We start from the raw sequence: 57671 nt of genomic DNA, 5'->3' as shown, positions 1-57671 counted from the left end.
TGCGAAGCTCCTCCGCGGTGTCGAGGGTGGCATCGTTGTTCAGCTGGTGCAGCTGGAAGGCTTCGGTCATGTGCTTGCGCACCGCTTCGAGCCCGATCCGCAGCTCGGCCGTCGCGGCGTCGCCCAGCTCTGCGGACGCGAAGGCGAGCTCGTCGTCGGTCGCCCGGATGCGCTCGTCCGCGGTCACGAGCGCGGTGCGGGCGCGATGCGCCAGCTCCGCGTCGCCCGTGTCCTGCCGCTCCTGCCGCTCCTGCGCCTCGCGGTCGCGGCGTCCCCAGAATCCCATTCGGCCAGCGACCCCCTACTGGCCGATCGCCTGCTGCCGTCCGCCGGCCTTCAGCGCGGCGAGGCGGGCCTCGACCTCTGTGACGGCCTCGATCTCGACGAGCTCGTTGAACTGCGAGTCGAGCGTCGAGGCCGCGATCTCCTGCTTGCCGAGGGCGAGCGCCTCCTGGCGGCGGATCTTCTCCTCGAAGCGGCCGAGGTCGCTCGTCGGGTCGAGCACGTCGATGGACTTCACCGCGTCGGCCACGCGATTCTGCGCCTCGGCGGTCTTCGCGCGGGCGACCAGCTCGGCGCGCTTCGACTGGAGCTGCTTCAGCTTCTCCTTCATGCCGCTCAGGCCGTCCTTGAGCTTCGCCGTGACCTCCTGCTGGGAGGCGATCGTCGGCTGGGCCGTCCGTGCCTCGCCCTCCGCCGCGATCTGCCGCTGCAGGGCGACCTTGGCGAGGTTGTCGAACTTGTCGGCGTCGACGGCGTCGCCCATCGCGCGCATCTCGTCGGCCTTGGCGCTCGCGGCGATGGCCTTGCGGCCCCACTCCTCGGCGGTGCGCACGTCTTCCTGGTAGTCCTGCTCGAGCAAGCGCAGGTTGCCGATCGTCTCGGCGATCGCGGCCTCCGCGTCGGCGATGTTGTTCGAGTAGTCGCGGATGAGCTGATCGATCATCTTCTGCGGATCCTCGGCGGAGTCGAGGATCGAGTTGACGTTCGCCCGGATGAGCGTGGTGATACGACCGAGAACGGACTGCTTGGTCATGCTGAGTTCCTTTCGGTGGAGCGGCTTGGGTCGAGTGTAGGGAACAGGGCTATGAGATTGCCGAGTCGGAAGCCGCCGCCGCCTCTGTCGCGCCTGGGACCGCCGCGGGATCCGCCGCTGCGGTCTCGCCGCCTCCCGTGCTCGTGCCTTCCACACTCGGATTGTATTCCGCCGCCCCTCGCAGGTCCATCGTCCGGCGTTTCGTCGCCCCGCCCGGCGCGCCCGCGGTGCTGCGGTAGCCTCGGGCCATGGAACTGAGCCGCACTCGCGAACTGCTGCCCACCGTGATCTGGCGCGAGAGCTCGCCCTCCACCAACGCCGAGCTGCGCGAGCTCGCAGCGGCAGGATCCCCGCTGCCGCACGGCGCCCTGCTGGCGACCGCGAACCAGACCGCCGGGCGGGGCCGCCTCGATCGCGGCTGGGTGACGCCGCCCGGCACCGCGATCGCGGCGTCGCTGCTGGTGCGGGGTTTCGGGCGGAGCGGCCTCGGGGCGAGCTGGCTGCCGCTGCTCGCGGGGTCCGCCGTCGTGGCCGCGCTGCAGCCGTTCTTCGCCGACGGACGGCGGGTCGGTGTGAAGTGGCCCAATGACGTGCACGTGCGCGACGAGGACGACGCGATCGCGGGCCGCCCGGGCCTGAAGCTGTGCGGGATCCTGTGCGAGATGATCGACGCCGACGCGGTGGTCGTGGGCACCGGCATCAACCTGCTCATCCCGGAGCGGGAGCTGCCGACCGACCGCGCCACGTCGCTGCTCGCCGCCGGGGCCGACCTGGGCGTCGGGGCGGGGGGCGAGCCGAGCCTCGCGGGCGAGGCGGGGAGGGGTCTGGCCGACCGGGTGCTCTCGGCCTACGCCGCCGAGCTGCTGAGCCTCGTCGAGCTGGCGGTGGCGCACCCCGACGCCGCACGCGGCAGGGCGGCGCGCCACTCGCTGACGCTCGGCACCGAGGTGCGAGTGCACCTGCCGGGCGGGGAGATCGTGCACGGTCGCGCCCGCGCCCTGGCCCACGATGGGGCGCTCGTCGTCGATCTGCCGACGGGCGGAAGCCTCGCCGTGTCGGCCGGCGACGTCGAGCACCTGCGCTGAGCCGGTCGCGCCGCCGTACACTCGGAGCCATGACCGAGCCCGCCCGCGACGACCCGGGCCCTGGGGCGTGGCGGCGCGAGCCGAGCACCGTGATGCGCCCGCCCCCGCCCGCACCCGCGGAACCGGCGGGGCCGTTCGTGATCCTGGCCGAGTCGGAGGTCGCCGGCACTCCGCTGGAGTGGGAGCCCCACGCGCACCCGATGCACGAGCTCGCGTGGGTGCGGGGCGGCACGATGACGGTGCGCATCGGCGCGCGCATCTTCACGGTGCCCGAGGGGCGCGGGCTCTGGCTGCCCGCCGGTGCGACGCACGCGGGGCGGTTGACGGCGCGGGCGGAGCTCTCCGATGCGTTCTTCGCTCCGGATCGCACCCCGGTGGCGTTCGAGGGGCCGACCACGATCGCGATGTCCCCGTTGCTGGAGTCGCTGCTGCTGCACCTCTCGCGCGGGGATCTCGATGCGGCGGCGCGCTCCCGGGCCGAGTCGGTCGTGTTCGACGTACTGGAACCCGCCGAGCAGCAGTTCGCCCTCCGCCTGCCGGGCGACGCCAGGGTCGATCCGATCGCCGAAGCGCTGCTCGACGATCCCGCCGATGGCCGGGGCCTGGACGAGTGGGCGAGTGCGCTGGGCATCAGCGAGCGCACGGTGACCCGCGCGTTCCGCCGTTCGACCGGGCTGTCGTTCGCGCAGTGGCGCAGGGTGCTGCGCGTGCACCTGGCGCTCAAGCTGCTCGCGGAGGGCGGCGACGTGGCGGCCGTGTCCGATCGGCTCGGCTACGCGCAGCCCAGCACCTTCATCGCGGCCTTCAGGCAGGTGATGGGGACGACCCCGGGAAGCTTCATGGGTCGCGCCTCGGCCCCGCACAATATGTCCGAAAATCCGTATCCGCTGTCCTGAAGTACGGATTGCAGACACCATGACGTCTCTATAGTCTGATCAAGACAAGGTCACCCTTACTTCTTGACTCGGATCCGGTGGCCGCGGGCCCGCGACCGCCGCGGCGCCGCGGCGCCTCCCTCCGCAGGCCCGGGGGAGCCGCTCCACCGTCCCTCCCGACCCCGGAACCCCATGACGCCCATCGCCTCCGCCCCGCACGCCGACGAGCCCGCAGATCCGAGGGTCGCCCCGCGGCAGCGGGCCTCAATGACCGCGGAGGGCCTGGTGCTGCGCTACGGCAGGGAGCCCGTGGTGCACGGGGTCTCGATCGTCCTGGAGCCCGGCCGGGTCACGGCCCTCGTCGGCCCCAACGGCAGCGGCAAGTCGACGCTGCTGCGGGCGCTCGCGCGACTGCACCGCATCGACGACGGACGCGTGACGGTGGGAGGGCACGACGGTGCGCCCGCCCGCGACGCCTCGCTGCTGAGCGCGCGGCGGTTCGCCCGGGAGGTCACGCTGTTCTCCCAGTCCCGGCCGGCGCCGCAGGGGCTCGCGGTGCGCGAGGTCGTGGCCTTCGGCCGGCACCCGTATCGGCGCGGTTTCGCGCGGCTGTCGGATGAGGACCGGCGAGCGATCGAGCACGCGATGGACGCGACGGGCACGCGCGACATGGCCGAGCGGGCGGTCGGCGAACTCTCCGGCGGCGAGATGCAGCGGGTGTGGCTCGCCGCGTGCCTCGCGCAGGACACCGGCGTGGTGCTGCTCGACGAGCCGACGAACCACCTCGACCTGCGCTACCAGGTCGAGACGCTGGAGCTGGTGCGCGACCTCGCAGACGAGCACGGGGTGGCGCTGGGGATCGTGCTGCACGATCTCGACCACGCCGCTCGGGTGGCCGACTCGCTGATCCTGCTCCGCGCGGGCCGAGTCCACGCTGCGGGCGATCCCGTCGAGGTGCTCACCGCCGAGAACATCGGCGAGGTGTACGAGATCCCCGTCGAGGTCAGTGCCGACCCGCGAACGGGGCTGCTCCGCATCGACCCGCTGCGTCGAGCGTCGCGGGTCGGCGGCGCGGCGGCCCGATCCGCCGCGGCCCGACCCGCGGCAGCCAGACCCACCACGGAAACCCCCACGAAAGAGGCACACCCATGACCCGTGTTCACCGACTCCCGGCGGCCGCCGGAGCCCTCGCCGCGCTCGCCGCCATCGCGCTGACCGTCACCGCCTGCGGAACGACCAGCGTCGACGCCGCGAGCGGCGCCGTACCCGAGGCGACGTCCCAGGCCTGCGTCGACGACACGACCAAGACCTCGACCGATCCCGTGTCGCTGACCGACGGCGTCGGACGCACGGTCGAGCTCGATCAGCCGGCCAAGCGCATCGCGGTGCTCGAGTGGCAGCAGACCGAGGACGCGCTGACGCTGTGCGTCGCGCCCGTGGCGGTCTCCGACGCCAAGGGCTACTCGACCTACGTGAGCGCGGAGAAGCTGCCCGAGGGCGTCGTCGACGTCGGCACCCGCGGCGAGCCCGACCTCGACGCCCTCTACGCCACCGACCCGGACCTCATCATCATCGAGGCCACGGGCGCCGACGACGACCTCATCGCCCAGCTCGAGAAGCGCGACGTGCCCGTGCTCGCGACGGTCGGCGCCGACGCCGCCGATCCGATCGGCAACATGAAGGACGTGTTCTCGATGATCGCGAAGGCCACCGGCCGCTCCGAGCGCGCGGAGCAGGTGATCGCGCAGTTCGACGACTACCTCGCCGGGGCGAAGCAGCAGGTCTCTAAGGTCGACCTGCCCACGAAGGACTTCCTGTTCTTCGACGGCTGGATGGAGGGCGGCAACGTGGTCGTGCGCCCCTACGGGGAGGGCGCCCTCTTCACCGAGCTCGGCAGGCAGCTCGGGTTGACGCCGGCCTGGACCGACAAGATCAACGAGGGGTACGGCAGCGGCGGGGTGGACCCGCGGTACGGGCTGGCCCAGACGGACATCGAGGGCCTCACCGCGGTCGGCGGCGCGAACCTGTTCTACTCCGACGACAAGACGCCGGGCAGCTACGTGGGCGAGCTCGAGAAGAGCAGCATCTGGACCTCTCTGCCCGCGGTGCGGGAGGGGCGCGCGAACGCGTTCCCCGCAGGCGTCTGGGGCGCGGGCGGACCGCTCTCCAACCAGCAGGCGATCGACGCGTACGTCGAGATCCTCACCGCGGAGTGAGCGGATCGCCGCGGCCCCTGCCGATGCCGACGACGGGCGCGGCCTCGAACGGTCTCGGCCTCCGAGCCGGCCTCGGCGGGGCCGTCGTGCTGGCGGGGCTGCTCGTGGCGGTCGCGCTGGTGGGCGCGTGGCACCTGACCCAGGGCACCTCCGGCGTCGGCGCCGGCGAGCTGCTGCGCGCGCTCGCGGGATCGCGGGAGAGTGTCGGCGGGGTGCCGGTGGCCGACGTGCTGGCGGGGTCGCGCGTGCCGCGCCTGCTCGCGGGCGTGGCCGTAGGCTTCGCGCTCGGCGCCGCCGGGGCCCTGCTGCAGTCGGTCACCCGCAACGCGCTCGCCGCGCCCGACACGCTCGCCGTGACAGCGGGCTCCTACTTCGCGCTCGCGTGCGTGGCCGCCTTCCGCATCGCCGTACCGCTGTGGGCGTCGAGCGCCGTCGCCTTCGCGGGCGGACTGCTCGCCGCCGCCCTGGTGCTCGGCCTCGCGGGGAGGTCGGCCGGCGGCGCGAGCACGCGGCTGATCCTCGCGGGATCCGCCACGGCCATGGCCCTCGACGCGGCCACCGCGATGCTGCTGATCCTGTTCAGCGAGAACACGACAGGCCTGTTCGCGTGGGGCAGCGGATCCCTCGCGCAGCTGAACGTCGACGCGTCGGTCCGCGCCGCGCCGCTCATCGTGGTCGTGCTGTGCGTCGCGCTGCTGCTCTCCCGCAGGCTCGACGTGCTCGGCCTGGGCGACGACACCGCGGCCTCCCTCGGGGTGCCGATCCGCTCCACCCGCGTCGCAGCCGTGCTGTGCGCGGTGCTGCTCAGCAGCACAGCCGTGACGCTCGCCGGCCCGATCGCGTTCGTCGGGCTCGGCGCGCCCGTGCTCGCGCGCCTGCTGGCCTCCCGGGTGCGCTCACTGCACCGCCACCTGCTGCTCGTGCCGGCCGCGGGCCTGCTGGGAGCGCTGCTCGTGCTGCTCGCCGACGCCGCGCTGCGCGCCGTGCTCGGCGCCGAGGCCGCCGCATCGGTGCCGACGGGCGTGCCGACGGCGGTGCTGGGGGGAGCGGTCATCGTGATCCTCGCGCTGCGGCTGCGCGACGCCGGTCCGGTCCGGCAGCCGCCGCAGGCCAGGGCCGGCGCGCGCTCCGGCCGGCGCTTCGCCGTCGCGGTGGTCGCGGCAGTCGCGCTGCTGGCCGCGGCGGCGCTGGTGGGGCTCCTCGCGGGCAGTCTGTGGCTGCGCACGGGAGACGTCTCGCTCTGGCTGCAGGGCACCGCCCCGGATCTCGTGGCCCGCGCCCTCGACGAACGGGCCCCCAGGGTGGCCGCCGCGGTCCTCGCCGGCGCTGCGCTCGCACTGGCGGGCTGCGTCGTGCAGAGCACCGTGCGCAACCCGCTCGCGGAGCCCGGTATCCTGGGCATCACCGCGGGCGCCGGGCTGGGGGCGGTCATCGTGGTGACCTCCGGTGTCGCGGGCGGCAGGCCGTTGCTCGTGCTCATGGCCGTCGTGATGGGGCTCGCCACTTTCGCGGCGATCGCGCTGCTGGCCTGGCGCGGCGGACTGCTGCCCGATCGCTTCGTGCTGATCGGCATCGGCTGCGGGTACGCGCTCAGTGCCGTCAGCACCTTCCTGCTGCTGCGCGCCGACCCCTGGGACACGCCGCGCATCTTCACCTGGCTCTCCGGCACCACCTACGGGCGCACGTTCCCCGATGCGGCGCCCGTGGCCGCGGCGCTGCTCGTCGCGGTACCGCTGCTGCTCGGCCTGCGCAGGCGGCTCGACCTCCTCGCGATCGACGACGACACCCCGCGCATCCTGGGGGTGCGCCTGGAGCGCTCCCGCCTCTCGCTGCTCGCGATCGCCGCGGTGCTCGCGGCCGTCAGCGTGGTCGCGGTGGGCGTCGTCGGATTCGTCGGGCTCATCGCGCCGCACCTCGCCCGCGCGGTGGTCGGCGCGAGGCACGGGCGCGTCATCCCGGTCGCGATGCTGCTCGGCGCGCTGCTCGTCTGCGTCGCCGACGTGCTCGGGCGCGTCCTGATCTTGCCCGCGCAGTTGCCGGCCGGCCTCATGATCGCGCTTGTCGGCGCGCCCTACTTCGTCTGGCTGCTGCGCCGCTCGCGCCTCTGAGCGGGCGGGCGCGGTGCCGCGCGATGAGCGCGATGAGTCCGCCGAGCCCGCCGCGGATCCGGGCTCAGACGCCCGCCAGGAAGTCGCGGATGACGCGGCTGATCAGCTCCGGCCGCTCGGCCACGAGTCCGTGCGTGGCGCCCGGCACGATGCACAGCTGCGCACCCGGGATCGAGGCCGCGATGAGCAGGCTGTGGTCGGGCCGGATCGTGTCGCGGTCGCCGGACATCACGAGCACGGGTGCGACGATGCCGCCGAGGCTCGCCGGTTCGATGCGGGGCTCCGAGGTCCAGAGGCGGAAGAGCTTGCCGAGCACGACGTCGGCGTGCTCGGGGCCGTCGGGGGAGAGCCGGTCGTAGTGGGCCCGCTCGGGGTCCGGCGGCTCGGCCCGCTCCGGGTCTCCCGGCTGCTCCGGATCCCGGACCGCGGCGGGCCGGTCGTCGAGCACCACGGCTCCCTCGGCCGCCGAGGAGTGCGCGAAGGCCGAGGGATCGAGGTTGGCGCTGATCGAGACGAGGGAGCGCACGCGCTCCGGGTGATCCCGCGCGAGCAGCAGGCCGATGATGGCGCCGTCGCTGTACCCGATCACGTGCGCGGACTCGAGCCCCTGCGCGTCGAGATACGCCGCCGCGTCGGCGACGCCCCGGCCGTAGTCGTACTCCCCCTCGACGTCGGCCGATCGCCCGTGCCCCGGCCGCTCGTACGCGTGGACGCGGTGGTCGGCGGCGAGGGCGTCGGACTGCGCCCGCAGCGACTCGAGCGAGCAGAACCCGCCGTGCAGCAGGAGCACGGGGTCCCCTGTTCCCGCGACCTCCGCGTACAGCTCGTTGCCGCCGATCCGCAGATGCGTCATGCGCCCCATCTTCTCAGCCCCGCGACTCGAAGAGTGCCGGGAAATCACCGCGATCCCGCAGCCACGCTGCCGCGCCGCCGCGCCGCCGCACCCCACGCTCGCGGGTCGCCTTCGCTGGGCTGGCTTAGTTCCGCCCGCCCTCCATCGGGTAGTCCTCGGCGAGCTGATCGATCTGCTCGGTCGTGGGATCCCCCTCCGAGAAGTCCATCTTCGGCACCGGGCGCTTGAAGCCGCCCGTGACGATCGCGATGATGACCACGCCGACGGCGAGCCAGATCGCTCCGACGATCCACGTAGCGGCCTCGAGCGACGTCCACAGCCAGATGGTGAGCGCGAAGCCGATGAGCGGGGCGACGAGGTGCGTGAGCACCTCGCGGGCCGTGAGCGACCGCTGGCGCCCGCCCTTCGGGAAGACGTACGTGCGGATCACCGACAGGTTGACCATCGCGAACGCCGCGAGGGCGCCGAAGCTGATCATGAAGGCCACGGTGTCGAGCGACAGGAAGAGGCTCGACAGCGCGAACACCGACACCGTGACCGCGGCCACGATGGGGGTGCCGAAGCGCCGGTGCAGGCGCGACAGCGGGCGCGGCAGCATGCCGTCGCGGCCCATGGCGTAGAGAATGCGCGACACCGAGACCTGGCCGGTCATGCCCGACCCGAAGGCTCCCACGACGTACACGGCCACGAAGAACGCGGTGAACGCCTCGCCGCCGATGTTGTTCATCACGGTCACACCGGCCGCGTCGACCTCCTCGGGGGTGAGCGACGACCATTCGGGCTGGTAGGCGAGCGCGCCGGCCCATGAGACGAGGATGAAGAAGAGCCCGCCGATGAGCGTCGCGAGCACGATCGCGCGCGGGATGTCCTTGCGGGGGCGCTTGGCCTCTTCGGAGAGGGTGGAGACCGCGTCGAAGCCGAGGAACGAGAGGGCCAGGATCGCGGCGCCCGAGGCGACCGCGCCGATGCCGCCCTCGCCGAAGGTGAACGGCTCGATGAGGCTCACCGTCGTGTCGCCGCCGAACGCGTCCTTGAAGGCGAGCACCATGAAGATCGCCACGAGCACCACCGAGAGCGCGATGATCACGAAGTTCGCCTTGTTCACGAGGGTGATGCCGAGGATGTTGAAGAGCAGCACGATGAGCAGGGCCGCGAGGGTGAACACCCACGCCGGGATCGCCGGGAACTGCGTGTTGAGGTAGATGCCGATGAGCATGAAGTTGATCATCGGGATGAACAGGTAGTCGAGCAGCATGACCCAGCCCGTCAGGAAGCCCGCGGCGCCGCCGAACGACTGCTGCGTGTACGTGTAGGCGGATCCCGCCACCGGATACTTGCGCACCATCGCACCGTAGCTCGCCGCGGTGAAGAGCATCGCGACGACGGCGATGACGTAGGCGGCCGGGAGGCGGCCCTCGGTGACCTGGTTGACGATGCCGTAGGTCGTGAAGACCGTGATCACCGTCATGTAGGTCACCCCGAAGAGGGTCAGGCCGGTGAGGCCCAGCGCTCGCTTGAGGTGCGGTTGGGTGGAATCGGTCACGATGTCTCCTTCGAATGGGGTGAGGCGGTTGAGGGGGTGGAGATCCGGGGCGCGGGCTGCGCCCGGAATGTCTCGATTCCCGCGAGCCAGGTGCCGAAGACCTCGATCTCGGCGATGGCGTCGGGAGCGGCGCCGAGCGGATCGGCCGACAGCCAGACGGCGTCGGCAGTGCGTCCGAGCTCGAGGGTGCCCCGGTCGGGCGCGAGCGCCTGCCGGGCGATGCCGCGGGTATACGCGGCGTACGCGGCGGCCGCGTCGATGCGCTCGTCGGGCAGCCACGCCTCGGCGCCGGGATCGGTGTGGCTGCGGCGGGCGATCGCGGTCGCGAGCGCGGGGCGCCAGTCGAGCGTGGTGACCGGCCAGTCGCTGCCGAAGGAGACAGTCGCGCCGGATCGGTGCACGGAGCCGATGAGGTACTGCCACTCGTCGCGCGGATGCCCGAGGTGCGGAATGGTGAGTTCGCGCATCACGGCGTCGCACTGCGCCCAGTAGGGTTCGAAATTGGCGATCACGCCGAGCTCGGCGAAGCGGGGCACGTCGGCCGGGTCGAGCAGGGCGACGTGCGCGATGACGTGGTGGCGCTCGCGGGGGCCGCCCGCGCGGATAGCGGCCTCGAGGGCGTCGAGCGCGAGGCGGTTGGCGCCGTCGCCGATGGCGTGCAGGTGCAGCTGGAAGCCCTCCGTCTCGTAGGTGACGGCGGCGGCGGCGAGCTCCTGCGGCGACCAGTTGGGCAGGCCGTGCTCGCCGGGCCGGTCGGCGTAGGGCGCGATGAGCGCGGCCGTGCGGCTCTCGATCACGCCGTCGACGAAGAACTTGACCGTGTTCGCGCTCAGCCGGTCGCGGCCGATCTTCCGCACCCGGCGTCGGGCCTCGGCGAACTCGGCGAGCTGCTCGCGCCAGCGAGCGGGATCCGCCCGGAGAGCGAGGTTGACGCGGGTGTGCAGGCGATCCTGCGCCGCGGCCGCGAGATAGACCTCGATATCGGCGGGCTCCACCCACGCGTCCTGCACCCAGGTGGTGCCCTGGGCGGCGTAGCTCCGTGTGGCGCGCTCGAGCGCCTCGATGCGCTGCTCGAGCGGGAACCGCGGCGCGATGTTCGCGAGGAAATCGTTGGCTGCCGCCTCCTGCAGCGTGCCGAGCGGCGACCCGTCGGGGCGGCGCACGATGCGCCCGAGGGGCGGATCCGGCGTCTCCGCGGTGATACCGGCGGCCGCGAGCGCCGCCGAGTTGACCCAGGCGGTGTGGTAGTCCCAGGCGCGCAGGATGGTCGGGGTGTCTCCCGTGACCTCGTCGAGCCAGCGCGCGTCGAAGAGCCCGCCCGCGGCGAACGTGGCGTCGTAGCTGCCGCCGACGATCCACGCGGCGTCGGGGTGAGCCGCCTTCCACGCGGCGACGGCGTCGAGGATGCCCTGCAGGTCGGAAGCCCCGCGGATGGCGGGACCGAGCGCCTCCTGGCCGCCGAGCAGCGGGTGCGCGTGGCCCTCGCCGGGGGCCGGGGCGAGCGTGCCGCCGCCGAGGTCGACGACCTCCGCATCGGGATCCTGCGCGGCGGAGCGCTCCGCATCGGCGCCGAGCGCCGCGACCCGGCCGTCGCGGAACGCGATCGCCGTGCTCGTGAGGGCCCCCCGCCCCGGTGCGGCATCGATCAGGACCGTGCCTCCGGTGAAGACGATGGTGCCCATGGACTGCATCCTTGCTGTTCTCGGTGCTGGACTTCGCGCGGCGGAGCCCGGTACGCTCACGATTAACGAACAGAGTTCGTTTGTGGTCGGCTTGAGAATAATACGAAAACCGGCCGAGCGCGAGCGGACATCCGCGGATCGTTATCGATGCGCGCGATCCGCGGGGAGGCGAAGTGCGGAAGAACGGGGAGAAGACGCAGGACGCGCGCGGCGCGCAGCGGCGAGGCGCCGGTCGTCCGCGCGGCCGGGTGCTCTCGCGCCAGCTGATCCTGGAGACGGGACTGCGCCTGATCGACGAGCGCGGCGAAGCGGGTGCCGGGATGCGCGCGATCGCGCAGGAGCTGGGCGTGCGCCCCTCTTCCCTGTACAACCACGTCTCCGGGCGCGACGAGCTCATCGCCGGCATCCGCGAACTCATCAGCGACCGCATCGACACCTCCGCCTTCGACGCCGAGCCCTGGCACCAGGCCTTGCACGACTGGGCGCACGCATACCGCGCCGCGTTCGCCGCGCACCCGCCCACCATCACCATGTTCGCGGTGGCCCCGCTGGAGCCCGGATCCCGAACCGCGCTCATGTACGACCGCGTCTGCGAGGCGCTGCACGGAGCGGGCTGGCCGCGGGAGCGGGTGCTCACGATCGTGGTGGCGCTGGAGTCGTTCATCCTCGGATCGGCGCTCGACAGCAGCGCGGCGGACGACATGCTCGATCCCGGATCGAGGATCGACACCCCGGCGTTCACCGCGGCCTACCACGAGCGCGCCCGCCTGCTCGCCGGAACGGGGGAGCGGCCCGCCGACGCCGCGTTCCAGGCCGGGCTCGCAGCCATGATCGCGGGGCTGCGCGCCGAGTTCGCCGCGCTGCCGAGGGGATAGGGCGCGGAGATTGCGGCGCGGGCGGGTTGGGCACGGCAAGCCCCGCGGCAACCCCCGCGAGAGGCGAAAAACTCCGCTGATTCCGCCGGATCCGGGTGCGTGTTTCGCCTCTCGCGCCGACCCGGGCTGCTCAGCGGAAGATGATGGTGCGGTCGCCGTCGGCGAGGATGCGGTTCTCGGCGAACCAGCCCACCGCGCGCCGCAGCACGCGCGCCTCCTCGTCCTGCCCCAGCTGTACGAGCTCCCGCGGCGAGTAGGAGTGGTCGACGCGCACCACGTCCTGCTCGATGATGGGCCCCTCGTCGAGGTCGGTGGTGACGAAGTGCGCCGTCGCGCCGATGAGCTTCACGCCGCGCCGATGCGCCTGCCTGTAGGGGTTGGCCCCCTTGAAGCCCGGCAGGAAGGAGTGGTGGATGTTGATGGCGCGACCCTCGAGCGCCTCGCACAGACCGGGCGACAGGATCTGCATGTAGCGGGCCAGCACCACGAGCTCGATGTCGAGCCGGTCGACGGCCTCGAGCACGCGGGCTTCGAACGCGGCCCTGTCGTCGGGGCCCCCGATCGCGCGGTGCTCGAAGGGCACGTCGTAGAACTCGGCGATGTCGCGCACCGTCTCGTGGTTCGAGAGGATGAGCGGCACCTCGATGGGCAACTGGCCGCCGCGGCGCCGATAGAGCAGATCGTTGACGCAGTGCGTGGCGGTGGAGGCGAGGATCAGCGTGCGCACGGGGCGGCCCACCGTGTCGAGGCGCCAGGTCATGCGGTACCGCTCGGTGACGGGGGCGAGGGCGCCGGTGAAGCGGTCCTCGAAGGTCTCGGGCTGGGCGATCGCCTCGACCTGGAGTCGCATGAAGAAGCGACCGGTGTCGGCGGACGCGAACTGCTGGCTCTCGGCGATATTGCCGCCGGCGGCGACGACCGCGCCGCTGATCGCGTGCACGATGCCGGGCCCGTCGACGCAGCTCAGGGTGAGCACCCACTGGGTGGCGGGCGTGTCGTTCGCGTTGGTGTTCACGGAGTACAAGGGTAGTGGATCCGGGTCGCCGTTCCGAGCAGTACCCGGCGCTTCTACGCTTGCGGTCCGCCCGCCGGGAGTGCCGACGCGGTCGCAGATCCAGCACCGTCGGTTCATCCGGTTCGGGGGAGCGGGGCCGGTTGAGCGCGGCGCAGAAATTTATCCCCATTTGTGCGGAGAGCGCGGCGGCGTCGGTGTGGTCAAGCAGCCCTTCTGGGCGGGTGCTCCCCGCTCGTGCGGGGAGCACCGTGTCGAGTCGACGAACTCGCACGCGAGCGACGGATCATCCCCGCTCGCGCGGGGAGCACAATGCGGCTGAGGTGAAGGCTTGGATCGAGTCGGGATCATCCCCGCAGTCGTCCTACGCCTACGCCAGCACGGGCATCTGGGGACTGGGCAGCGCCTGGTATCAGTTCCGCTGAGCGCAGCTTCACGGAGAGGCAGGTGTCGACACGATACCTGCCTCCTCTGCGTTTTCGAGCGCTTCCGAGCCCTCGGGGATGGTCACCGTGACAGTAAAGATGTCACCCTCTGTGTAGTCGATTCTTGCGTGACCGCCGTGCTGGATTGCGATTGCTTTGACGATGGCGAGTCCGAGGCCGGTCCCGGCCGACGGATCGCCCTCAGTTCTGGTGTAGGCACCACGGTGAAAGGGCTCGAATAGCTGCTTGGGGGGACTAGCAATCTCGCGTACCGGGCTGTTCGTCACAGTGAGAAAGGCGCTGGCGTCCCGGGTGTGGCTCTCGATGGTGATCTCCCCGCCCGGCAGGGTGTACTTGAGAGCGTTGTCGATGAGATTCGATGTGAGCTGAGTGAGGAGCACTTGGTCTCCTATCACGGTGGCAGGTGCGGCAGCTGCGTTGAGGGCAATGCCCGCTTCAGAGGCTCTTTGCTGGGCGTCGTGCTCGAGGGCTTCGACGATGTCGTCGAGACGGATCGGATGCCGTTGATGGTGAATCGGTGCTGTGGTGCGAGCGAGCTGCAGAAGCGACGTCACGAGTTGCTCGGCTCGGACGACCGCGTGCATGGTGCGTTCCACCGCAGGAGCGACATCCTCGCCGAATCGCCCTCGGATCAGTGAGGGCTCCAACGCGGCTCGGATTGCGGTCAGCGGAGTGCGAAGCTCATGCGACGCGGCCGAAATGAATCGTTCCTGCGCTTCGAACGCTACCTCTAATCGAGCCAACATGGTGTCCAGTGTGTCGGCAAGGGCCTTGATCTCATCATCCGGACCATTGAGCCTGATCCTGGACGACAGGTTGCGGGCTGACAGGTCTTCAGCGAGTGCAGTGACCTCGCCGACGCGCGCCAGCGATCGAGCAACTGTCCTCCAAGTGAGAGCCCCCGCAACGAGAGCAAGCAAGATCACGGCCCCGGCCGAGATGATCATAACGATCCCTTGGAGCTCCGTAGCGACCGATAGCACAGCGCTGACAGCGCGTTGATTCGCGGGAGATGCGGAAGAACCGCCTGACGAAGAGCCAATGGACTGTTCGATCACAGTCGTGAGCACAACATACTCGATTGCGAGTAGAACGACGCCGACGACGAGAAACCAAACCGTGGTCGTTGCGGCAAGCCGGAGCCGGAGGCTCATGATGGGCCTATGCAGAGGCATCTTCGGCAACTTCGAGTCGGTAGCCGAAGCCGCTACGGTAACTCAGAACGGGCGGCTCCCCGAGTTTTCGGCGGAGCGCGTGGATCGCCACCTTCAGGACTCCCGCTGAGAGTTGATCGGGGTCATCCCAGGCGAGATCCAGGAGATCCAAGCGGGAGACGTAGCCGCCGTTGGCGAGCATGAGCGCTTCGAGGAGGTCGAACTCTTTTGGAGACAGTGACAGCCGTTTCCCGTCGCGTTCCGCCAGCCTCCTCGCCGTGTCGACTCGCAGCCCTCCGGATTGCAGGATCGGTGGTGAACTTGCAATCCGTCTGCGGCGCAACGCCCGCATTCTGGCGAGCAATTCCATGTACGCGAACGGCTTTGCCAGGTAATCGTCGGCCCCCAAGTTCAGACCTTCTACTCGATCATGGAGCGTACCCGCCGCCGTGAGCATCAGGATGCTGGCCTCATGTCCGGACTCGCGCAGTTCCCGGCACACGCGGTCACCGCTGACTCTGGGGAGGTCGCGGTCGAGCAGGACGATGTCCACGTCCGAACCCCGGAGCAGTTCGAGGGCTTGCGCCCCATCGAACGCAACGGATGCAACCATTCCTTCACCGACGAGGCTCTCTTGCAGCGACGCCGCCAAGTTTCGATCGTCTTCCACAATCAGCACGCGCATCCTTCTCACCTCCTTCTTCGATGATGCCTCACTCCGGTTAGCGCGAGGTTAGCGTTCGGCTGACGCTCCGCTGACCGGCCCCTCCGTAGAACTGTGAGGAATGGATCACGACTTGAGGAGGCGTCATGCACACATCAAAAGTTGTCGCGGGGGTGGCGATCACGCTCCTGTCCACGGTGCTGCTGACCGGCTGCATCACGGAAAGCAGCAAAGCACCGGAGACGGCGAGCACTGGCGCGTCCGAAGTGCTCGCGGGGAGCCTGGTGGAACTGTTCGAGCAGGAGAAGGCGGACACCGACAACATGTTCGTCCTGGAGGTGCTCGATCGAGCGATCGCATCCGGAAGCATCGCCCAGCAGGACTACGACGAAGCGCATCGGCTCTATGTGGAGTGCATGAGCGATGCCGGGTACAAGGAGAAGTATCGGCAGGACACTAACGGAGTATGGAGGATCACTCCGCCATCGTTGAACGGCGACGAGGAGGTGGAACGCTACATGCAGATCGGGGCGGACTGCTCCGACGAACTCGCACCGATCGAAGCGCTGTTCACTGTCCAGCAGGGCAACCCGGACCTTCTGGCCGATCCTGCCGCAGGTGCGGTCGCTTGCCTGAAGCGGGCGAAGCTGGTCGGTGGAGACTACACCGTGGGAGATTTCACCGCAGAGTTTGAATCTGGTTTCAAGAATTCGCCATTTGACCCGAACTCGCCTGAGGCGCAGTCCTGCTTCAGCGGTAATGGGTACGCAGTCACCGTGGAGTGGTGATGAAACGCCCACTAGTCCTCCTCGCCACGCTGAGCACGACGGTCCTGGTCAGTGCTGCCGCTCTCTTGGGATGGTCTCTTCGCCCCATCGAACCACCTGAGAACCTCGGGGCGGGAAGCGAGCCGAAGACCGGCCCTGCCGTAGCCCAAGAGTTCGCTGACGAGCGATCCGTTCAGGTGCGCCTGCGCGTCGGTGATGCCATTGAACTCACGACAGCTGCCACTGGCATCCTCACAAGCCAGGAATGCGCTGCAGGTAAAGAAGTCACGTCTGGGAGCATCCTGGCAACCATCGACTACGCACCTGTCTTCGCCATCCACACGCAGTCGCCGCTATACCGCGATTTGGCACTCGGCGACCGCGGAAAGGATGTTGAGGTCCTACAAACCGAGCTGACCCGTATCGGTTTCGCCGTTGAAGCGACCGGCTATTTCGGATGGGATACCGCCAACGCACTACACGACATGAAGGTCGCAGCCGGTGGACCTAACGAGGACTCGTCCTACCGGCTCCGCATCTCTGAATATGTTTGGCTCAGGCAGCAGGCGGTCACAGCGAGCCGTTGCCCGGCCAAGCTGGGACAGCAGATCAGTCCGGGAACCCCTTTGGCCACTGGGCCTGGGTCAATCCAGAGCATTGCGATAGAGCCTCTCCCAACTGGGCTCGCTCAAGGCGATCGCACTCTCACCGTCCTGGGCGCGGAAGGAGTTGTGGGAGGCGACGGGGTCAGCACAGATCCGACCCTTCTCGCAGGCGTTCTGAATGCTCCCGAGGCGGCGTCCGTGATCTCGGATCCGGCTTCCAGTACCCTTCCAGGACGCATTCGACTAGTAACGCCCGTGCCTGCGGTCAAGGTCCCGCCGGCGGCGGTGTTCGGAGTATCCGGCGATCGAGGCTGTATTCGAGTCGGAGGCACCACACACCTCGTCACCGTCATCGGTTCTTCCCTAGGAAACACTCTCGTCGTCGTCGACGAGGACGTGAAGGTGGAGACCGTGGACCTGACCGGAACCAAGGATGCCTCTTGCCCCGCATCTGAAGAGGATGCGAAGAAATGAGTACATCGCAGCTCAGCGCTACTGATCTCGTTCACGCCTATCCGGGCGGACCGACTCTATTCGAACCCCTCAGCTTCAGCATCGAGCCCGGCGAGATCGTCGGCATCTGCGGACCTTCCGGCTCGGGAAAATCCACGCTGCTCTCGCTCATCGCTGGATGGGAAGTGCCCCAGGGCGGAACGATCAACCGCATAGCGATCGATTCGATCCGATGGGTCTTCCAGAACCCGCACGGTGTCCCACACCGTACCGCTCTCGATCACGTTGTGTTTCCGCTGCTGTGCCGTGGAACAAGCAGGGGCGCGGCGGAAGAGGAAGCTGCATCGATCCTCTCAACGTTCGCGCTCACCTCGGTCGCTGGAAGAGCGTTCCACATGCTCTCCGGCGGTGAAGCACAGCGACTTATGCTCGCCCGCGCAGTCGCCGCAGCTCCTGACCTCCTGCTGGTCGACGAACCCACCGCACAGTTGGATCAACGAACCGCAGCCAGCGTCAATGAGACCCTCGGGGGTATCGCCGAATCCGGAGCCATCGTGGTCATCGCGACGCATGATCCGGGCACACGCTCTGCGTGCTCGCGCGTCATCGAACTCGACCCCGCAACGGACACGCAATGAGACTACGCACCGTACTCAGCGAGGCCTGGCGCAACCTCGTCAGCGGCACGACCCGAGCAATCCTGTTCGCGATACTCCTGGGAGGCGTCACCGGAGGGCTCGCAACCGCCGATGCGCTCACCATCGTCGGAATCCAGAACGCCGCCGAACGCTATCTCGCGTCGGGAGCAGCCGTGCGGACGCTCACTACCGACAGCGAAGTCGACGGTGAGACATGTGAAAGGCTCGCCGAGCTGGGGGACATCTCGCGGACTGGCGCACTCAGAGAAGCGCCCCCAACAGAGCTGCCTGCGCTCCCGCGCAGCCCGCTCACCACCTACGAAGCATCGCCGACCTTCGCAGACCTTCTCGAAATCACACCTGAGACGACAGGGGTATGGCTGTCGCGCGCTCTTGCTACATCGCTTGGGGTCGATGTCGGAGACGAGATCGCGACAGTCTCCGGGACCGCTTCCGTGAGCGCGATCTACGAATATCCCGAAGACGGGAGAGACGCTCGCCTCAGCATCGCAATGATCATCCCGGTCGCGACGGAAGGGACTTTCGATGAATGCTGGGCACGCGTATGGCCAGAGAATCCGCAATACGACAACCTCCTACGCTCTGCCACCGTGCCCGGCGCCGGAGAATCCGAGCCGATCAACATCTCGCAGCTGAACAAGTCTGAAGGCTCCTCCTTCGATGGCCGCGAGATCTTCCTGAACCGGGTAACGCGATGGAGCTTCGCAGTCGCAATCGTGGGCGGTCTCTGCGTCGGCTGGATCGCTGTCGCTAGGCGACGGGTTGAGTACGCGTCATCACTTCATGCAGGCCAAGGACGAGGCGCATTCACCGCAACCGTGCTCGTCGAAACCGTTGCCTGGATCATGGTCGCAGCAATCCTTGGCGCTGAAATCACCGCACTCGCGCTGATCCTTGCAACCACCTCGATAGAGCGCGACCTGTACGTCGGGCTCCTCGGCATCGTCAATGCCGGGTCCGCAGCGGCACTGCTGGGAGCCGCTAGCGCAACACTATTCGTCCAAGCAAAGCACCTCTTCAAATTTTTCAAACAGCGCACTTGATGTCACCCCCAGGCCCTAGGAGAACGCCATGTCGACAATTGCCAGAAGCCCTGATGAGTCGGAGGCTGCACCCACATTTCTGGGAGCAGCGCAGTCCCTCGAAAGCATCCTCGGGGACGGAAGCCAACGATACCTTGCCTCCGGCTACCGCCGGGTTCATCGCTCCTTCGCAGGCACCTTTGAGCGAGCGAAGAACCGAGTGGACATCTCGTTCACAGGAACGGCGTCAGCACAGTATCCCAAGGATTGGTCAGTGAAAGGCAACGACCGCGCTCTCACCCCACATCTGAGTTCGATTGACGCAATCTTCATCCTTCAAGCGATTGCTCAAGCGGCGCTCCAACCTCCGGAATTCGTCGAAAGATCGCTCATCGTTAGGGAGCCGCACGGGCGTATCTCGCTTCGGTCGGGGCCCCACGCGGTGACTCACCTCAGAGAGGTTCCTGTAGCTGCGAACCTGTCGCACTCCCCGGAGCACGCCACGACAACCCTCTCGGCACAGATTGGAACGTTCGCCGTGACTGCGGAACTTCACTTCACCGAGGACCGAGAGGCCTTCCGCGTCCATCCCGAAATGCACCATGTGCGGCGGGACATCAGGCTCGGACCGGCCTCGCGCGGGGAGCACCGTGTGAGTTCTGGCCCGTTCACGACGTGGCAGGGGATCATCCCCGCTCGCGCGGGGAGCACCCCCCAGATAGCTCGCGCCGCCCGTTCGATCTGGGATCATCCCCGCTCGCGCGGGGAGCACTGTCTCGCGAGTGGCCCGGGGACGTGCTCTCCAGGATCATCCCCGCTCGCGCGGGGAGCACGAACGATTCGGCGCTCACCAGGCGCGCCCGGTGGGACCATCCCCGCTCGCGCGGGGAGCACCGCATCGAAGACGTGTTCGATAGGTGCAGTAGCGGATCATCCCCGCTCGTGCGGGGAGCACGGCCGTGATCGCGCGTGACAGGTCGGCGTGAGCGGATCATCCCCGCTCGCGCGGGGAGCACTGAGTTTGCGAGCGAACTTCTCTGCCGCTTCACGGATCATCCCCGCTCGCGCGGGGAGCACGGGAGGACCGCGCCGGCGTTCGTAATCCAGTAGGGATCATCCCCGCTCGCGCGGGGAGCACGCACGCCGCTGCTCGGGCGTGTGCATCAGCGGGGGATCATCCCCGCTTGCGCGGGGAGCACTTGCTCGCCGAGTTGCGCCTGATCGTCGACCACGGATCATCCCCGCTTGCGCGGGGAGCACACGGTCTCGGTGACGGTGGTGACGGTGGTGGTGGGATCATCCCCGCTCGCGCGGGGAGCACAGTAGGGTCGAAAGATACTTCGACTCCCACGGGGGATCATCCCCGCTCGCGCGGGGAGCACCGCCCCGGTCGGCCACCGGTCGAGGCCGCCGCCGGATCATCCCCGCTCGCGCGGGGAGCACTGCTCCCGAAGGACCGGCCTGTCGCGTATGCGTGGATCATCCCCGCTCGCGCGGGGAGCACCTCCGGAACATGCACTCCGCGCCGGCCACCCGGGGATCATCCCCGCTCGCGCGGGGAGCACTGGAACGTCGCCCGGAAGTATTACCGGCTCGTGGGATCATCCCCGCTCGCGCGGGGAGCACGCACTGCCGGGCATCATCACCCAGGTCGCCGCGGGATCATCCCCGCTCGCGCGGGGAGCACGTGAAGGTTCATTCGAGCGCGCGGCTGACCATGGGATCATCCCCGCTCGCGCGGGGAGCACACCGGGGGGCGGTGGGCGACTTGTGACCGGGCGGATCATCCCCGCTCGCGCGGGGAGCACGTGGAGATCCTCGCGTCTATCGGTTTCCCCGCAGGATCATCCCCGCTCGCGCGGGGAGCACCCGGACAGATCCGCGATTTCGGGTCGGCACAGTGGATCATCCCCGCTCGCGCGGGGAGCACGCTCCCCGAGGAGAGATCGAACTGCCGCGGCAAGGATCATCCCCGCTCGCGCGGGGAGCACAACGGGAGCCGCAGCCGAACGCTCGGGTAGTGCGGATCATCCCCGCTCGCGCGGGGAGCACGTACTCCAGACAATCCGAGCGTATCCGACCCATGGATCATCCCCGCTCGCGCGGGGAGCACACTTTCACATCCCCGACCTTCACGTCATCGGTCGGATCATCCCCGCTCGCGCGGGGAGCACACGGCGGAGATCGGGAAGATCCAGCGCGAACTGGGATCATCCCCGCTCGCGCGGGGAGCACGGCCCGATCGCGATCCATTCCGGACTCGCGAAGGGATCATCCCCGCTCGCGCGGGGAGCACCCGTTCGACCAGTAGCCCTGGTCGCGGCGCCGCGGATCATCCCCGCTCGCGCGGGGAGCACTGGGCGTATGCCTTCCCAGTATTGCCCCGCCTGGGATCATCCCCGCTCGCGCGGGGAGCACGACCGGCTACGATCTGCCGCCGCTGGATGTCGAGGATCATCCCCGCTCGCGCGGGGAGCACTGTGGCTGCCCGCGATGCAAGTCCGCGAGATCCGGATCATCCCCGCTCGCGCGGGGAGCACCACGGGGTGCGCCCTCCATTGATGGGCATTCAGGGATCATCCCCGCTCGCGCGGGGAGCACCCGAACCACGCGTTCGGGAAGGCCTGCACATCGGGATCATCCCCGCTCGCGCGGGGAGCACGGGAGGACCGCGCCGGCGTTCGTGATCCAGTAGGGATCATCCCCGCTCGCGCGGGGAGCACCCGAACCACGCGTTCGGGCAGGCCTGCACATCGGGATCATCCCCGCCCGCGCGGGGAGCACGGGAGGAGCGCGCCGGCGTTCGTGAGCCAGTAGGGATCATCCCCGCTCGCGCGGGGAGCACCACCTCCACTTCGAGGTCCTCGCCGACGGAGCAGGATCATCCCCGCTCGCGCGGGGAGCACCTTGATGGCGGGAATGTTTGTTCCAGTGATGACGGATCATCCCCGCTCGCGCGGGGAGCACAATGCTTGCTGTTCGTGTCGAGCTGCGCGTTTGGGATCATCCCCGCTTGCGCGGGGAGCACATCATGCGTCGCCACATCGGGTCGGACTCGTCGGGATCATCCCCGCTCGCGCGGGGAGCACGCTCGATCACGGAACGGGAAGATGGGATACCGCGGATCATCCCCGCTCGCGCGGGGAGCACGGGATCACTGTCGTAGCTATGCTCGTGGTCGCCGGATCATCCCCGCTCGCGCGGGGAGCACTGGGAGCAGTACCTCAAGCCCGCGTTCGACGCGGGATCATCCCCGCTCGCGCGGGGAGCACCCAAGCATCAGCATGAACCAGAACGTGCGCGCGGGATCATCCCCGCTCGCGCGGGGAGCACTTGACCATCGACCGCCACGCCTGCATATCGACCGGATCATCCCCGCTCGCGCGGGGAGCACGACCACGACGACCAATCGGACTGGCCCCCCGCAGGATCATCCCCGCTCGCGCGGGGAGCACGGGGTGAGGGGCTGAGTGCCCTTCACCCCCGTGTGGATCATCCCCGCTCGCGCGGGGAGCACTCGGACACAACGTCAGCAGAGATCGTCTTGCACGGATCATCCCCGCTCGCGCGGGGAGCACTGGGCGGGTGCCGCCGCTTACGCGGTGCACCGGGGATCATCCCCGCTCGCGCGGGGAGCACGCACGGGGCACAGCCGACGCCACCACGACGCCGGGATCATCCCCGCTCGCGCGGGGAGCACGATAGCCAAGGGAAGCACGAGCGGGTGCACCTTGGATCATCCCCGCTCGCGCGGGGAGCACGCGATCGACCGCACGTTGCACGGCACGGAGAACGGATCATCCCCGCTCGCGCGGGGAGCACTACTATCCCGCCGCATCCGGTGGAGGGGAATGGGGATCATCCCCGCTCGCGCGGGGAGCACGTCCGCCGTCGTTGGACACCTCTATCGTGATACGGATCATCCCCGCTCGCGCGGGGAGCACGAACCCATCGACACCGCCACCGCGTCCGGCCGCGGATCATCCCCGCTCGCGCGGGGAGCACCGTGCCCTGCACCGCGGAATCCGCGGGCGCGGAGGATCATCCCCGCTCGCGCGGGGAGCACTCACTCAAGACCATCCGCCGCGTACTCACCGAGGGATCATCCCCGCTCGCGCGGGGAGCACGCCCCGTTCGTGTTCAGGTCGACGATCGCCTGAGGATCATCCCCGCTCGCGCGGGGAGCACGAATGGTTCTCATCGCCGCGGGCGTAGGGGCCGGGATCATCCCCGCTCGCGCGGGGAGCACGATCCAGCCGCGCTCGCTTCGGCCGCCGATAACGGATCATCCCCGCTCGCGCGGGGAGCACCGGGTTGTCGATGGTCACCGAGCAGACACTGGAGGATCATCCCCGCTCGCGCGGGGAGCACCGGTGTCCCGAAGCAGTCCTCGCCGCACGGCTAGGATCATCCCCGCTCGCGCGGGGAGCACACTATCGCGCGGATCCTCGCGCAGATCGGAGCCGGATCATCCCCGCTCGCGCGGGGAGCACGTCGATATCCAGGAACGCGGCATCGGTTGCGAGGGATCATCCCCGCTCGCGCGGGGAGCACAGGGTGACTACGAGGTCGCGGACGCCGCGAAGAGGATCATCCCCGCTCGCGCGGGGAGCACCGTTTCGTGCGGATGCCGCGGGAGTTCAACCAGGGATCATCCCCGCTCGCGCGGGGAGCACCTTCACCTACCCGATCGGCGAGAAGGTCACGGAGGATCATCCCCGCTCGCGCGGGGAGCACCAGACCGTGTGGGAGACCGTGCTGCGGCCCGTGGGATCATCCCCGCTCGCGCGGGGAGCACGTGAAGAAGGACCGCAAGAAGAGCGGGGTCCGGGGATCATCCCCGCTCGCGCGGGGAGCACGCTTCTTGATCAGGTATTTACCCACCCGATAGGAAGAACTTCGTTTAGTTTACAACTGCGAGCAACGTTCATCGTCGCGAACCCCTTCGGAATCTGGAAGCGGAAGACCAGCCTTTGCGAAGAGCGGAGGTCCGGCGGCCTCCCGGCCGTGACATGAGGGTAACGCCCTCGATATCGCGCGGCTCCCAGTCGTGCCCGTGAACCCGAAAGCTGAACCCCTGCTCGGCATTCCGGTCTGGGTGTACCAGGAGCGCCTTTCCCTGTATCTCCTGAATCACCAGATCCCAAACGTGATCGCGGAGCTTCGGATTGAGTTTGCCGACGAAGACACCTGCGCTGACCTCGTAAAGCCATCTGGTGAGATGCCCGCGTAGGCCCTGCGGGCAGGCGGTGAGTACCAGCACGATCACGATCCGCTCGATTCTCCTGAGTAGTCGACACCGCCTGGCACGGTTCCGCGCCCGTCCCAGAGCTCGTTGCCGCCCATCTCTTCGTCGAGGAAGAGATCTGTCGAGTGCTCCGAACCATGACGGTCCGAGATAAAGCCGACGCCTTCAGCATGTTCGAGCAGCAGCGATTTCACGTCTGCCACGATTCGTTCGACGAGCTTCAATTCGACGAAGCGATCACGCATCTTCCGTCGGACCGCACCGGCAAGGTCTGATCCGGAGAGCGCACCCTCCTCGCCACCGGCATCACGCAGAAGGGCCACGGTTTCGAATGACACCGGGATCGAGGTCTCCGCCTTGTACAGGTCCGCGACGTCGTACACGAAGCTCCGATCATGCCCGGTGTGCACGATGCCGAGCCCGGCCGAGCATCCCAGCGCAACGGCGGCGGCATGCACAAGCCCGTACAGGCACGTGTTCGCTGCGGAGAGAGCCTGGTTGATGTCGTCGCTTCCCTCGAAGTCGTCGACGTCGTAGTCGCGACGATCCCATTTCACACCCGTTCGCTTCGACCAGTCGCGATACACCGACCGTACCCGTGCGCCTTCCCGGCCCCGCAACTGCTGCATCGCGAGTCCGGCGACGTCCTCATCCGGAAACCGCATCGCGTACATGCGACGGGCTACGCGCATCCGCTCGCGAGTGTTCGAGACGATGGCAGCCTGTCGCTCGAGCAGCCGTGTGGAGCGCGCGAGCGGTCGCCCGCCGGCGTAGTAGCGCACACCGTTCTCGCCGACCCATACGATCGCTGCGCCGCTATCGGAGAGCACCATCATGGCCTGGTGAGTGACGTTGGTCCCCGGGCCGAGCATCAGCACCAGGAGCCCCGCGCTGGGTATGTGGACGATTCCGTCTTCGCCGGTCGCGGTGAGCGCATTCGATTCTCGGGCGATCACCGCGTGCTCGAGATAGACGAAGGTGATCCGGTCCTCTACGCGAGCGAGTTCTGAAGGGCTCGAAGGCTCGGCGCCTGGAATGGAAGACATGCCGCCTCACGAAGCTTGGTGCGGAGGGGCGAGAGTCATCAGGCCGCACCCGTATGCCTTGGCCCGCCCGATCCCGCGGGTGAGAGCGTCGCGCAGACGATTCACATCGGTGACCTCGAGCAACCCGTCGAACCGCGCTCGTGCGAGTGTGACTCGCTGCTCGCCTCTTCTGAAGTGCAGGGTCTCCCTGCAACTCACCAGAATTGCAGCCGCGACCTCGGATGCGGCTTCTCCGCCGTGCGTGGCAGCTGCGGCGGAAGTCTGGTCGAGTGCGGGATCGCCGCTCCCCGGGAAGAGCTCGCCTTCAGTGAGGAAACGCACACCGAGGTCGTCGGCGCGCTCCGTCAACCAGCGCGTCTGGTGTTTGACGGAAACGTGGGCGAGCAGCTTCTTGCGGCCGCTGCTGTCGGTGACGGTGTGCACCGGATTCGCGGTCAGCCGGAATGCGTAGCGCTGGCCGCGCGCGAAGCGGGAGAGGAGCTGATCGTATGAGCGGGATTCCCAGGTCTGTTCGGCGCTCCATCCGGCTTGTTCCTGCAGGTGCTCAAGAGAGGGCGTACGAGAACTGAGGATCAACAGCTGCCGCTCATCGCCGTCGGCGTCGAGACGCCACAGAAGCCTGGATCCCGATCCGGGATCCAGCGGTACGGGAGGGAAGGCCGATTCGACCGCGGCGTGCAGTGCCTGTGGATCCCGCATGAATCGCACGGTCTGCCGTCGCCGAGGGTTGAGGTACATGCGGGTCAGCAGCATCAGGCCTCACCCCCGAGCAGAGCGAAGGCGTCGTGCGATGACGCACCACTGGCGCGCCCCAGCGGATTGTCGACGCGGGTCCAGCCGTGCACCACATCCCGCAGGCCGTAGTCGCGGTGCCTCGGATCGAAGCTGCGCGGCACGTCGCGCACCGTCTCATCATGCTGTTCGTCTGCGCGCGCGTCGCGTGACCAGAGCAGCGACACCTGATCGCTCTGCCGCTTGCGATACCACTCAGCCGCCCTCCACGGTTCCGCGGCCAAAGCTTCCTCCAGCTTCTGCTCTCGAAGACCGATGAGGATCCTGCCCGCCGGCGGGCAGGCCCGGCGCCCCAGGTAGAGGGGGAACGCGGGCGAGGCGATCGCTTCTGCGAGCCCCTCGAGCAGCGGCACAGGCGCTTCAAGCGCAACCAGATACTTCGCGTCGCCGACGTAGGATCGGTACGACAGTGGGAGCGACTTGCGGGTGCGCCAATCGATTGCGGTCTGGAAGTCGCGCACGAGCGCGCCCTGCTGCTCCTGCCGGACCCCGAAACGGATCGACACCAGATCCTCGACGGGATCGGCCCGACGGCGCCCGAGCGCAGCGGCCAGCATCCCGATGACACCGCTCTTCGTGGGGAGCATTCGCGTCTCCCGGTGAACGAAGCGGCTACCGCTGCCCCACGACTGCAGCGGGCCGGAGAGTTCGAGCAGAAGCAAGGGCATCAGGCCAGCTCCAGCCGCTCGCTGACTGTTGTGGCGAGCAGTGCCACGAGCTCATCGAGGGTGGTCCGCTCGGCGCGCGATAGGATCGGTGCCACGCTCTCCTCCGCCGCGGGATCAGCGACGAGGATCGCGCTGCGCACTGGCGAGGTGCCGAAGCTCTCGTCCTCGGCCAGGGCCTGCCCGACCAGCTTGCCGGCGGCGCGCGGCAGCATACCGCCGTCCGCGCGCACCGGATCCTCGAACGCTCCCGCGAGGTTCACGGGCTGGTCCTGTCGCACCTCGACGAGCACCACGCCGGGGCGGGTGCGGTTGGCAAAGGTGTTCTGCTTGCCGGTGGGCATGCTGAGTAGGAAGGATCGGGCGAACGCCTCGACCGCGCGTGCGGCGGCCTCTGATGAACCCAGATTCTCTTTCAACCGTACTGCGTCGACGGTGGCGTACCGGTAGAGCGTGGAGGAGACGAACTCGACCGTCCCGATCATGCCCGCGCCAACGTTATCCGTGGGAGCGTTGTCGTCGACCGCTGTGAAGTAGTCGAACTCGGCGGTCGCGGCGTGCACCGAGATCGCGTGGCCCACCTGGCAGGCGGCGTCGACGTTGAGATCGGGGGCATCCGCGATCATGCGCCCGAACAGAGCCACATCGATCGAGTTCTCATCGGCGAACGCCTGCTTGGCCGCCTTCTTGTCCATTTTCTCGCCGTTCAGATGGTCGATGCCGATACGAGCGAGCGCATCGATCTGGGCGCGGGAGAGGAAGACGAGGTAGCCGGTGCGGCGCTGCTCCGAGCCTTCGTCTTCGCTCTTCTTCTTCTCGATCTTCACTTTGACTCCTGCGGCTTCGAGCACCGCGGTCGCGGCCTCATCACGCCGCGGGTCCTCGAGCGACGGGTCGAGCTCGCGCATGCGCTCGGCGATGCGCTCGACCACGCGGAGCGTACGCTCGCCGATCTTGCCGATATCGAGACGATCGTTGAAGTCGGATCGGGCCGCCTTCTTCCAGGCCTGGCTAGAGACGCGATGGCGGCGCACACCGCCGTAGGTGGCGGTCTTCGGCGAGCCCGTGTCATCCCGGTTGATGCAGGAGGGCGGAACCGTCTGCAGCACGTGGATATCGATGAAGGTGCGCGGTGCGCTCATGGTCATGGTGTCTCCTCGGTGGTGGGTTCAGCTGCGGTGTCGATCAGGCGGCCGCTGATGGTTCGGGATCGTCGTTCTCGGTCTTGGGCTTTCGCATCAGATCGCGTGCCCAGGTCAGCCGCACTTGCGTGCGCGTGGCGGGACTGCCCAGGAAATAGATGTCGGAGGCCAGCGTCGCGTAGTCGAGCGGGATGCCGGCATCGCGCAGCTGCCTGATCAGCCCGCGGAGATGGTGCAGGATCTCCGCGGGCTCGGTCGCGGTGCTGAGCGCGTGGTACCGGCGCATGGTGGGGCGCTCCCGGCTATCCGGTTCACCCGGGTTCGCGAGCCGTCTGATCGCGGCTCCGAGGCCGGTGCCGGCAACGTGCATCGGATCCTGCTTCGATTGCTGATGCACCGCGTACAGGTGGAGAGCGGCCGCGAGGGCGTTCTCTGCTCGGGTCGGCGAATCTCCGTGGCCGATGAGCTCCTGCGGGGCCCCGCTGAAGACGGACTCCCACGCCTCGAGTACTCCCTCGGAAGTCGCGGGATCGCATCGACGCAACTGCGCCAGGGTGGCTTTCGCGGCGGGAACGCCATCTCGATACCGGTTCTGCAGTCCGCTGACTCGTGTCCCGGCGTAGCGCTCGAGTGTTTTCCATGGGGTTCGGTCGGTCTGGGGCGCCGTGGTCTCGTTCATCGAGGTCCCTCCGCTCCGGTTGCTCTCGTGTTCCGCCGATCACTCGTCATTCTGTGCTCCGTTCCGGCTTTCCGTCGTGCGTTTCAGCGGGGCTCCCAGGGTGCGGAACAGCGCTGCCTCGAAATACTGAATAGCATCGGCCACCGACACCGAACGGGAACCATCGCTCGATCGCCGTCCGATCCAGGCGGTATCGGGTGCGGTTTCCACCAGCCGGTGGGCCCGCTCTCGCACGAGGCCGCGTACATCCTCGGTCCATGCGGCAAGCAACGCGTTGCCATCGCGTTCAGGCGCCAGTTCGAGCAGCCATTCGCGGAAACGGCGGTCGAGCGTGGCGAAGGCGTCCGCCTCGGCATTGGCTCCAGGCCCGCTCTCACTGTCGCCGCCGTCACCTCCGGCAGCTCGATCCAGATCGATGGCCAGGCGGCCGAGGGCACGCACCGCCTGCTCGGCGCGCCCGACCGCGTCCTGCGCGAGTGCGAGCAGCGCGGCTCCGCCTGCGAGATCCGCGAGCGCCGCCTTGAAGGCGAGGCGATCCGATACGACCTCGGCGTAACTCGCGTTCTGCGTGCCGTAGTCCATGCTCACCGCGCTCACCTCGATCGCGCGATCCTGCGGGATCACCCGCTCCTGCACGAGCTTCTCCAGCCAGGTGATGATCGCGGCCGGTTCGGAGAGCGCGGGCACGTTCCATTTCTTCTTGACCTTCTGAGAGGCGGGAGTATCGCTGCCTCCGGAGGTGAGCAGCGTTCCCAGCCCCCGCCAGAGGGCGCGGCTCGAGTCGATCTTGCGGGGCATGTAGCGCGGTGCCTTCGCCTTGGCGCTCTGCGGTTCGCTGAAGCGCCAGCCCGTCATCAGCTCGGTGCCGAACAGCATCGTGTAGTCGAGCTCGTCGCCGTTGGTCACGAGCACCCCGGTTGCGCGGGTGCCTTCGACACGCAACCGGATGCGCCGCTGCGGCCAAGTCATGAGACCGATCGGACCGATGGTCCCGATCTCCTCCGGGTCACGGGGGCCGGGGCCGGGAGCCGGCCGCTCCCACATCGGTGCATCGTTCGGCCGCTTAGCCGAGCTCCCCGGAATCAGATTGAGCAAGATCGTCTCGCGGAGATCCCGGCCCGTGAGCGCGATGCCGCCGAACCAGCCGCAGGCGCCGAGCCCCATCGGGTAGGCCTTCCCGCCCTTGACGCGCTGGTCGCCCACCACCCCGGATTTGATGCCGGAGTAGTCGTATGCGTGCGCGTGCACGAGCCAGCGGGCTGCCTCCGCGAGCGGCAGCGATGCGAGCTCGCTGCGCATGGTGAAGAGCGCGCCATCGGGATCGGTGTCGGCCACGATCAGGGAGATCGGCTTCCACTCGTCGCCGGCGGTGTGCAGTCCTGGCGACTGCAGGAACGGCTGCTCCGCGTCGAGCAGGTCGAAACGATCGTGCCATTCCCCGAGGTATTGCTCGAGAGGTGCCTGAGGCAGTTCGGCGGTTTCCCACAGCTCTGCCCAGGCGTCGACGGGGTCGGCTCCCGGATCCCGATCCAGAGCCCGATAAACGATCGAGAGCAGAATGCGCAGGATCGCGAAGCGCATCGTGGGCAGCTCGCCGACGAGATCGCGGTATTCATGGGACTGCAGGATCGCCTCGCGTAGGGAGACCTCCCGCTCGGAACCCCTGCGGTCGAGAACCGGGATCCATGGGCTGTCGAGGAGATTGAAGCTCACTGCATCGATCGAAGTATCCACCGAGGGTTGCCTGGCTAGAGCCTGTGATGCCGTCATTCAGTAACCTCTCTGTCGATCAGGATTCCGATACGCTGCTCGTAGCGTATCCGATGTCCGCCCACTGTTGCGGTCAGCTCCTCATCGAGGATGAGAGGGAGCATCCCCCGCAGCCAGGGAGAGCTCTGCCACGCCTCGAACCCGCTCCGCTCGAGTTCGTCGAGCACTCGATCCAATGCCGCTCCGCGGGTCATCCACGAGGGCAGCGAGACCGTGCAGGTGGCGACGGCGCGGGCGAGTTCCGGTTCGATTCCGCTGATGAGGTCGATGCGTTCCCCGCCGTGGGGTGGGAGCAGCCAGGGCAGCGAGGTGAACCCGTCGGCCCGCTGCTGCACGAGCACCACCTCGAGCGAGAGCTCGGCATCCCGGACCTGGGCGGCGCCGAGGTGCTCCTCGCTCGCCTCGGAGTACGAGAGTCGGCTCCAGTCGGCGATGCCACCCGCACCTGGAGGTTGGATCGCGAAACGAGCCGACCGCTCCTGCTGATCCCGCAGTTTCTCCCGCTGCCGCTGCTCGGCCGTCGCCATCCGATCCTCCCACCCGGACGGTGACGCGAACTCGGCGCTGTACGTGCTTCTGATCAGCGATGGCACGTCGTCGGGGACCGTGATCGTTTCGCGCCCACTGGTCAGTCGATGCTCGCGCAGAGCGGCTGTGGTACGCAGCAGCGACGCATCCCCGTATACCGTCTCCACGCCCCTCTCGAACTCCGGCGGCTGATCCCCTGCGAGCAGGCCGATGCCGCCCGTGAGCAAGATCCGCGGCTCTCGCATCGAGACCGGTCGGTCTTCGGCGCGTCGCGCATGCCGGTGCACCCGCCCCATCCGCTGCAGCAGCAGATCCACCGGCGCGATGTCGGTGAACATCAGGTCGAAATCCACATCCAGGGACGACTCGACGACCTGGGTCGCCACGACGATCATCGATTTCGGGCGCTGAGGGGGGTTCCGACCCAGTCGCTCGATCAGATCCTGCTCGCTGCGGTTGCGGGACTCCACGGTGAAGCGCGAGTGGAAGAGCCGGATCTCGCCGGGGCAGTCGGTAACGAGATCCGCGTAGACCCGCTGGGCGCGATCCACCGTGTCAAGCACCACAGCGATGCAGCCGCCGTCCGCGGCCTCGGCGCGCGCCGCTGCAGCGATCGCTGAAGTGTCACGGGAGTCTCCAACGAGTTGCTCGACGCGGTAGGTCGTGCGGCGGCCGGACTGCTCGGGCGATACCTGCTGCCGATTGGTCGCTCCGATCGCCGTGATCAACGGGTAGCCCGTCGCCTCCGCGAGCGATGCGATCTCAGGATCAACGGGAGCGTCTTCGAAGACGGGCTGTTGGACCGCGGTCTGCCGGGCACCCGTACGGTACGCCTGCAGCAGTGCGGCCCGCAGCGCCGGGGGAAGCGTGGCCGAGAGCGCGATCACCGGGACCCCGTACGCACCGAGCCACTGCAGCGCCCGCAGTAGGTAGGTCTGCATGAACGCGTCGGCCGCGTGCACCTCGTCGATCACGACGACCTTGCCGCTGAATCCCAGATGGCGCAGCGTCAGGTGCCGTGCCTTCAGCGCCATGAACAGCAGTTGGTCGATGGTGCCGACGGTGAAGTCGGCGAGCACGCGTTGCTTGCGCCCGCGAAACCACAGATTGCCGGTGACGGCGTCCTCCGCTCCGAGGTTCTCGTTTTCGTCGTAGATGTTCTGTGCGCCGCCCCGATCATCATCGCCGCGGAAGAGCCGCTCGTAGCGCTCGTCGAACTCGGCTTTCGCGTGCGCCAGCGATACCGAGACCGTATGCCCGCGGCGTCCGCCGGAGCGGAGCCAATCGAGCACGCGCCCGAACATCGCATTGGTCGTCGCCCGCGTCGGCAGCGCGATGGCGGCACCGTGGGCTCCGAACTTCGCGGCCAGCGCCTCGGCGCACGCGAAGCCGATCTCGGTCTTGCCCTCGCCGGTCGGCGCCTCGATGAGCAGCAGCGAGGTCTCTTCGAGATTCGCAACCAGCTCGACGGCCGCCGATTGCACCGGGCGGGGCTGCGAGATCCCGAAGCGCTCCTCGAAATAAGAGCTCGGGTCGGGCACGGTCACGGGTGCCCAGTGGTCGCCGAAGTCGAGGGATCGCAGCGCGTGTGCGGCTCGCGCGCTGGCCGCCGAGGCGCGGTCGTAGGGGAAGAGCCACTGGTTGGAGGCGATCCAGTCGCAGACGATCAGGAACCCGTTGAGCAGCACCTGGGCGGTCTCGGGAATGCGCGAGCGCAGGATCCGTTGCCAGGTCCCGTCGCTCATCTCAGAGAGCTGATCGGCGCGCTGCAGCAGCGCCTCGCGGGCTCCCCGCCAGCAGGCGTGCTCGCCTTCCCCGAACAAGTATGGGATGCGCGGGTTCCCGGGGAACACCCCGTGGTGGCCGCCGACGATCTCGGCGATCGGTGCAACGCCCTTCGCGCGACCCTGCACCTTCGCGCGGAGATACGCGTCGACTGCGAGCTGCCCGGCGAGGCCGTGCGGGTACTGCTTCTGATCCTCGCGCGGCGGGTCGGTCGGCGGAAACTCGAAGCCGGCGTCTCGCATGCGGGTGACGCAGGGCTCGGCCTTGATGGCAAAAGCCACGGTCGTTTTCCCGATGTCATGAGAGGCGGCGAGCCACACCATCAGCTGCTTCGCCTCGTCGTCGGACCCGATGGTGTCGGCGAGCAGCTTCCGCTGCGCCCCCGAGAACCAGCGGTCGTATAGCTGGTCGGCAACGGCAGCCGTATCCTCGAGGTGCGCGAACAGGGGAAAGGAATCCCCGTTCGTGTGGTCGAACTTCGCCCAGATCGTGCGCAGTGCTGGATCGTCGGGAGGCGGAAGATCGATCATCGTGTGAACTCCTGTGCTCTATGTATCTATTTGGGGCGATGCGTAGAAGCTGATGCCACCAGGCTCCAGGAGGTGGAAACGACTGGGTTCAGATTCATGACCCCGAGCCCCGCTCGCGCGGGAAACACATCCGCAGGTCGACGAGCAGCCGCCCAGCGAGCGGCCGAGCCCCGCTCGCGCGGGGAACACATGAGATCCTGAGTTCCAAGTTCCAAGTAGGGACGGATCATTCCGCTGGAACCCGGTGACGCTCGTAATGCTATGCAAGTGGACTCGGTGCGTCAATCGTCGGAAGATTTTTCTCCAAGTAGGAAATTCCATGGTATTCGTCTTCGGGGTACCGTTGTCTGCAGATGGGAAGTCTGTGTTTAGTTCCACTGAGCTCCAGAGTTCCACCCCTTGAAAAACGAGCTTCTTCACGACGTAAACCTTCGGCTCGGGTAAGCGTCTCGGCCGCTTCTGAAACAGGTAGGCGCACAGCCCCTGCTTATACTTCTAACGTTGTAACTCTAGTGGTACTCTGATGGCTATGGAGCGAGAGATGGAGATTCAAGAACTGATCCAGTCGCTTCGCGAGCGCGGAGGCGACCGCACCGAGATCGAGGTTAAGCGCGCTCAGGGAGGAGCGCCTCGTCTGGGCGAGACGCTCAGCGCGTTCGGAAATCTTCCCGAGGGCGGCACGATCATCCTCGGCCTCGATGAGGGGCGAGGTTTTGCCGCAACGGGTGTCGAGAATCCGGCCGGAATCAGTGCGGGAGTCGCCTCTCAAGCCCGGAACGATATTCGGCCCCCGGTGCAGCTCACCTTCGAAGAGGTGCGATTTGAAGGGGCGACTCTCGTCGTCGTGACGGTGGCTCCGCTCCCGCTTCATCAACGTCCCGCCTACTACCGAGGGGTCGCCTACCTGCGGCAGGCGGATGGCGACTACCGGATGAGTGCGGAGGAGGAGCAGCAGGTATATGCCCTGAGGGACCGGCCGCGAAATGATGCGACTCCTGTGCCCGGAAGCGGGGTGCAAGATCTGGATCCGGGGTTGCTCAGTCGGTTCCTTGCGAGGGTTCGGGCGTCCTCTCGGAGGCTTTCAGATTTGGACGATGAGACCGTGATGCGGCGGAAAGGGGTCACCGCTGCAACCGGCGGAGAAATCACTGTGGCGGGGCTCTATGCGCTTGGCGCGTATCCGCAGCAGTACTTGCCCGGGCTGTCGATCACCGCGGCTGTGCAGCACCGGACGGGGCGTGAGCGGGGTCTCGGTGACCTCGTGCACCTGGACGGTCCGCTTCCTGACCTGCTGGAAGCGGCTCTGGAGTGGGTGCGGCGCAATACTCGCAATGACGTGTACTTCGAATCGAGTGGAGCGGCCTTCGATAGAACCGAGATTCCGATGATTGCGGTGCGCGAGCTGATCGCGAATGCTCTGGTGCACCGTGATCTCAGTACCCACGCGCAGAGCAAGCGAGTCGAGTTGCGCTTGAAGGATGACACGCTCGTCATCTCGAATCCGGGAGGGTTGTACGGGGTCAGTGCAGATCAACTCGGCCATCCCGAGGGCAAGTCCGCGGTCAATGAGTTCTTGTATGAGATATGCAAATCAGTGCAGACATCCGGTGGGGCGCGGGTGATCGAAGGCGAGGGCGGAGGTATTCAAGAAGTCCAGCGTGCGTTGCGCAGGGCGAACATGCGACCCCCGATATTCATCGATCGCGGGATAGGCTTCACGGTACTCGTGCCGCGACATGCGCTGATCGAACCGGGCGACCTCGCGTGGATTGCTGAGCAGGATCCCGACGGCGAGCTCACCGATGTGCAGCGCCAACTCCTTGCGACGATGAGGCACGGAAGCGTGTGGACGAATGCACTGGTGAGAAAGCGATTCGCACCTATCGATTCGCGTCAGGCCACTCGAGAGCTTCAGGAGCTCGTAGCGAAGAACCTGGCAACCACAAGGGGAGAGCGGGGGCAGACAGAATACGTGATTCAGCCCGCGCTGGCCGCCCCCAACGGATCGAAGCGCGGAGTGACATCGATCTCTGAGATGTCTTCGGACGTCGAACTCGTCGAGGACCGAACCGCTGTTGCCGGACGCAGGACGTCGACTCGGCCTCGCTCCGTTGGCCTCGTAGTTCGACCTGAAGACCCCGGAGCCTGGAACGAGCACGCAGTGCTGACGGCTCTGGCGGATGTCGTGGACGGGTTGAAGATGAAAGAGCTTGCCGAGAGTTGTGGACTGACGCTGAAGCAAGCCCGCTACGCGGTGGGGAAGCTGCTCGACTCCGGCCGAGTCGAGAGGCTCGGCGGTCAGGGAGATCGGCGCACCCGATACCGGTTGCGCGAATCGGGTGGAGAAGTCGAGTATTAACCTCCGCTTCTGCCGATGCGGTCTGGGTTGATAGAATCTCCTCGTCGTGACTGGCGTGCAGATGGGACACCATCGGGGAACGACACCGTATCTGAATTGGCCGCTCGCCTGGGTCGTATTTTTCTGGATTCCCGCGCCCCGGTGCGCGGGCGAAAGATCAAGAGGAGCACACGCATGTCCACCCAGTCCGCATTCTTCAACGAGCCGCTCGAGGTCGTCGATCCCGAGATCGCCGAGGCGCTGCAGAACGAGCTCGGCCGCCAGCGCAGCACCCTCGAGATGATCGCGAGCGAGAACTTCGTGCCGCGCGCGGTGCTCGAGGCGCAGGGCTCCGTGCTCACGAACAAGTACGCCGAGGGCTACCCCGGGCGCCGCTACTACGGCGGCTGCGAGTTCGTCGACGTGGCCGAGGATCTCGCGCGCGAGCGCGCGAAGAGCCTGTTCGGCGCGAAGTACGCGAACGTGCAGCCCCACTCTGGCGCGAGCGCCAACGCCGCCGTGCTCGGCGCCATCGCCGAGCCGGGCGACACGATCCTCGGCCTGGAGCTGGCCCACGGCGGCCACCTCACGCACGGCATGAGGCTCAACTTCTCGGGCAAGCTCTACTCGGTCGTCTCGTACGGCGTCGATCCCGAGACCTTCCTCATCGACATGGATGCCGTGCGCCAGCAGGCGCTCGAGCACAAGCCCAGGGTCATCATCGCGGGCTGGTCGGCGTACCCGCGCACGCTCGACTTCGCGAGGTTCCGCGAGATCGCCGACGAGGTGGGCGCGACGCTGTGGGTCGACATGGCGCACTTCGCCGGCCTCGTGGCCGCGGGCCTCTACCCCAACCCGGTGCCGCATGCCCACGTCGTCTCGTCGACCGTGCACAAGACCATCGGCGGGCCCCGCTCGGGCTTCATCCTCACGAACGAGCTCGAACTGTACAAGAAGCTCAACTCCAACGTGTTCCCGGGCCAGCAGGGCGGCCCGCTCATGCACGTGATCGCGGCGAAGGCGACCGCGTTCAAGCTCGCGGCCACCGACGAGTTCACGGACCGCCAGGTGCGCACGCTCTCGGGCGCCAAGCTCGTGGCCGAGGCGCTCACCGCCGAGGCCTCGAAGGCCGCCGGCGTCGACGTGCTCACGGGCGGCACCGATGTGCACCTGGTGCTCGCCGATCTGCGGAGCAGCGAGCTCGACGGGCAGCAGGCCGAGGACGCGCTGCACGCCGTCGGCATCACCGTCAACCGCAACGCGGTGCCCTTCGACCCGCGCCCGCCGATGGTCACCAGCGGCCTGCGCATCGGCACCCCGGCCCTCGCGACCCGCGGCTTCGGCGACGCCGAGTTCGCCGAGGTGGCCGACATCATCGCGCAGACGCTGCAGCAGGCCGGCGACGTCGAGGCGCTCAAGGCTCGCGCCACCGCCCTCGCCGAGGCGTTCCCGCTCTACCCGGGTCTGGAGGAGTGGTAAGCCGCATGGCGTCGCAGACCGCCCGGCTCCTCGACGGGAAGGCCGCCGCGGCGGCGATCAAGCGGGAACTGGCCGAGCGGGTCGCGGCGCTTGCGCGACGCGGCGTCGTTCCGGGCCTCGCCACCGTGCTGGTGGGCGAGGATCCCGGTTCGCAGTGGTACGTCGCGGGCAAGCACCGCGACTGCGCCGAGGTCGGGATCGCGTCGATCAGGCGCGAGCTGCCCGAGACGGTGGCGCAGGAGGAGCTCGAGGCGGTGCTCGACGAGCTCAACGCCGACCCGGCCTGCACAGGCTACATCGTGCAGCTGCCGCTGCCGAAGCACATCGACACCGATCGCATTCTCGAGCGCATCGATCCCGACAAGGACGCCGACGGCCTGCACCCCACCAACCTCGGCCGCCTCGTGCTCAACGCCAACTCGCCCATCGAGAGCCCGCTGCCGTGCACGCCGCGCGGGGTGATCGAGCTGGTGGAGCGCAACGGTCTCTCGTGGGCGGGCAAGCACGTGGTGGTCGTGGGCCGGGGCGTGACGGTGGGCCGGCCGATCGGCCCGCTGCTGACGCGCCGCGAGTACAACGCCACCGTCACGCTCACGCACACGGGAACGCGGGATCTCGGCGCCGAGCTGCGCCGGGCCGATGTCATCGTGGCCGCGGCCGGTGTCGAGGGCGTCGTGCGCGCGGAGGACGTGAAGCCGGGGGCGATCGTGCTCGACGTGGGCGTCTCGCGCAGGACGGACCCGGAAACCGGCAGGAGCCGGGTGGTCGGCGACGTCGATCCCGCCGTCGCCGAGGTGGCGGGATGGGTCTCGCCCAATCCGGGCGGTGTCGGGCCGATGACGCGCTCCCTGCTGCTCAAGAACGTCGTGGAGATGGCTGAGCGCGCATAGCCGGGGGCCCGTCGATGAGGCGCTGCATCGAGTCGACGAGGCGACGGAAGCTCTCCTCGCTGAGCTCGAGCTCAGTGCCGTTGTCGTCGCCCAGGAGGTACCAGGTGCGCGGGTCGCCGTCGCGCTGCCATCGCCCGAGCACCAGGTGGCCCTGGGCGACCTCTTCGACCAGCTCGGCGCCGACGAATCGACGTATCCTGAACGCGACGGGTACGGCTATGCCGTCGTCTCGGTGCGAGCGGTCGTCGGGGTGATCCTGCTCGGCGTGCTCGACCGTGCACCAGTCGGGGCAGGCGCCGCTCTGCCAGCTGGGGGTTCCGATATCGCCCACGAGTATCCCTTCATCGAGGATCGCTGCACGGCCCGATCAGCATAGGGGAGACCTCCGACAAAGCGCCGCTGGGCGTCGGCAGGGGCGGACGGCTGCATGCCGGGTGGCTCGGGTTCCGCCGGCCGCAACCGGGGCTGCCGGCGTCCGAGCGTCTCGCCCGCGGGAGCCTCAGCCCCCCAGATCGGGCCAGGGCTTCGGCAGCAGTTCGTCGAGGGTGACGTCGAGCTGCTGCGCGATCGCCATGATGTTGCGAAGGCTCGGGTTTGCCGGGCTGCCGGGGGACGATTCTCCGCGCTCCAGCTTCTGATAGGTGTAGCGCGTGATGCCCGCGGCGTAGGCGAGGTGCTCCTGGCTGAGCCCGCGTGCGATCCGCAACCGTTGCAGCTCGGTTCCGAGTTGACGCGCATACGGAATCCATTCCGGGCCGGGACTCTGCTTTGCCACGGGACAAGTATCCACGCGTTATCAATCTTATACGGCCTCTTATGTTTGTCATTTTGTGATTATCTCATGTAAAATAAATGTGGCACTCCGGCGGTTCTTTCGAGGACGGGGAAGTGCCGCCCGGCCATCCGGCCGGGTGCCGTCGTGAGCCTCGAGGATAGTTTCCCCTTATACCGTCTCTGAGGCGCAGGTCCCGAGCGCATCCCCCAACTGGTGCGACCGGGGCCGCATGGCGGTGTCGTTTCGCGATCGACACCCCGCGGGGTCCTCTTCCCCGGACCCCGCGGGTTCACGCGGCCGAGAGCAGCCCCATGCGGGTGGCCTGCAGGATCGCCTCTTCCCGGCCGCGCACCTGCAGCTTGCGGTAGACCGCATTGAGGTGCTTCTTCACCGTCGCCGAGGTGACGTACAGGGAGTCGGCGGTATCGCTGATGGAGCGGTGCACCGAGATCGCGGCGAGCGTACGCAACTCCATCTCCGTGAGCCGTTCGTAGCGGCGGCAGCGTGCGGGGGTCGGCACGGCATCGACCTCGGGCAGCGCGTCGGCGACGTCGGCGTCTCGAGCGGCCTCGGCGAGTTCGCGCAGCACATCGTGGGGCGCGCTCCAGAGCAGCGACGGCAGCCTGTGGCGGCGGACGATCTCGATCGCCGCCCGGAGAGCCTCGAACGCCTCCTGCCTGCGCCCGCACCCCCAGGCCGCGATCGCGGTGATGAGGGCGCGGTCGCCCTGTTGCCGCACGGTCGTGCAGGCGGCGCCGATCTGCTGCGCGAGCAGGAGTGCCTGCACGTCGTCGAGGGAGAAGAGGGCGAGGCGCGCGCGTTCGAGCTGCGTGCTCGGGGCCGCGGGGTCGAGCGCGCCGAGCAGCTCCGCCGTCCCGGCGAGGTCGCCCAGTACGGTGCTGAGCATGGCGCGATAGCAGGTGATGCTCTGGAACCACGTGCCGCCCCCGTAGCGCGCGGACGCCGTGCTGCGCTCGAGCTCGGTCATCAGCTGGCTCAGCGCCCAGTCGGCGCCGCGTCTCATCCGTACGGCCTCGGCCTCGCCGATCAGCATCAGGGGCCAGGCCTCGATCCGATCCCGCATCGGCGCGAGGCGGGCGAACGACTGCTGCAGCGCGGCCTCGTCGGCGCTTTCGTACGCGAGGTGCGAGCGCGCGATCTCCCCGACGACCCAGGCGGCTGCGGGCGGGCTGGAGCCGATCTCCTCGCTGTACCGGTCGTGCTCCTCGAGCAACTCGGCGCATCGCGTCATGCGACCGTCGATCATCTCGGTGAACGCCATGCCGTTCAGTGCCGCGAGGCGCCACCGGTGGTTCAGGCGGGGATCGGAGCGGGCGGAATCGCTCGACGACCCGAACGGGGAGACCGCGATGCGCGCCTCGGCGTGCGCGAGCATGCGGCCCCAGTTGCTCCGGGCGCGCTCGGTGTCGTTCAGCGCGAGCGCGGTCAGTGCGATCTCGCGGTAGTAGATCTCGAGCGGCCCGTTGACCGGCTCGGGCGGATTGGGGCCGAGCGGGCTGCTGGTGGTGTCCTCGAAGTCGAGCGGCTGCGTGGAGGTGATGCGGGTCTCGAGCTCGCGCGCGCTCGCGCGGGCCGTGTCGAGGTCTCCGAGCAGCCGGGAGACGACCATCTTCTGGGCGATGGTGGGCACCCGCAGCTCGTCGGGGACCTCCGGGGCGACTCCGTCGGCGGTGGAGGAGGGCGGGTCGGCGAGACGACGTCGCACCCCGGTGCGCAGCAGCTCCAGGATGTGCTCGAGGGTGCTCGTCGGCACGCTCGAGTCGCCGGTCTCGAGCAGCAGTCGCGCCGCGGTGAAGGCGGGGTGGTCCCCGAGGACGGGCTCGGGGGCGGCGCGCAGATAGGCGATCAGCTCGTCGAAGCGGTCGGTCATCGCGATGAAGTGGTGCGCGAGCACCAGCTCAGCGCGGTCGTGGTCGCCGACGCTGCTGTAGAGCTTGAAGGCCGTGAACGGGTCGGTGCGCTCGAGCTCGACGGCTCGACCGTGCAGCAGTCGGGCGCGCTGCTCGGCCGAGAGCGAGCGCTCGGAGCGCATCGCGAAGGCGGCGCGCACGGCCGGGTGGCAGCGGAACTCGGTGCCGGTGCCGTGGCTCACGGCGACGAGCACGCCGAGCTCGAGCAGCTGGTGCACGGTATCCCGCAGCTGCGGCACGGGAGCGCCGGTGAACTCCTCGAGCTGGTTGAACGAGACCGCGTCGAGCAGGGAGGCGGCGAACAGTGCGTGCCTGCCCGTCTCGCTGACGATCTCGAGGTGGTTCAGGGCGAAGCGGCTCAGCTCGGCCAGCGGATCGAGCGACTCGGCTCGTGGCGACGGCTCGCCGGGCTCGGGATCGAGCGCCGCCTCTCCGGCGGCGCTCACTGGTCCCAGCGCGGCGCGGACGGCCAGCGGCCAGCCGTCCGCCTCGTGCAGCGCGGCAGGCAGGCTCTCGTCGTCGACGCCGAGCAGCTCCGCGAGTTCGCGGGACTCGGCGGGGCGGAAGACGAGCTCGCGCGGGCCGAACACGCGAACCGGCGCGCGGCTGGTCACGAGCGGACCGTCGAGTACGCGCACGCGCCGGGCGACGACCACGAAGGTGAGCAGCGGGTTGCACTCCGCGAGCGCGGCGATCAGCTGGTCGTTCTCCGCGTCGGTGACGCGGTGGTAGTCGTCGAGCACCAGAATGAACGGCTGCTCGATGTCGTTGATCAGCTCGCGCACCGAGCCGAGCGGAAAGTCGGGGGTGGGCACCTCGGCACCGAGCGCCCGGGCGAGGCGCTGGGCGACGTACCGCCACAGCGTCTCGGCGCTCGCCGCCGAGCAGCCGATCCGGAGAGCCTGCTCGGGGCGCTGCTCGAGCCACTGGTCCACCGCGACGCTCTTGCCGTAGCCCGCCGGAGCGCGCAGCAGGATGACTCGAGAAGCCTCGAGGCTCCGCGTGAGCTGGGCGAGCAGTCGTTGGCGTTCCAGCACCGGCACGGCACGCATCCCTCACCCCTCCCTTCCGAGCGCGCGGCAGCGCTCGAGCAGCCGCAGACGCTGCGAGGAGGGGGAAAGGAGATTCATGGGCGTGAGGGGGTTCGAGCTCGGCGATCGGATAGCTTTCGGGGGCGACTCGGCACTCGGCGCCCTCGTCCCCCAGGCTTCTTCATCCTATGCCTCCAGGCTCCTCGGCGACCCTGGAATCCTGCGTCCCGCCCGTCTTCCCACCCGGCACCCTGCCCGCCCCCAGGGGGCGTCCAGTCCGGCCGAGTCCGGAACCCGGCGTCGCCGCGGGGCGCCCCCCCGCGATCTCGGGCACCGCGCGGCCCCCCCGGGGCCCGGTTGTGACGAAACTCACCGGTTCGGGGGCGGCGCGGCTGATACTCTGCTTCGGGTGGAGACAAGTTCCGGCGCAGAGTACGAGGGCCTCGTCGGCTGGATTCTCGGTCTCATGCAGTCGATCGGCGAGATCGGCGTCGGCATCGCGGTGTTCCTCGAGACGTTCATCCCGCCGATCCCCTCGGAGGCGCTGCTGCCCGGGGCGGGGTTCCTCGCGTACGACGGTCGCCTGAACTTCTGGCTCGCCTGGCTCATGGCGACGCTCGGCGCACTCGTCGGCGCCTGGATGTGGTACGGCATCGGCGCGGCGTTCGGGCGCGAGCGCACGCGCTGGGTGGTCGGCAAGATCCCGCTCATGGATCACGACGACTTCGACCGGGCCGAGGCCTTCTTCGCCCGCTGGGGCGGCACCGCCGTGCTCGTCGGGCGCTGCGTGCCGCTCGTGCGATCCTTCATCTCGATCCCGGCCGGTGTCGAGCGCATGTCGCTCGTCAAGTTCAGCCTCTACACCGGACTCGGCTCGGGGGCGTGGAACGCCATCTGGATCGGACTCGGCTTCGCGTTCGGGCCGGCCATCAAGCCGGTGCTCGGGCAGTGGAGCGGCCTCATCTCCGACTTCGTCGTGATCGTGATCCTGGCGCTCCTGCTGTGGTTCGTGGTCGCCAGGCTCGTGCGCAACGTACGCCGCAGGCGGACGGTGCAGGATCCCGATCAGGCCTCCGAATAACCCGCCGTCCACACCCGCCGCACCGCGAGCTCCCGGTCGAGCAGCACCGCGTCGGCGGCGTACCCGGCGCGCAGGCTGCCGAGATCCCCGGCCCGCCCGATCGCCGCGGCGGGCGTCTCCGTGAGAGCGCGCACCGCCTCCGTCAGTTCGACGCCGCACACCGAGACCGACCGCCGCAGGGCGGCGTCGAGCGTGAGCGTCGAGCCGGCGATCGCACCCCCGTCGCGCAGGCGCGCCACCCCGTCGCGCACCGTCACCGCGAGCGCGCCGAGGGCGTACTCGCCGTCGCGCGCGCAGGCCGCCGCCACGGCATCGGTGACGAGTGCCACGCGGCCGGGTGCTCGCGCGAACAGCGTCCCCGCGAGCACGGGGTGCACGTGCACGCCGTCGTTGATGAGCTCGAGCGTCACGTGAGGTGAGGCGAGCGCGGCGCCGACGGGGCCCGGGTCCCGGTGGTGCAGCGGCGGCATGGCGTTGAAGGCGTGCGTGAGGATGCTCGCGCCCGCATCGAACGCCGCGAGCGCGGTCTCGTAGCCGGCGCTCGTGTGGCCCACGGCCACGGCCGCCCCGGCCGCGATGAGGCGCGGGATCGCGGCGGTGCCGCCCGGCAGCTCGGGCGCGAGCGTCACCTGCCGCAGCGTGCCCCGCGCCGCGTCGATCAGGGCCTCGATCTCGTCCTCGGCGGGGAGGGTCAGCCTCTCGGGGTCGTGCGCGCCCCGGTACCGGTCGGAGAGGAAGGGCCCCTCGAGGTGGCTGCCGAGCACGGCCGTGTCGGTGCGGGCGAGTTCGGCGACCTCGGCGAGGCGGGGGCGCAGCGCCGTCGGCCGGTCGCTCACGAACGACAGCACCGCACGGGTGGTGCCGTGGGCGCGGTGCGCGTCGAGGGAGGCGCGGATCGCGGCGGCGCCGTCCTCGTTCGCGTGACCGCCGCCGCCGTGCACGTGCAGGTCGATGAAGCCGGGGGTCAGGATCATGCCGCGGCCGTCGACGACCTCGGCGAGGCGGGCGGGATCGGCCGCGCGGCGCCACCCGTCGCCCGTGCCGATCTCGTCGACGCTGCCGTTCGCGAACCGCACCCAGGAGCCGGGTGCGCGCGCGCCGTCGGTGATGAGATCGACCGAGTGGATGAGGGTGCCGTTCATCGTGGCCGACCTCCGTCCCGGTTCGACGCCGCCCGTTTCCCGCGCGTCTCGAGCGGTGCGGATCGCTGCGGCCAGATTATCGGATCCGGGTGGTGCTGCCGATCCTGTCCCGCCGTCCGCCCCGCCGCCACCCGCGTGTCCCAGCTGCGAGCCCGATGTCACCCTGCTGCCACGAAGTATGTCCCGCTGCCAGATCCCGTGTCGCCCGACACGCGACGCCGAAGGGGGTTGACGGGTGGTGCTCCGCAGGGTAACGTGAAACCAAATGGTTGCACAAAGACAGAGCCCGCCCGACTCCGAGGCCGCCGCTCGGGCACTCGATCTCCAGGAGCTCACCGACGAGCAGGTGAACCGCGTCTTCAGAGCCCTGGCCGATACGACGCGACGGGACATCGTGCGCCGCACGCTCACCGCGGAGGCCTCCATCTCCGAGCTCGCGGCCGACTACGACATGTCGTTCGCGGCCGTGCAGAAGCACGTCGCCGTGCTCGAGGCCGCCGACCTGGTCGCGCGGATCCCCCGCGGAAGGGAGCGCATCATTCGCGGCAATCCCGAACCCATCCGCCGGGCTCAGCGGTTGCTGGGCCACTTCGAACAGATCTGGCGCGGACGCATCGACCGGCTCGACGCGCTCCTCGCCGAAGGTCCGCAAGCACCCTGATCCCGCACAGCAAGGAGAAAGATCATGCCGGTCACTGACGTCACCACCGATCCCGAGGCCCTCACGCTGCGGGTCATCGCGGATTTCACCGTCCCCGTGCGCCGCCTCTGGGACGCCTACACCGACGCGCGCCAGATCGAGCGCTTCTGGGGGCCGCCGGAGTATCCCGCGGCATTCACCCGCCATGACGTCTACCCGGGCGGCGTCAGCAACTACTGCATGACCGGTCCCGAGGGCGACCGCAGCTGCGGGTACTGGAGGTGGGTGGCCGTCGACGAGGGCCGCAGCTTCGAGGTGCGCGACGGCTTCGCACTCGATGATGGCACTCCGAACACCGAGATGCCCGAGATGCTCATGATCTTCGAGTTCACCGAGACCGCGCTCGGCTCGCGCCTCACCACGACCACCCGCTTCAACAGCCTCGAGGAGCTCGAACAGCTGCGGGCGATGGGCATGATGGAGGGCATGAGCGCCGCCATGAGCCAGATCGACGCGGTGGTCGAGGATCTCGAATCGTTCGCCGCCGGGCGCGGCACCGAGCTGCAGCTCATCGGCGAGACGCAGGCCCGCGTTTCGCGAGTGATTCGCGGCACGGTGGATCAGGTGTGGCGCGCTCACACCGACCCCGAACTGCTGCGCCGCTGGCAGCTCGGCCCCGACGGCTGGAGCATGCCGGTGTGCGAGTTCGGCTCCGAACCGGGGCGGTCGCTGCGCACCGAATGGGAGAACGGCGAGAACGGTGAACGCTTCGGCTTCGTCGGCACGGTGGTCGGGTCCGCCCCGCCGCGCCGTCTCGTGACGACCGAGCGCATGGTCTCCCCGCAGGATCCCGACGGCGCCGAGAGCCCGGAGACGCTCAACGAGATGACGCTCACCCCCGTCGAGAGCGGCACACTGCTGGCCTACCTCATCACCTATCCCGACACCGACGCGCGCGCGGCCGTGCTCGAGACCGGAATGGTCGACGGCATGGAGGCCGGTTACGCGCGTCTCGAGGCGGAGGTACTCGCGGCGTAGCCTCGGGATCGCCGGCCCGGGGCCGATGCTCCGACCGGGTCCGCCCCGGTGCAGCAGAATGGGGGCATGACGACGAAGATGATCCTCGACTGCGACACCGGCATCGACGACGCGATGGCCATCATGTACGCCGCGCTGCACCCCGGGATCGAGCTGGTCGGCGTGGGCGCGGTGTGGGGCAACGTCGACGTACCGCGCGCCACCCGCAACTCGCTGCGCGTACTCGAGCTCGTGGGCCGCGACGACGTGCCGGTGGCGCAGGGGGCCGCGGGGCCGCTGCTCGGCGGGCACGTCGAGTACGCCTATCACGTGCACGGCGGCGACGGACAGGGCAACGCGGGCGACGACGCCCCGGTGCGCCCCGCCGCCCCCACCACCGCGGCGCAGCAGATCGTCGAACTCGTACGCGCCCATCCGGGCGAGGTGTGGCTAGTGCCGGTGGGCCCGCTCACCAACCTCGCCGCAGCCCTCGTGCTCGATCCTGAGCTGCCGAGTCTCGTCGCGGGCGTCTCGGTCATGGGCGGTGCGGCGCGCTGCCCTGGCAACGTCACGCCGGTGGCCGAGGCGAACATCTTCAAGGATCCCGAGGCCGCCGCCGCGGTGTTCCGCGCACCGTGGCCCATCGTCATGGCGGGACTCGACGTCACGATGGGCGTGGTGCTCACCGCGGAGCACCGCGATCGCCTCGCTCGGGGCGGCGAGGCCGGGCGCTACCTGGCGCGCATCATGCAGCACTACGGCGAGTTCTACCGCGACGAGGTGTTCGGCGAGTGGAGCTGCTGCATGCACGACACGCTCGCGGTCGCGGCTGCGGCCGGCGCGCTCGAGGTGCGCCTGGCCCCCGTGGTGAACGTGGAGGTCGACACGACCCGCGGCCCCGGCCGAGGTCAGACCGTGGCGGACCTGCGCGGTGCCTACCGCGGCTTCCCCGATCAGGGGGGCGCGCACTGCACCGTGCTGCTCGACGTCGACGCGCGCATCGCCGACGAGGCGGTCGAGCTCATCGCCGCGCATGGGGCGGCATCGTGAGCGGCGCGCGGTGTCGCGCCGCGGCGCGAGGGGAGGATCTGCGATGAGCCGCGACGTGGTGGTGGTCGGCAGCGCGAACGCCGACCTCGTGGTGGAGGTGCCCAGACGGCCCGCGGGCGGAGAGACCCTGCTGGGCGGCGACCTTCGGCTGCTGCCGGGAGGCAAGGGCGCGAATCAGGCCGCCGCGGCGGCGCGGTGCGGGGCGGATACGGCGATCCTCGCCTGCGTCGGGAGTGACGCCAACGGCTCATTCGTGCGCGAGCGCCTGACGTCGGCCGGGGTCGACGTCGTCGGCCTGATCGAAGTCGACCGCCCTACGGGCACCGCCGTCATCTTCCTCACCCCCGACGGCGAGAACTCGATCGTGGTCTCCCCCGGCGCCAACGGTGCCCTCGACATCGAGACCGCCGAGCGCTGCTCGGGTGTGTGGAGCGATGCGCGCGTGCTCGTGCTGAGCCTGGAGATTCCCGAGGAGACGGCGTTCCGCGTGGCGGTGCTCGCCGCCGGGGACGGGGCGCGGGTGCTGCTCAACGCCGCGCCGGCGACCCGGATCGCACCCGAGGTGCTGGCCATCTGCGACCCGCTCGTGGTCAACGAGCATGAGGCGCTCGCGGTGCTGGGTGCCGGCGGTGACGCGGCGCCGGGCGCCGATTCCGGCCCTCGGGCGGGCGATTACGAGGGAGTGGCGGTCCGGCTGCTCTCGGCCGGCGCTCGCTCGGTCGTGATCACCCTGGGAGCAGACGGGGCGATCGCGGCGGACGGCGGGTCGGCGGGCCCGACGCGTGTCCCGGCCCATCGCGTGCGCGCGATCGATACGACCGGGGCCGGCGACGCCTTCGTCGGGGCCGTCGCGTGCGAGCTGGCGCGGGGTGCGGAGCTGGTGGATGCGGTGCGCTTCGCGACCGGCGTCTCGGCGGTGTCGGTGCAGCGCATGGGCGCCCAGGCCTCGTACGCCGATCGCTCCGAGGTGGAGGCGTTCATCGCCGCGCACGCCGAGTAGACGCTCCGCGCCGTCAGCAAGCGATCGCTTCGCTCGGCGCCGGGAAGTCCCTTGGGGATCGATGCCTTCGCTGTCAGACTGGGGGCATGCGCATCAAAGCCCGGACCGCAGCGGCCGCCGCGCTCGTGACCGCGGTTGCCGCCGCGCTCGTGCTGTCGCTCGCGGGCTGCGGCGCGCGGTCGGACGATCGTGCGGATGGCTCGGGCGGGTCCGTCGGCAAGGACGTGATCGCTCCCGTGACGATGACCGTGAACGAGCTGCAGGGGAAGACGGTCGGACTGGTGGCGGGTCAGGTGCTCAACATCGACACCGGGGATCTCTCGGTCGACAGCTACGAGGGCGAGGTGTCGAAGCCCGATGTCGCCGAGTTCACCCCCGGTCGGCGTGAGAGCGCGGCACAGTTCAACCCGGGGGTCACGGCGCTCGCGCCGGGCAGCACCGAGGTCACGATGACGAACGAGCAGGGCGGCATCCAACCGCTCTCCTTCACGGTCGAGGTCTCCGCGCGCGAGTAGCTTCGAGCGCGCTGCACGGAACGAGCGTCTGCTACTGCAGCACCTCGATGATCTCGGCGGGCTCGATGAGTCGACCCGTGAAGAACGGCACCTCGAGACTCACGTGGCGGCGCGCGTCGACCGCGCGCAGATCCCGCATCATGTCGACCAGTTCGGTGAGCTCGTCGGCCTCCATGGGCAGCAGCCACTCGTAATCGCCGAGCGCGAAAGCTGCCACGGTGTTGGCGACCACGCCGGTGTGCGCTGCGCCGGCGCGGCCGTGCTCCGCGAGCATGCGGCCGCGCTCGGCCGGGTCGATGAGGTACCAGTCGGTGGAGCGCACGAAGGGGTAGACGGCGAGCCACTGCCTGGGGTGTTCGCCGCGCATGAAGCCGGGAACGTGGGAGCGGTTGAACTCCGCGTCGCGGTGCACGCCCACGGCGCCCCAGGTGCGGATCAGCGGCTTGAGCAGGCTGGATCGGCGCAGCTCGCGCAGCGCCCACTGCAGGTCTTCGGCTGCGGATCCGTGGAGCCAGACCATCAGGTCGGCGTCGGATCGCATGCCGCTCACGTCGTACCAGCCGCGCAGGGTGACGCCCTCGTTCTCGACGACCTCGACGACGTCTTCGAGTTCGCGCACGAAGCCCTCCACGTCGCGGCCGTCGATGACGACGGGGTGCGAGGAGCTGAGGCGGAACACCGCGAACAGCGTGAAGCCGTTCTCGGTGGCGGGACCGCCTTCGGCGTCGGCGTGGGCGGGAGAGACTGATTCGGTGTGCGTGAGATCGCTCATGCACTCATCGTCCCGCGCTTCTCCGGTCCAACGCAAGTGGAGCGTCGGCGCCCGCTCGTTCTCGAACGCAAGTCAGAGATCCTGGTGCGCCCGCTCGTCCGTCGAACAGCCTGATACGCTTGGAAAGTCGGTCTTCGTTACGATTTCTGCTGATCTTGCGGGTGGTGCCAGCAGAATCATTCACAGCAGGGTGGATCATTGAGCGGGACATCTTCCGAAACCTGGCAGCGGGAGGATTTCGTCTCCCTGAACGATGTGACGGCGGTGATCGACTCCCGCTTCGAGGCGGGCGATTACGCCGGGGTAGCCGAACTGCTCAGCGACCGCATGATGGAAGCGTGGTTCGGCGGTCGGCCGGAGCACCTGTTGAGCAGGCTGGGCGCGCTGGAGCGCGAGCTCGGGGAGCTGCCGCCGATGTTGCGTGCGATTCAGCTGATGGCCCGGCCCGTCGACAACTCGGCGATCGAGCTGAATGAACCCGTCGACCTCGACGCAGTGCTCTCCTCGGCAGAGGATCCTGCTTATCGCTCGCTCGCAACTGCTGCGGTGCTCTTCGGGTTGCGCATGCAGGGGCGACCGGTCGAGGCTTGGAGACTGGGCATTCAGCTCGCGGGGAAGCGCGATCCGCTGCAACCGCTGTTCGACCGCCATCGCGGGTGGGTGCTGTTCGGCCAAGTGCAGATGGGGCTGTCGACGATGCTGGCGGGGCGTTTCAACGAGGCGCTCGGTCTCTTCGCGGAGGCGCAGTTGCACGTCACCGTGCCGACCCTGCCCTTCTTGACCCGCGACGCCTATGTGAAGGCAGCGGTCATACAGTCGAGCTTCGGCGATACGGGGGTGGCCCGCTCCCTGTTGGAGATCGCCGACCGGATCCCGCGCACGGACTCGTGGGCCGAGGATGCCGTGGATGCGTCGGCGAGCATCGTGCGCGCACTGATCGCTGATGCGACCCCTCGCGAGACGCTCGCTGAACTGGATGCGATTCCTCTGCACCATGTCGGTGAGATGTGGCCGTTCTACGTGCACGCGATTCAACAGGCGTGCGAGCGTGCTGACGCCCGCCTCGAGGCACTCGAGCGGCTGAAGCGCTTCGAGGCGACCGCTCTTCCCCGTGTGGTCGGGCAGGGGTACTCGGGGAGCGTGATCCAGGGCTCGTTGGCGGCTAATTTCGTGATGCTGGGGAACACCGCGGCGGCGCGTGATGCGCTAGAGCTCGCCGATCCGGACCTGCCGACGACGCAGATCGTATGGGGGATGCTGTTCCTGACGACGGGACGCCCCGACCTGGCGGTGCAGCACGCCCGTCGTGCAGGCGCGGGTTCGAAGGGACTGCGCCAGCTGGAGCTGTGGCGGCTGTCCCTGCTGTCGAATGCCTTCTTGCAGATGAATGACGCCGATGGTTGCGTCGAGGCGGCGAGAAACGCTCTGGCGCTTCCCGGTGGACTGGACCCAGAGGATATGCCGCTCTTCGCGAGGGATGTGCGCCGGTTAGCGGCCGCCGAGCTTGAAGGCTGGCCCGATGAACCCGAAACCGAATCGCCGCACGTGGACGAGCTGCGGATCGCCGCAGGCGCGCTGTCTGCACGCGAGACCCAGGTGCTGAGACTTCTGGTGGCCGGTCGTTCGCGCGAGCAGATCGCCAAGGAGTTGTTCCTCTCCGAGAACACCGTGAAGACGCATCAGCGCTCGGTGTACCGCAAACTCGGGGTGTCGAGCAAGGGCGCCGCACTGGTCGAGGCTGAACGGCGCGGTCTGATCTGATGCGAACTGCCGGGTAGGGCGGAGCTTGATTCTCGATTCGCTCGCCTGGACAATGGATGCACGTGAGAGAACGGGGGCTCGATCATGTGGCTTCCGTGGCCCGGGAACGAGGACGCAGGCGACTGGACGGTTGCGGGACATCACGTCTACTCGGGAGAAGCGGGAGCGGCCGACCTCGCCCGCCTGCTCCAGGCCGGCGGATCCGGTTTCTCGGGATTTCGATTCGAGGTGGACGAGAGCCGTATCGGCGAATCAGTGGTGGCGGAGATCCGCACGGGACCGATGCGCTTCGAGCGGGCGCGGCTGCCCGGTAAGGCGGAGTACGTGCACTTCGTGGCGGCGAGGGAGGGCTCTGTGGAGTTCGAGGCTTCGCCGACCGCCCGAGTGCGGGTGATTCCCGATCGGTTCGGGGTGTTCGGGGGCGGTGCCCCGTATCACATCTCCTGTGGGGAGGGGGCGTCGCTACTGGCGGTCTCGGTGCCGGGCGCCCCGCTTGACGCGCGTCTCGCCGGTGAACCCGTCGAGGTCTTGCAGGGCGGGCGAGGCGCGCAGCTGCTCGCGCCGGCGCTCGACTTCTTCATCGAGTTGCGCGATCGTCGAGGGCAGTTGCCATCGCGGGGCGAAATGAAGGCGGCGGATGATCTGCTCTGCGGCATGGTCGCCGCGCTCGTGGCCGAGGCACGGGAAGGAACACGGACCTTGACGCCCGGCAGTGCAGGGCCGTTTCTCTGAGCGTCCGCTCTTCCCTCGAGCCTCGGCCGCTGACTCGCGATGGTCCGTGCGGGGGCCCTGTGGCGGGATGCGAGGGGGAGGCCGTGGAGCGGTGATTGCGACCGGCTCGTACCTGCGACGGAGAGATGTTCTTCGACGCCGTCATCGCCCGTGCGAGGCTGGAGCCGGTGCTGAACCCGACGAACCGGGCGATCTGATCGACACTCAGTGCGTCGTGCGCGGGGTCGGAAAGGAGCGTGACCGCCTGTTCGATGCGGGCGTCGCGGATCTCTCTGCCGATGGAGGTGCGGTGTCGCTGGAACACCCTCTCGAGTTGCCGAAGGGAGAGATTCACCTCTCGTGCCACATCTGCAGCGGTGAAGCGGGCATCGGAGCACTGCGCCGAGATCACAGATCGGGCGAGTGCGAAGGTCTCCGGAGGTCTGGGAACGGCGAGGGCCTGCCCGATGCTGACCAGAAGCCCCTGCAGCATCTCCTGGAGCAGCCGCTCGGCGTAGTAGGCGCTGATACCCGGTGCGGCGGCGCCCCGCCGCTCGGGAACGAGCCGAGTGGCGAATGCCGCCACCGGTCGGAGCAGCAGAGAGCTCGAGGGAACGGGGTACACCGAGGGGGCGTCGTCGCTGGAAGCGATCGTGCCGTGCGAGAGCTCCCTCGGAAAATCGATGCGCAGGTAGGCGGTGCCGGTGACCCCTGTCCGGAGACCGTAAGAGTTGGCCGCGACGAAAGCGGCTCCACCGCTGGTCAGCTCGGTGCGGCGGGCCAGATGCATGATCTCCATCGCCCCCTGGCGCACGATGTACAACTGAAGGGTGTCGGTCTTGGCATGTACCACGATCCGGCGGCCCGCCGGTATGCTTCGCAACTCGAGTTCGACCGAGCCGAACTCCGCATGTCTTCTCATTTCCGGGTTGACTCCCGCTCAGCCGACGAGCGGTACTCGCTCCGTTTCTGGCAGGGAGCGAGCGTTCGGCTCGTCCGGGCGATGTGAGTGCGAGGCGACGACAATGAAGCGGGCATGGTCAATGTCCAATGCATGGGGGATCGGTGGTGCAAGGGTCGGCCGGAGGTACGCGGCCGCTCCAGGGGGGTGAGCGTGCCTTCCCGCTCCCGAGGCGGCGCGAGACTACGGCTGAGTGGAAACTATCCAGTTCCTCAGATTAGGCCCGGTTTCGTCAGCAGTAGACGATAACGGAGGAAAATCACCCCGAGAATCACCCTTCTGCACGGAGGGCTCGATGCCGGACAGCTGGTCCGGCGCACCCGGGGACCGGGGGCTACTGCGGCACTTCCGACCCGGGAGGTCGTGCAGCGGCGTACTCGTTGATGGTTCCGGCCTGGAACGCCGCGCGCACCTCCTCGAGGGCGGCCTGGTCGGGAACCACGATCGACTGCCCGTCGGCCGAGGTGCCTGTGCCGAGGGTGGGGCTCGTGAAGAGGGTGATGTTCTCGCTGCGCAGGTTGCGCATGTCGAAGCCGAGACTCACCGCGGTGGGCAGGTCGAGCTTCTGATCGAGGATCAGGTAGGGCTTGAGCGCTTGGAAGGTGTCGGTGAGCCTGCCCACGTTGCCCAGCGTCTCCCGGCTGAGCACCTTCTGCATGAGCCCCTTGAGGTACGCCTGCTGGTTGCGCGCGCGCTGGTAGTCGCCGTCGGCGAAGGCATAGCGTTCGCGCACGAAGCCGAGTGCCTGCTCGCCGTTCAGCGTGATGTCGCCGGCCTCGAAGGACGAGCCGCCGCCGTTCTGATTGGTGAACGCGACCTCATTGCGCACGGTGACCCCGCCGACCGCGTCGGTGAGGCCCTTGAACGATTCGAAGTCGATGAGGGCAACGTGGTCGATGCGGGCGCCGATGAAGTTCTCGACGGTGTTCACGGCGAGCGGCAGACCGCCGTACGCCACCGCCGCGTTGATCTTGGCCTCGCCGACGCCCTGGATGCCCACCCAGTTGTCGCGCATGATCGACATGACCGTGAGGTTCTGGCGGTCCGGCGAGATCTGCGCGACCATGATGGTGTCGCTGCGGAACCCCTTGAGGTCTTCGGCCGTCGCCGTGGGGTCGGTCGTTTCTCGGGAGTCGGAGCCGAGCAGAAGGACGTTGATGGGGGCCTTCTTGCCGGGCTCGGGCGTCGTGACGGCGGGGCGTTCGAGCGAGGGATCCTGCTCGATGCTCACGCGCTCGATCTCGTTGTAGGAGTTCGCGATCATGGCGTAGACGATGCCGGCCCCGATGCCGAGCAGCGCGATGAGGGAGCCGAGCACGATGAGGGTGTTGCGCAGGCCCCTGCGTTTGCGCTTGGGCGCGGCCCGCTGCGCTTCGGCGTCGCGGTCGGCCTCGGCGAACAGTTGTTCGATGGGCGACGGGGATTGGGTCACTGCGGGGCTCCTCGGGGTGTCGTGCGGCGTCGGCGTATCCGCTGCGCCCGGCTGCGCGGTGACCGGGAACTCGATGGAACGAAGATCTCTCCCTCCCATGCTAGCCGCGATGCTTGAGGGTTCGCCTCAGAGGGGCGGGGGGCGCGGGATGGGGAGCGCGAACTCACTTCGCGATCGGCTGCGGCGGACCGCCGGGTTTCGGCACCGCAGCGATGAGCGGCAGGAGGATCCTCTCCCACAGGTCGAAGCGTTCTTCGAGCTTCGACACGGCGAGGTGCGTTTTGTGGAACCCCTCGGCCGTCGTGGCCTCGTGCTCACCGAGACGCGTCTCGAGAGCGTCGAGCCGGTGGTCCATCGACGCGAACCGGCGGTCCATCGCGTCGAACCGGCGATCCATCGACTCGAACCGGCGATCCACCTCCTCGAACCGGTGGTCGATCCCGTCGAACCTCGCGTCGACCGCGCTGAACCGGGCATCGACCGCCTCGAATCTGGCTTCGACCTTTGTGTCGAGCGCCTCGATCTTCGTGTCGAACTGCCGGGAGAGGCTCCGATGGCTTCCCAGCACGAACGCTCCGATGGTGGCGATGGCGGTCAACATCATCAGCACCGGGCCGAGGCTGTCGATGTCGATCATGATCACGTCCCCATCGTCGCACGAGTCGTTGTCGATTGCTATCGACAGTAGCCGCCTCGGGTCCGTGCAGAGGCCTCCCGCCGAAACTCGTGGAAAACTCGTCTTTCAGCGTGCGAGATCGCTTGTTGTGAGCGAAGTGTTGGCCGAGGGACGCCGAGGGAGGCGACGCGTCGCGAGGGAGGCGACGTCTCGCGGCGAAGGTCTCGCGGGCAAGGCGAGCCCTCTCACGACCGCCCGAGCCCGGCGGCGATCGCGTCGACGTAGCCGGCGACCTGGGAGGCGACCCGCGCGTGCACCTCGTCCGCGGCGTCGATGGGGTCGACCACGTCGTCGGCCTCGCCGAGTCTCACCTCGGAGCGCCGGCGCGAGGCCTCTTCGATGAGCGCGCGCGGATCCGCGGTGGCGGCCTGAGACTCATCCAGGTCGAGCAGCGCCGAGAACTCGGCCAGCGTGAAGACCCGTCGCACGGACCGCGGGAAGCGGCGCACCACCTCGTCGCGCTGCGAACGTGTCATGGTGAGGATCAGGTCGGCGGCGTCCGCGTGCCGCTCGCCGATCTGCTCTCCGATCAGGCCCGCGGGATCGCCGCCGAGCGCGACGAGCTGGCGTGCCGCCGCGGGGTCCATGGGTGCCCCCGCGACCGCCTCCAGCCCGGCGCTGCCGAACTCGAATCGCGGATCATCCGCGAAGCGCGATCGCAGCAGCTGCTCGGCGAGCGGCGAGCGGCAGATGTTGCCGGTGCACACCGTGAGCACGGCGACGGGCGCCTGCCTTCTCCGTGCGCGGCGACTCATGGCTGCGACTCACGACGCCCTCGGCGCGGACCGGGCTCCGTCGCGACATCGCCGGCTGCGCCGCCGCTCGCCGCGGAACCCTGGGTGAGCAGCTCGGCGAAGTCCTTGAACCCGTCGCCCTGGGGCTTCGGCTGCGGCTGCGGCTCCTGTTGCCGACCGTAGTAGGTGCGGTAGCGGTAGCCGTAGCCGTCTGCCTTCACGCCCTTGCGCGGCACGCCGTTGAGAATGACCCCGAGGGCGTGCCCCTTGATGCGCTGCAGGTTGTTGAGTGCGGCCTTGAGCGCCTCGTAGGTGGTCTTGTGGGCGCGGCTCACGACGAGCGCGCCGTCGGTGCGCGCGGTCAGGATCGCGGCGTCGGTCACGGGGAGCAGCGGGGGTGCATCGATGAGCACCATGGCGTGTCGCGCGAGCTCCTCGATCACGTCGTGCATGGCGTTCGAGCCGAGCAGCTCGCTCGGGTTGGGCGGGATCTTGCCGGCCCCGAGCACCCACAGTTTGCCGGTGGTGCCCCAGGGCTGCAGCACTTCGGCGAGCTGGGCGTTGCCGATCAGCACGTCTGTGAGCCCGACCCCGGGCAGCAGCCCGAAGGTCTTGGCGACCATCGGGCGCCGCAGATCGCCGTCGATGACCACGACGTTGCGGCCCGAGGCTGCGATCGTGTTCGCGAGGTTGGCGGTGATGGTCGACTTGCCCTCGCCGGGCAGCGCGCTCGTGATCACGATGGAGCGGGGCGGGTTATCGATGTTCATGAACTGCAGGTTGGTGCGCAGCTCGCGCATCGCCTCGGCGACGGCGTACTCCTCGTGGCTCCGTTTATCGCGGTCGTTGCCGCCGGTGCTCGTGATCATGCGGTTCTCGGCGTCGAAGCCGCTGTGCACAGGGATGGTGCCGACCACCGCCAGCTCGGTCTCGCGCTCGACCTCGGCGATGGAGTGGATGCGGCGGTCGAAGATGTTGCGCAGCAGCGCGTAGCCCAGCGCGAGGGCGAGGCCGGCGAGCGCGCCGATGGCGATCGCGAGCCTGGTGTTCGGTGACGAGGGGGCGTCCGGGAGCTGGGCGGCATCCATCGACTGGAAGGTGACGATCGACTGCGGCAGGCTGCCGTCGACTGCGGGGGCCGCATTGGCGTTCTCGAGCTCCGTCACCTTCTCGCCGACCGCCGTGACCCAGGCCTCGGCGAGTGCCCGGGCCGCTTCGGGGTTGCCCGCGCTTGCGGAGACCTTGAGCGTGGCCGTGTCGAGGGGGTTGGTCACCTCGATCTGCGAGATGAGCGCATCGGGATCGGCGTCGATGCCGAGCGACTTGATCGCCGCCTCGGAGACCGACCGCGACTTCGCGAGGTCGAGATACGATTTCACGCGCGACTTCGCGTAGTTCTCGCCGGCCATCGCGGTGCCCAGGTCGCTGCTGACCCCGGCCGACACGATGCCGCTCGCGTTAGCGGTGTAGACCTTGGGCTGGAGCAGTGCCCAGCCCAAGCCGAGGAGAGCACCCACCAGGGTGATCGAGATGATCCCGAGCCAGTGCGCTCGCAGGATCTTCCAGTAATCGGTCAGCTCCACGCTGCTGATCTCCTCTATCATCGGCCGGAATAGCAGTACCATACGATGCTACCCGCGTTCGGTCGATATAGCAGACCCGGGCCGACAATGAGCAGGCTCATCATCGGCTAGTCTGTGGCTCAGGGGAAACGCATTGTCGTTCGCGAACGTGAGAACAGGCAGTGGACGTTGGGGCGTCAGGAGCAGGGATCCGTCGATACGGAACCGCTGACTTCCATGCGAGCGGGGCCCGGGGTGTCGACGGAGCGCTCAGGGTGTTCGCTCTTGAACGCGTGTGCGGAGGAGTGACCCTCCTCAGGATGCGCGGAGATGCGGCCGAGCTCGCCGCGGAGACGGGGGCCGACGGTGCGACGGTGGATTTCGTGTTCGTCGAGGAGGGGAGCTTCGCCTACCTCGATGGCGCCGACTGGGTGCACCTCGAGGCTCAGTTCCTCGTCATCCCCGATGGGGTGAAGCGGCGCACGCGGCTCATCAGCCGCTGGCAGGCCGCGCTCGTGCGCCTGCCGCGCTCGGCGATGGAGGCCTTCGTGCCCGAGCTTCCCGTGGGGGTGGTGCACGTGCGCGAGCGGTCGCTTCTCGACCTGTCGATGCAGGCGTTCGCGGTGGCGCTTCTTCAGCACGACAAGACCGCGACAGCGATTGAGAACTACGCGATCGAGCAGTTGCTGCTCGAGATGGGAGGGGCGGTGCTGCTCGACCTGCTGGGTCAGGGGCGCGGCCAGGGCAGCCCCCGGGCGGTGCTGCGAGACCGTGCGATGACCGTTATTGCCCAGCAGTGCGCCGATGTCGAGCTCAACCCCGCGCGGGTGGCCCGCGAGGTGCAGGTGTCTCTGCGGCAGCTGCAGACGGTGTTCGCCGACATCGGAATGACCGTGGCGGGCGAGATCCGGCGGCGAAGGACTCGCCTCGCGC

The 57671-nt window shown here is 68.7% G+C and carries 46 protein-coding genes, 3 pseudogenes, 1 CRISPR repeat array and 1 riboswitch (2 of these 51 running past the window's edge); of the genes and pseudogenes, 23 read left to right on the top strand and 26 right to left on the bottom strand.

From position 1 onward, the window contains the following. A protein-coding gene (locus D1J51_RS10775; RefSeq protein WP_119075200.1) for a coiled-coil domain-containing protein crosses the window boundary here: on the bottom strand, window positions 1-286 show its 5' portion. It extends 1019 nt beyond the left edge of the window; only the first 286 of its 1305 coding nucleotides appear in the window; it begins with the start codon at window positions 284-286; the stop codon falls past the left edge of the window. Between the two features lie 15 nt (window positions 287-301). Next, a complete protein-coding gene (locus D1J51_RS10770; protein ID WP_119075199.1) occupies window positions 302-1036 on the bottom strand; it encodes a PspA/IM30 family protein in 735 nt (244 codons plus the stop codon). A gap of 248 nt (window positions 1037-1284) precedes the next feature. Between D1J51_RS10770 and D1J51_RS10765 the strand changes: the two genes are divergently transcribed. The 5 genes from D1J51_RS10765 to D1J51_RS10745 all read left to right on the top strand — a co-directional run bounded on the left by D1J51_RS10765 (window position 1285) and on the right by D1J51_RS10745 (window position 7320). Beyond that, window positions 1285-2121 (top strand): biotin--[acetyl-CoA-carboxylase] ligase, encoded by an 837-nt coding sequence (locus D1J51_RS10765; protein WP_119075198.1) that lies wholly within the window; start codon window positions 1285-1287, stop codon window positions 2119-2121. 29 nt (window positions 2122-2150) lie between these two features. Continuing rightward, a complete protein-coding gene (locus D1J51_RS10760) occupies window positions 2151-3017 on the top strand; it encodes a helix-turn-helix domain-containing protein (protein ID WP_119075197.1) in 867 nt (288 codons plus the stop codon). Between the two features lie 171 nt (window positions 3018-3188). After that, window positions 3189-4148 (top strand): ABC transporter ATP-binding protein, encoded by a 960-nt coding sequence (locus D1J51_RS10755; protein ID WP_119075196.1) that lies wholly within the window; start codon window positions 3189-3191, stop codon window positions 4146-4148. Next, on the top strand, window positions 4145-5212 hold the full coding sequence (locus D1J51_RS10750; protein WP_119075195.1) for an iron-siderophore ABC transporter substrate-binding protein: 1068 nt from the start codon (window positions 4145-4147) through the stop codon (window positions 5210-5212). Before D1J51_RS10755 ends, D1J51_RS10750 begins: the two co-directional genes overlap by 4 nt. Before the next feature lie 23 nt (window positions 5213-5235). Next, window positions 5236-7320, top strand: coding sequence for an iron ABC transporter permease (locus D1J51_RS10745; protein WP_119075194.1), 2085 nt, complete (start codon window positions 5236-5238; stop codon window positions 7318-7320). Between the two features lie 64 nt (window positions 7321-7384). On the opposite strand, the gene D1J51_RS10740 is transcribed toward D1J51_RS10745, so the two are convergent. The 3 genes from D1J51_RS10740 to D1J51_RS10730 all read right to left on the bottom strand — a co-directional run bounded on the left by D1J51_RS10740 (window position 7385) and on the right by D1J51_RS10730 (window position 11398). Then, window positions 7385-8173 (bottom strand): alpha/beta fold hydrolase, encoded by a 789-nt coding sequence (locus D1J51_RS10740; RefSeq protein WP_119075193.1) that lies wholly within the window; start codon window positions 8171-8173, stop codon window positions 7385-7387. Window positions 8174-8297: 124 nt separating this feature from the next. Then, the gene (locus tag D1J51_RS10735) at window positions 8298-9716 is read right to left on the bottom strand and encodes an APC family permease (RefSeq protein WP_119075192.1); all 1419 of its coding nucleotides are present in this window, start codon (window positions 9714-9716) and stop codon (window positions 8298-8300) included. After that, a complete protein-coding gene (locus D1J51_RS10730; protein ID WP_119075191.1) occupies window positions 9713-11398 on the bottom strand; it encodes an amidohydrolase in 1686 nt (561 codons plus the stop codon). The genes D1J51_RS10735 and D1J51_RS10730 overlap by 4 nt, the downstream gene beginning before the upstream one ends. Before the next feature lie 173 nt (window positions 11399-11571). Between D1J51_RS10730 and D1J51_RS10725 the strand changes: the two genes are divergently transcribed. Continuing rightward, the gene (locus D1J51_RS10725; protein WP_119075190.1) at window positions 11572-12273 is read left to right on the top strand and encodes a TetR/AcrR family transcriptional regulator; all 702 of its coding nucleotides are present in this window, start codon (window positions 11572-11574) and stop codon (window positions 12271-12273) included. Between the two features lie 130 nt (window positions 12274-12403). On the opposite strand, the gene purU is transcribed toward D1J51_RS10725, so the two are convergent. The 3 genes from purU to D1J51_RS10710 all read right to left on the bottom strand — a co-directional run bounded on the left by purU (window position 12404) and on the right by D1J51_RS10710 (window position 15570). After that, entirely contained in the window at window positions 12404-13297 is an 894-nt protein-coding gene (gene purU, locus D1J51_RS10720) for a formyltetrahydrofolate deformylase (protein ID WP_240423160.1), read from the bottom strand. A gap of 421 nt (window positions 13298-13718) precedes the next feature. Continuing rightward, window positions 13719-14678 carry a sensor histidine kinase gene (locus D1J51_RS10715; RefSeq protein ID WP_162903779.1) on the bottom strand — a complete coding sequence of 320 codons (960 nt, stop codon included), beginning with the start codon at window positions 14676-14678 and terminating at the stop codon, window positions 13719-13721. A 214-nt stretch (window positions 14679-14892) separates the two neighbouring features. Next, window positions 14893-15570: a response regulator transcription factor gene (locus tag D1J51_RS10710; protein WP_119075187.1), complete on the bottom strand. Its 678-nt coding sequence runs from the start codon at window positions 15568-15570 to the stop codon at window positions 14893-14895. 125 nt (window positions 15571-15695) lie between these two features. Between D1J51_RS10710 and D1J51_RS10705 the strand changes: the two genes are divergently transcribed. From D1J51_RS10705 to D1J51_RS18650, 5 genes and pseudogenes are all read left to right on the top strand, one after another. After that, complete coding sequence (locus D1J51_RS10705; protein ID WP_162903778.1) at window positions 15696-16337, top strand: hypothetical protein; 642 nt, start codon at window positions 15696-15698, stop codon at window positions 16335-16337. Further along, window positions 16337-17395, top strand: coding sequence for a peptidoglycan-binding domain-containing protein (locus D1J51_RS10700; RefSeq protein WP_119075185.1), 1059 nt, complete (start codon window positions 16337-16339; stop codon window positions 17393-17395). Before D1J51_RS10705 ends, D1J51_RS10700 begins: the two co-directional genes overlap by 1 nt. Window positions 17396-17451: 56 nt before the next feature. Beyond that, window positions 17452-18012 (top strand): annotated as a pseudogene (locus D1J51_RS10695) (ABC transporter ATP-binding protein); the annotation flags it as partial. Continuing rightward, a complete protein-coding gene (locus D1J51_RS17940) occupies window positions 18009-19076 on the top strand; it encodes a hypothetical protein (protein WP_162903777.1) in 1068 nt (355 codons plus the stop codon). The pseudogene D1J51_RS10695 and the gene D1J51_RS17940, both read left to right, overlap by 4 nt. A gap of 28 nt (window positions 19077-19104) precedes the next feature. Next, window positions 19105-19611 (top strand): annotated as a pseudogene (locus tag D1J51_RS18650) (AvrD family protein); the annotation flags it as partial. Window positions 19612-19676: 65 nt separating this feature from the next. Then, a CRISPR array of direct repeats spans window positions 19677-23914; the repeat unit is 28 nt; unit sequence GGATCATCCCCGCTCGCGCGGGGAGCAC. Window positions 23915-23982: 68 nt separating this feature from the next. Here the strand turns inward: D1J51_RS18650 and cas2e are convergent. From cas2e to cas3, 8 genes are read right to left on the bottom strand one after another with little or no spacing between them, the layout of a single operon-like run. Then, on the bottom strand, window positions 23983-24318 hold the full coding sequence (gene cas2e, locus D1J51_RS10680) for a type I-E CRISPR-associated endoribonuclease Cas2e (protein ID WP_240423164.1): 336 nt from the start codon (window positions 24316-24318) through the stop codon (window positions 23983-23985). Between the two features lie 2 nt (window positions 24319-24320). Continuing rightward, window positions 24321-25349, bottom strand: a complete 1029-nt coding sequence (cas1e, locus tag D1J51_RS10675; RefSeq protein ID WP_119075181.1) for a type I-E CRISPR-associated endonuclease Cas1e — start codon at window positions 25347-25349, stop codon at window positions 24321-24323. A gap of 6 nt (window positions 25350-25355) precedes the next feature. Next, window positions 25356-26102, bottom strand: coding sequence for a type I-E CRISPR-associated protein Cas6/Cse3/CasE (gene cas6e / locus D1J51_RS10670; RefSeq protein ID WP_119075180.1), 747 nt, complete (start codon window positions 26100-26102; stop codon window positions 25356-25358). Continuing rightward, window positions 26102-26809: a type I-E CRISPR-associated protein Cas5/CasD gene (gene cas5e, locus D1J51_RS10665; protein ID WP_119075179.1), complete on the bottom strand. Its 708-nt coding sequence runs from the start codon at window positions 26807-26809 to the stop codon at window positions 26102-26104. Before cas5e ends, cas6e begins: the two co-directional genes overlap by 1 nt. Further along, window positions 26809-27954, bottom strand: a complete 1146-nt coding sequence (gene cas7e, locus D1J51_RS10660) for a type I-E CRISPR-associated protein Cas7/Cse4/CasC (protein ID WP_205547867.1) — start codon at window positions 27952-27954, stop codon at window positions 26809-26811. The genes cas5e and cas7e overlap by 1 nt, the downstream gene beginning before the upstream one ends. Window positions 27955-27991: 37 nt before the next feature. After that, window positions 27992-28627 carry a type I-E CRISPR-associated protein Cse2/CasB gene (casB, locus tag D1J51_RS10655; protein ID WP_119075178.1) on the bottom strand — a complete coding sequence of 212 codons (636 nt, stop codon included), beginning with the start codon at window positions 28625-28627 and terminating at the stop codon, window positions 27992-27994. A 39-nt stretch (window positions 28628-28666) separates the two neighbouring features. Continuing rightward, on the bottom strand, window positions 28667-30340 hold the full coding sequence (gene casA, locus D1J51_RS10650) for a type I-E CRISPR-associated protein Cse1/CasA (RefSeq protein WP_162903776.1): 1674 nt from the start codon (window positions 30338-30340) through the stop codon (window positions 28667-28669). A gap of 53 nt (window positions 30341-30393) precedes the next feature. Continuing rightward, window positions 30394-33240 carry a CRISPR-associated helicase Cas3' gene (cas3, locus tag D1J51_RS10645; RefSeq protein WP_119075176.1) on the bottom strand — a complete coding sequence of 949 codons (2847 nt, stop codon included), beginning with the start codon at window positions 33238-33240 and terminating at the stop codon, window positions 30394-30396. A 529-nt stretch (window positions 33241-33769) separates the two neighbouring features. Between cas3 and D1J51_RS10640 the strand changes: the two genes are divergently transcribed. From D1J51_RS10640 to D1J51_RS10630, 3 genes are all read left to right on the top strand, one after another. Then, window positions 33770-35599 carry an ATP-binding protein gene (locus D1J51_RS10640; protein ID WP_205547866.1) on the top strand — a complete coding sequence of 610 codons (1830 nt, stop codon included), beginning with the start codon at window positions 33770-33772 and terminating at the stop codon, window positions 35597-35599. 36 nt (window positions 35600-35635) lie between these two features. Next, window positions 35636-35720, top strand: a riboswitch (ZMP/ZTP riboswitch). 53 nt (window positions 35721-35773) lie between these two features. Next, window positions 35774-37057, top strand: coding sequence for a serine hydroxymethyltransferase (gene glyA, locus D1J51_RS10635; RefSeq protein ID WP_119075174.1), 1284 nt, complete (start codon window positions 35774-35776; stop codon window positions 37055-37057). A gap of 5 nt (window positions 37058-37062) precedes the next feature. Beyond that, on the top strand, window positions 37063-37947 hold the full coding sequence (locus tag D1J51_RS10630) for a bifunctional methylenetetrahydrofolate dehydrogenase/methenyltetrahydrofolate cyclohydrolase (protein ID WP_119075173.1): 885 nt from the start codon (window positions 37063-37065) through the stop codon (window positions 37945-37947). Here D1J51_RS10630 and D1J51_RS10625 read toward each other — a convergent pair. The 3 genes from D1J51_RS10625 to D1J51_RS10615 form a co-directional block, all read right to left on the bottom strand. Further along, on the bottom strand, window positions 37913-38278 hold the full coding sequence (locus tag D1J51_RS10625; protein WP_119075172.1) for a DUF6907 domain-containing protein: 366 nt from the start codon (window positions 38276-38278) through the stop codon (window positions 37913-37915). The two genes, D1J51_RS10630 and D1J51_RS10625, sit on opposite strands and share 35 nt — an antisense overlap. Before the next feature lie 168 nt (window positions 38279-38446). Beyond that, window positions 38447-38722 carry a helix-turn-helix domain-containing protein gene (locus D1J51_RS10620; protein WP_119075171.1) on the bottom strand — a complete coding sequence of 92 codons (276 nt, stop codon included), beginning with the start codon at window positions 38720-38722 and terminating at the stop codon, window positions 38447-38449. Window positions 38723-39011: 289 nt separating this feature from the next. Then, the gene (locus D1J51_RS10615; RefSeq protein ID WP_119075170.1) at window positions 39012-41705 is read right to left on the bottom strand and encodes a MalT transcriptional regulator family protein; all 2694 of its coding nucleotides are present in this window, start codon (window positions 41703-41705) and stop codon (window positions 39012-39014) included. Between the two features lie 445 nt (window positions 41706-42150). On the opposite strand from D1J51_RS10615, the gene D1J51_RS10610 reads away from it, so the two are divergent. Further along, window positions 42151-42765, top strand: coding sequence for a DedA family protein (locus tag D1J51_RS10610; protein WP_119075218.1), 615 nt, complete (start codon window positions 42151-42153; stop codon window positions 42763-42765). Here the strand turns inward: D1J51_RS10610 and nagA are convergent. After that, entirely contained in the window at window positions 42750-43907 is a 1158-nt protein-coding gene (nagA, locus tag D1J51_RS10605) for an N-acetylglucosamine-6-phosphate deacetylase (RefSeq protein WP_119075169.1), read from the bottom strand. The two genes, D1J51_RS10610 and nagA, sit on opposite strands and share 16 nt — an antisense overlap. Before the next feature lie 265 nt (window positions 43908-44172). On the opposite strand from nagA, the gene D1J51_RS10600 reads away from it, so the two are divergent. The 5 genes from D1J51_RS10600 (at window position 44173) to D1J51_RS10580 (ending at window position 48129) form a co-directional block, all read left to right on the top strand. After that, window positions 44173-44568, top strand: coding sequence for an ArsR/SmtB family transcription factor (locus tag D1J51_RS10600; RefSeq protein WP_119075168.1), 396 nt, complete (start codon window positions 44173-44175; stop codon window positions 44566-44568). Between the two features lie 24 nt (window positions 44569-44592). Beyond that, a complete protein-coding gene (locus D1J51_RS10595; RefSeq protein ID WP_119075167.1) occupies window positions 44593-45585 on the top strand; it encodes an SRPBCC family protein in 993 nt (330 codons plus the stop codon). Window positions 45586-45651: 66 nt separating this feature from the next. Beyond that, a complete protein-coding gene (locus D1J51_RS10590; protein WP_119075166.1) occupies window positions 45652-46614 on the top strand; it encodes a nucleoside hydrolase in 963 nt (320 codons plus the stop codon). A gap of 43 nt (window positions 46615-46657) precedes the next feature. Beyond that, window positions 46658-47614, top strand: coding sequence for a ribokinase (locus tag D1J51_RS10585; protein WP_119075165.1), 957 nt, complete (start codon window positions 46658-46660; stop codon window positions 47612-47614). Between the two features lie 86 nt (window positions 47615-47700). Continuing rightward, window positions 47701-48129: a hypothetical protein gene (locus D1J51_RS10580; RefSeq protein ID WP_119075164.1), complete on the top strand. Its 429-nt coding sequence runs from the start codon at window positions 47701-47703 to the stop codon at window positions 48127-48129. A 31-nt stretch (window positions 48130-48160) separates the two neighbouring features. On the opposite strand, the gene hemQ is transcribed toward D1J51_RS10580, so the two are convergent. After that, window positions 48161-48901: a hydrogen peroxide-dependent heme synthase gene (gene hemQ, locus D1J51_RS10575; RefSeq protein WP_119075163.1), complete on the bottom strand. Its 741-nt coding sequence runs from the start codon at window positions 48899-48901 to the stop codon at window positions 48161-48163. Between the two features lie 198 nt (window positions 48902-49099). Between hemQ and D1J51_RS10570 the strand changes: the two genes are divergently transcribed. Continuing rightward, window positions 49100-50662 (top strand): helix-turn-helix transcriptional regulator, encoded by a 1563-nt coding sequence (locus D1J51_RS10570; RefSeq protein WP_162903774.1) that lies wholly within the window; start codon window positions 49100-49102, stop codon window positions 50660-50662. Between the two features lie 84 nt (window positions 50663-50746). After that, window positions 50747-51394, top strand: coding sequence for an AraC-like ligand-binding domain-containing protein (locus D1J51_RS18395; protein WP_119075161.1), 648 nt, complete (start codon window positions 50747-50749; stop codon window positions 51392-51394). Between the two features lie 115 nt (window positions 51395-51509). Here the strand turns inward: D1J51_RS18395 and D1J51_RS18645 are convergent. The 5 genes and pseudogenes from D1J51_RS18645 to D1J51_RS10540 form a co-directional block, all read right to left on the bottom strand. Further along, window positions 51510-51866 (bottom strand): annotated as a pseudogene (locus D1J51_RS18645) (helix-turn-helix domain-containing protein); the annotation flags it as partial. An 802-nt stretch (window positions 51867-52668) separates the two neighbouring features. Beyond that, window positions 52669-53766 carry an LCP family protein gene (locus D1J51_RS10555; RefSeq protein WP_240423154.1) on the bottom strand — a complete coding sequence of 366 codons (1098 nt, stop codon included), beginning with the start codon at window positions 53764-53766 and terminating at the stop codon, window positions 52669-52671. Window positions 53767-53929: 163 nt separating this feature from the next. Further along, window positions 53930-54409, bottom strand: a complete 480-nt coding sequence (locus D1J51_RS10550) for a hypothetical protein (protein ID WP_119075158.1) — start codon at window positions 54407-54409, stop codon at window positions 53930-53932. A 218-nt stretch (window positions 54410-54627) separates the two neighbouring features. Further along, window positions 54628-55197 carry an arsenate reductase/protein-tyrosine-phosphatase family protein gene (locus D1J51_RS10545; protein WP_119075157.1) on the bottom strand — a complete coding sequence of 190 codons (570 nt, stop codon included), beginning with the start codon at window positions 55195-55197 and terminating at the stop codon, window positions 54628-54630. Then, window positions 55194-56759, bottom strand: coding sequence for a tyrosine-protein kinase domain-containing protein (locus tag D1J51_RS10540; RefSeq protein ID WP_162903772.1), 1566 nt, complete (start codon window positions 56757-56759; stop codon window positions 55194-55196). Before D1J51_RS10540 ends, D1J51_RS10545 begins: the two co-directional genes overlap by 4 nt. A 299-nt stretch (window positions 56760-57058) precedes the next feature. Between D1J51_RS10540 and D1J51_RS10535 the strand changes: the two genes are divergently transcribed. Beyond that, window positions 57059-57671: the 5' portion of an AraC family transcriptional regulator gene (locus tag D1J51_RS10535; RefSeq protein WP_119075155.1), read on the top strand. The gene runs 170 nt beyond the window's last position; only the first 613 of its 783 coding nucleotides appear in the window; it begins with the start codon at window positions 57059-57061; its stop codon lies beyond the right edge, outside the window.

This window comes from Leucobacter sp. wl10 (genome assembly GCF_003569785.1).
Taxonomy (GTDB): domain Bacteria; phylum Actinomycetota; class Actinomycetes; order Actinomycetales; family Microbacteriaceae; genus Leucobacter.
This window is presented reverse-complemented; position numbering and strand designations above follow the sequence as displayed.

Coding starts and splice junctions, on each gene's coding strand:
- D1J51_RS10770 (WP_119075199.1), bottom strand. CDS start 1,036: ATGACCAAGCAGTCCGTTCTCGGTCGTATCACCACGCTCATCCGGGCG.
- D1J51_RS10765 (WP_119075198.1), top strand. CDS start 1,285: ATGGAACTGAGCCGCACTCGCGAACTGCTGCCCACCGTGATCTGGCGC.
- D1J51_RS10760 (WP_119075197.1), top strand. CDS start 2,151: ATGACCGAGCCCGCCCGCGACGACCCGGGCCCTGGGGCGTGGCGGCGC.
- D1J51_RS10755 (WP_119075196.1), top strand. CDS start 3,189: ATGACGCCCATCGCCTCCGCCCCGCACGCCGACGAGCCCGCAGATCCG.
- D1J51_RS10750 (WP_119075195.1), top strand. CDS start 4,145: ATGACCCGTGTTCACCGACTCCCGGCGGCCGCCGGAGCCCTCGCCGCG.
- D1J51_RS10745 (WP_119075194.1), top strand. CDS start 5,236: ATGCCGACGACGGGCGCGGCCTCGAACGGTCTCGGCCTCCGAGCCGGC.
- D1J51_RS10740 (WP_119075193.1), bottom strand. CDS start 8,173: ATGACGCATCTGCGGATCGGCGGCAACGAGCTGTACGCGGAGGTCGCG.
- D1J51_RS10730 (WP_119075191.1), bottom strand. CDS start 11,398: ATGGGCACCATCGTCTTCACCGGAGGCACGGTCCTGATCGATGCCGCA.
- D1J51_RS10715 (WP_162903779.1), bottom strand. CDS start 14,678: ATGATCATCTCGGCCGGGGCCGTGATCTTGCTTGCTCTCGTTGCGGGG.
- D1J51_RS10710 (WP_119075187.1), bottom strand. CDS start 15,570: ATGCGCGTGCTGATTGTGGAAGACGATCGAAACTTGGCGGCGTCGCTG.
- D1J51_RS10705 (WP_162903778.1), top strand. CDS start 15,696: ATGCACACATCAAAAGTTGTCGCGGGGGTGGCGATCACGCTCCTGTCC.
- D1J51_RS10700 (WP_119075185.1), top strand. CDS start 16,337: ATGAAACGCCCACTAGTCCTCCTCGCCACGCTGAGCACGACGGTCCTG.
- D1J51_RS17940 (WP_162903777.1), top strand. CDS start 18,009: ATGAGACTACGCACCGTACTCAGCGAGGCCTGGCGCAACCTCGTCAGC.
- cas1e (WP_119075181.1), bottom strand. CDS start 25,349: ATGTCTTCCATTCCAGGCGCCGAGCCTTCGAGCCCTTCAGAACTCGCT.
- cas6e (WP_119075180.1), bottom strand. CDS start 26,102: ATGCTGCTGACCCGCATGTACCTCAACCCTCGGCGACGGCAGACCGTG.
- cas5e (WP_119075179.1), bottom strand. CDS start 26,809: ATGCCCTTGCTTCTGCTCGAACTCTCCGGCCCGCTGCAGTCGTGGGGC.
- cas7e (WP_205547867.1), bottom strand. CDS start 27,954: ATGACCATGAGCGCACCGCGCACCTTCATCGATATCCACGTGCTGCAG.
- casB (WP_119075178.1), bottom strand. CDS start 28,627: ATGAACGAGACCACGGCGCCCCAGACCGACCGAACCCCATGGAAAACA.
- cas3 (WP_119075176.1), bottom strand. CDS start 33,240: ATGATCGATCTTCCGCCTCCCGACGATCCAGCACTGCGCACGATCTGG.
- D1J51_RS10640 (WP_205547866.1), top strand. CDS start 33,770: ATGGAGCGAGAGATGGAGATTCAAGAACTGATCCAGTCGCTTCGCGAG.
- glyA (WP_119075174.1), top strand. CDS start 35,774: ATGTCCACCCAGTCCGCATTCTTCAACGAGCCGCTCGAGGTCGTCGAT.
- D1J51_RS10630 (WP_119075173.1), top strand. CDS start 37,063: ATGGCGTCGCAGACCGCCCGGCTCCTCGACGGGAAGGCCGCCGCGGCG.
- D1J51_RS10615 (WP_119075170.1), bottom strand. CDS start 41,705: ATGCGTGCCGTGCCGGTGCTGGAACGCCAACGACTGCTCGCCCAGCTC.
- D1J51_RS10610 (WP_119075218.1), top strand. CDS start 42,151: ATGCAGTCGATCGGCGAGATCGGCGTCGGCATCGCGGTGTTCCTCGAG.
- nagA (WP_119075169.1), bottom strand. CDS start 43,907: ATGAACGGCACCCTCATCCACTCGGTCGATCTCATCACCGACGGCGCG.
- D1J51_RS10600 (WP_119075168.1), top strand. CDS start 44,173: ATGGTTGCACAAAGACAGAGCCCGCCCGACTCCGAGGCCGCCGCTCGG.
- D1J51_RS10595 (WP_119075167.1), top strand. CDS start 44,593: ATGCCGGTCACTGACGTCACCACCGATCCCGAGGCCCTCACGCTGCGG.
- D1J51_RS10590 (WP_119075166.1), top strand. CDS start 45,652: ATGACGACGAAGATGATCCTCGACTGCGACACCGGCATCGACGACGCG.
- D1J51_RS10585 (WP_119075165.1), top strand. CDS start 46,658: ATGAGCCGCGACGTGGTGGTGGTCGGCAGCGCGAACGCCGACCTCGTG.
- D1J51_RS10580 (WP_119075164.1), top strand. CDS start 47,701: ATGCGCATCAAAGCCCGGACCGCAGCGGCCGCCGCGCTCGTGACCGCG.
- hemQ (WP_119075163.1), bottom strand. CDS start 48,901: ATGAGCGATCTCACGCACACCGAATCAGTCTCTCCCGCCCACGCCGAC.
- D1J51_RS18395 (WP_119075161.1), top strand. CDS start 50,747: ATGTGGCTTCCGTGGCCCGGGAACGAGGACGCAGGCGACTGGACGGTT.
- D1J51_RS10545 (WP_119075157.1), bottom strand. CDS start 55,197: ATGAGTCGCCGCGCACGGAGAAGGCAGGCGCCCGTCGCCGTGCTCACG.